The 55,711-nt window shown below is 70.3% G+C and carries 54 protein-coding genes (2 of these 54 cut by a window edge); 28 read left to right on the forward strand and 26 right to left on the reverse strand.

Annotation, left to right across the window (positions count from 1 at the left end; translation table 11 throughout):
- A protein-coding gene (gene rplA, locus ACFCVM_RS16865; protein ID WP_375837833.1) for a 50S ribosomal protein L1 crosses the window boundary here: on the forward strand, positions 1-311 show its 3' end. It extends 379 nt beyond the left edge of the window; 311 of the gene's 690 nt are visible here — the last part of the coding sequence; its start codon lies off the left edge, out of view; the stop codon is at positions 309-311.
- Between the two features lie 92 nt (positions 312-403).
- Complete coding sequence (locus ACFCVM_RS16870; protein ID WP_375837835.1) at positions 404-628, forward strand: hypothetical protein; 225 nt, start codon at positions 404-406, stop codon at positions 626-628.
- 36 nt (positions 629-664) lie between these two features.
- Here the strand turns inward: ACFCVM_RS16870 and ACFCVM_RS16875 are convergent, their stop codons facing one another.
- From ACFCVM_RS16875 to ACFCVM_RS16890, 4 genes are all read right to left on the reverse strand, one after another.
- Positions 665-1,024 carry an SPW repeat protein gene (locus ACFCVM_RS16875; protein WP_375837836.1) on the reverse strand — a complete coding sequence of 120 codons (360 nt, stop codon included), beginning with the start codon at positions 1,022-1,024 and terminating at the stop codon, positions 665-667.
- Between the two features lie 124 nt (positions 1,025-1,148).
- Complete coding sequence (locus ACFCVM_RS16880; RefSeq protein WP_375837838.1) at positions 1,149-1,418, reverse strand: acylphosphatase; 270 nt, start codon at positions 1,416-1,418, stop codon at positions 1,149-1,151.
- A 36-nt stretch (positions 1,419-1,454) separates the two neighbouring features.
- Positions 1,455-2,981, reverse strand: coding sequence for an APC family permease (locus ACFCVM_RS16885; RefSeq protein ID WP_375837840.1), 1,527 nt, complete (start codon positions 2,979-2,981; stop codon positions 1,455-1,457).
- Between the two features lie 123 nt (positions 2,982-3,104).
- Positions 3,105-4,028 (reverse strand): LysR family transcriptional regulator, encoded by a 924-nt coding sequence (locus ACFCVM_RS16890; RefSeq protein WP_375837842.1) that lies wholly within the window; start codon positions 4,026-4,028, stop codon positions 3,105-3,107.
- Between the two features lie 119 nt (positions 4,029-4,147).
- On the opposite strand from ACFCVM_RS16890, the gene ACFCVM_RS16895 reads away from it, so the two are divergent.
- From ACFCVM_RS16895 to ACFCVM_RS16920, 6 genes are all read left to right on the forward strand, one after another.
- Positions 4,148-5,731, forward strand: a complete 1,584-nt coding sequence (locus tag ACFCVM_RS16895; protein WP_375837844.1) for an amidohydrolase — start codon at positions 4,148-4,150, stop codon at positions 5,729-5,731.
- A gap of 107 nt (positions 5,732-5,838) precedes the next feature.
- A complete protein-coding gene (locus ACFCVM_RS16900; RefSeq protein WP_375837846.1) occupies positions 5,839-6,807 on the forward strand; it encodes an ABC transporter substrate-binding protein in 969 nt (322 codons plus the stop codon).
- 9 nt (positions 6,808-6,816) lie between these two features.
- Complete coding sequence (locus tag ACFCVM_RS16905) at positions 6,817-7,809, forward strand: amino acid ABC transporter permease (RefSeq protein WP_375837848.1); 993 nt, start codon at positions 6,817-6,819, stop codon at positions 7,807-7,809.
- The gene (locus tag ACFCVM_RS16910; protein WP_375837850.1) at positions 7,806-8,570 is read left to right on the forward strand and encodes an amino acid ABC transporter ATP-binding protein; all 765 of its coding nucleotides are present in this window, start codon (positions 7,806-7,808) and stop codon (positions 8,568-8,570) included. Before ACFCVM_RS16905 ends, ACFCVM_RS16910 begins: the two co-directional genes overlap by 4 nt.
- Before the next feature lie 116 nt (positions 8,571-8,686).
- Positions 8,687-9,043, forward strand: coding sequence for an iron chaperone (locus ACFCVM_RS16915; protein ID WP_375837852.1), 357 nt, complete (start codon positions 8,687-8,689; stop codon positions 9,041-9,043).
- A 55-nt stretch (positions 9,044-9,098) separates the two neighbouring features.
- Entirely contained in the window at positions 9,099-10,688 is a 1,590-nt protein-coding gene (locus ACFCVM_RS16920; protein ID WP_375837853.1) for an amidohydrolase, read from the forward strand.
- Here the strand turns inward: ACFCVM_RS16920 and ACFCVM_RS16925 are convergent.
- The gene (locus ACFCVM_RS16925) at positions 10,672-11,889 is read right to left on the reverse strand and encodes a lipopolysaccharide biosynthesis protein (protein ID WP_375837855.1); all 1,218 of its coding nucleotides are present in this window, start codon (positions 11,887-11,889) and stop codon (positions 10,672-10,674) included. The genes ACFCVM_RS16920 and ACFCVM_RS16925 overlap by 17 nt on opposite strands.
- 121 nt (positions 11,890-12,010) lie before the next feature.
- Here ACFCVM_RS16925 and ACFCVM_RS16930 point away from each other — a divergent pair, with 121 nt between their 5' ends.
- The gene (locus tag ACFCVM_RS16930) at positions 12,011-13,024 is read left to right on the forward strand and encodes a glycosyltransferase (RefSeq protein ID WP_375837857.1); all 1,014 of its coding nucleotides are present in this window, start codon (positions 12,011-12,013) and stop codon (positions 13,022-13,024) included.
- A gap of 85 nt (positions 13,025-13,109) precedes the next feature.
- On the opposite strand, the gene ACFCVM_RS16935 is transcribed toward ACFCVM_RS16930, so the two are convergent.
- From ACFCVM_RS16935 to ACFCVM_RS16945, 3 genes are all read right to left on the reverse strand, one after another.
- Entirely contained in the window at positions 13,110-14,474 is a 1,365-nt protein-coding gene (locus ACFCVM_RS16935) for an NAD-dependent succinate-semialdehyde dehydrogenase (protein ID WP_375837859.1), read from the reverse strand.
- Between the two features lie 95 nt (positions 14,475-14,569).
- Positions 14,570-15,325 carry a hypothetical protein gene (locus tag ACFCVM_RS16940; protein WP_375837861.1) on the reverse strand — a complete coding sequence of 252 codons (756 nt, stop codon included), beginning with the start codon at positions 15,323-15,325 and terminating at the stop codon, positions 14,570-14,572.
- Positions 15,306-16,076 (reverse strand): FadR/GntR family transcriptional regulator, encoded by a 771-nt coding sequence (locus tag ACFCVM_RS16945; RefSeq protein ID WP_375837863.1) that lies wholly within the window; start codon positions 16,074-16,076, stop codon positions 15,306-15,308. The genes ACFCVM_RS16940 and ACFCVM_RS16945 overlap by 20 nt, the downstream gene beginning before the upstream one ends.
- Positions 16,077-16,262: 186 nt before the next feature.
- On the opposite strand from ACFCVM_RS16945, the gene ACFCVM_RS16950 reads away from it, so the two are divergent.
- Genes ACFCVM_RS16950 through ACFCVM_RS16960 form a run of 3 tightly spaced genes read left to right on the forward strand, consistent with a single transcriptional unit; the run spans position 16,263 to position 20,242 of the window.
- Positions 16,263-17,459 (forward strand): CaiB/BaiF CoA transferase family protein, encoded by a 1,197-nt coding sequence (locus ACFCVM_RS16950; RefSeq protein WP_375837865.1) that lies wholly within the window; start codon positions 16,263-16,265, stop codon positions 17,457-17,459.
- A complete protein-coding gene (locus ACFCVM_RS16955; protein ID WP_375837867.1) occupies positions 17,456-18,652 on the forward strand; it encodes an acyl-CoA dehydrogenase family protein in 1,197 nt (398 codons plus the stop codon). The genes ACFCVM_RS16950 and ACFCVM_RS16955 overlap by 4 nt, the downstream gene beginning before the upstream one ends.
- Before the next feature lie 57 nt (positions 18,653-18,709).
- Complete coding sequence (locus tag ACFCVM_RS16960) at positions 18,710-20,242, forward strand: aldehyde dehydrogenase family protein (RefSeq protein WP_375837869.1); 1,533 nt, start codon at positions 18,710-18,712, stop codon at positions 20,240-20,242.
- 56 nt (positions 20,243-20,298) lie between these two features.
- Here the strand turns inward: ACFCVM_RS16960 and ACFCVM_RS16965 are convergent, their stop codons facing one another.
- The gene (locus tag ACFCVM_RS16965; RefSeq protein WP_375837871.1) at positions 20,299-20,625 is read right to left on the reverse strand and encodes a hypothetical protein; all 327 of its coding nucleotides are present in this window, start codon (positions 20,623-20,625) and stop codon (positions 20,299-20,301) included.
- A gap of 286 nt (positions 20,626-20,911) precedes the next feature.
- Between ACFCVM_RS16965 and ACFCVM_RS16970 the strand changes: the two genes are divergently transcribed.
- The 4 genes from ACFCVM_RS16970 to ACFCVM_RS16985 are packed head-to-tail and all read left to right on the forward strand — an operon-like array spanning position 20,912 to position 24,030.
- Positions 20,912-21,730 (forward strand): amino acid ABC transporter substrate-binding protein, encoded by an 819-nt coding sequence (locus ACFCVM_RS16970; RefSeq protein ID WP_375837873.1) that lies wholly within the window; start codon positions 20,912-20,914, stop codon positions 21,728-21,730.
- 33 nt (positions 21,731-21,763) lie between these two features.
- A complete protein-coding gene (locus ACFCVM_RS16975) occupies positions 21,764-22,426 on the forward strand; it encodes an amino acid ABC transporter permease (protein WP_375837875.1) in 663 nt (220 codons plus the stop codon).
- On the forward strand, positions 22,413-23,213 hold the full coding sequence (locus tag ACFCVM_RS16980) for an amino acid ABC transporter ATP-binding protein (protein ID WP_375837877.1): 801 nt from the start codon (positions 22,413-22,415) through the stop codon (positions 23,211-23,213). The genes ACFCVM_RS16975 and ACFCVM_RS16980 overlap by 14 nt, the downstream gene beginning before the upstream one ends.
- Positions 23,214-23,271: 58 nt before the next feature.
- Positions 23,272-24,030 (forward strand): Pr6Pr family membrane protein, encoded by a 759-nt coding sequence (locus tag ACFCVM_RS16985; protein WP_375837879.1) that lies wholly within the window; start codon positions 23,272-23,274, stop codon positions 24,028-24,030.
- Here the strand turns inward: ACFCVM_RS16985 and ACFCVM_RS16990 are convergent.
- The 3 genes from ACFCVM_RS16990 to ACFCVM_RS17000 all read right to left on the reverse strand — a co-directional run bounded on the left by ACFCVM_RS16990 (position 23,927) and on the right by ACFCVM_RS17000 (position 28,579).
- Positions 23,927-25,432, reverse strand: coding sequence for an FAD-dependent oxidoreductase (locus tag ACFCVM_RS16990; protein ID WP_375837881.1), 1,506 nt, complete (start codon positions 25,430-25,432; stop codon positions 23,927-23,929). The two genes, ACFCVM_RS16985 and ACFCVM_RS16990, sit on opposite strands and share 104 nt — an antisense overlap.
- A 138-nt stretch (positions 25,433-25,570) precedes the next feature.
- Positions 25,571-26,983, reverse strand: coding sequence for an aspartate aminotransferase family protein (locus ACFCVM_RS16995; protein WP_375837882.1), 1,413 nt, complete (start codon positions 26,981-26,983; stop codon positions 25,571-25,573).
- 30 nt (positions 26,984-27,013) lie between these two features.
- A complete protein-coding gene (locus ACFCVM_RS17000) occupies positions 27,014-28,579 on the reverse strand; it encodes a CoA-acylating methylmalonate-semialdehyde dehydrogenase (protein WP_375837884.1) in 1,566 nt (521 codons plus the stop codon).
- A 113-nt stretch (positions 28,580-28,692) separates the two neighbouring features.
- Between ACFCVM_RS17000 and ACFCVM_RS17005 the strand changes: the two genes are divergently transcribed.
- From ACFCVM_RS17005 to ACFCVM_RS17015, 3 genes are all read left to right on the forward strand, one after another.
- On the forward strand, positions 28,693-30,360 hold the full coding sequence (locus ACFCVM_RS17005) for a PucR family transcriptional regulator (protein ID WP_375837886.1): 1,668 nt from the start codon (positions 28,693-28,695) through the stop codon (positions 30,358-30,360).
- Between the two features lie 120 nt (positions 30,361-30,480).
- Positions 30,481-30,942 carry a VOC family protein gene (locus ACFCVM_RS17010; RefSeq protein ID WP_375837887.1) on the forward strand — a complete coding sequence of 154 codons (462 nt, stop codon included), beginning with the start codon at positions 30,481-30,483 and terminating at the stop codon, positions 30,940-30,942.
- An 11-nt stretch (positions 30,943-30,953) separates the two neighbouring features.
- Positions 30,954-31,664 carry a winged helix-turn-helix transcriptional regulator gene (locus ACFCVM_RS17015; RefSeq protein WP_375837888.1) on the forward strand — a complete coding sequence of 237 codons (711 nt, stop codon included), beginning with the start codon at positions 30,954-30,956 and terminating at the stop codon, positions 31,662-31,664.
- Between the two features lie 89 nt (positions 31,665-31,753).
- Here ACFCVM_RS17015 and ACFCVM_RS17020 read toward each other — a convergent pair whose 3' ends face one another.
- The 5 genes from ACFCVM_RS17020 to ACFCVM_RS17040 form a co-directional block, all read right to left on the reverse strand.
- Positions 31,754-33,130, reverse strand: coding sequence for an NAD-dependent succinate-semialdehyde dehydrogenase (locus ACFCVM_RS17020; protein WP_375837889.1), 1,377 nt, complete (start codon positions 33,128-33,130; stop codon positions 31,754-31,756).
- Positions 33,131-33,154: 24 nt separating this feature from the next.
- Positions 33,155-33,529, reverse strand: coding sequence for a cupin domain-containing protein (locus ACFCVM_RS17025; RefSeq protein ID WP_375837891.1), 375 nt, complete (start codon positions 33,527-33,529; stop codon positions 33,155-33,157).
- Entirely contained in the window at positions 33,526-34,974 is a 1,449-nt protein-coding gene (locus ACFCVM_RS17030; protein ID WP_375837892.1) for an NAD(P)/FAD-dependent oxidoreductase, read from the reverse strand. Before ACFCVM_RS17030 ends, ACFCVM_RS17025 begins: the two co-directional genes overlap by 4 nt.
- Before the next feature lie 154 nt (positions 34,975-35,128).
- Positions 35,129-36,613 carry a helix-turn-helix domain-containing protein gene (locus ACFCVM_RS17035; protein WP_375837894.1) on the reverse strand — a complete coding sequence of 495 codons (1,485 nt, stop codon included), beginning with the start codon at positions 36,611-36,613 and terminating at the stop codon, positions 35,129-35,131.
- Between the two features lie 160 nt (positions 36,614-36,773).
- Positions 36,774-37,328 (reverse strand): cysteine hydrolase family protein, encoded by a 555-nt coding sequence (locus ACFCVM_RS17040; RefSeq protein WP_375837895.1) that lies wholly within the window; start codon positions 37,326-37,328, stop codon positions 36,774-36,776.
- Between the two features lie 102 nt (positions 37,329-37,430).
- On the opposite strand from ACFCVM_RS17040, the gene ACFCVM_RS17045 reads away from it, so the two are divergent.
- Positions 37,431-38,267 carry a dienelactone hydrolase family protein gene (locus tag ACFCVM_RS17045; RefSeq protein WP_375837897.1) on the forward strand — a complete coding sequence of 279 codons (837 nt, stop codon included), beginning with the start codon at positions 37,431-37,433 and terminating at the stop codon, positions 38,265-38,267.
- A gap of 108 nt (positions 38,268-38,375) precedes the next feature.
- Positions 38,376-38,858: a hypothetical protein gene (locus tag ACFCVM_RS17050; protein ID WP_375837898.1), complete on the forward strand. Its 483-nt coding sequence runs from the start codon at positions 38,376-38,378 to the stop codon at positions 38,856-38,858.
- 68 nt (positions 38,859-38,926) lie between these two features.
- Here ACFCVM_RS17050 and ACFCVM_RS17055 read toward each other — a convergent pair whose 3' ends face one another.
- From ACFCVM_RS17055 to ACFCVM_RS17070, 4 genes are read right to left on the reverse strand one after another with little or no spacing between them, the layout of a single operon-like run.
- Positions 38,927-39,802, reverse strand: a complete 876-nt coding sequence (locus ACFCVM_RS17055; protein WP_375837900.1) for an ABC transporter permease — start codon at positions 39,800-39,802, stop codon at positions 38,927-38,929.
- Positions 39,799-40,731, reverse strand: a complete 933-nt coding sequence (locus ACFCVM_RS17060; RefSeq protein ID WP_375837901.1) for an ABC transporter permease — start codon at positions 40,729-40,731, stop codon at positions 39,799-39,801. The genes ACFCVM_RS17055 and ACFCVM_RS17060 overlap by 4 nt, the downstream gene beginning before the upstream one ends.
- A complete protein-coding gene (locus ACFCVM_RS17065; RefSeq protein WP_375837902.1) occupies positions 40,724-41,899 on the reverse strand; it encodes a spermidine/putrescine ABC transporter substrate-binding protein in 1,176 nt (391 codons plus the stop codon). The genes ACFCVM_RS17060 and ACFCVM_RS17065 overlap by 8 nt, the downstream gene beginning before the upstream one ends.
- A 15-nt stretch (positions 41,900-41,914) precedes the next feature.
- Entirely contained in the window at positions 41,915-43,090 is a 1,176-nt protein-coding gene (locus ACFCVM_RS17070; protein WP_375837904.1) for an ABC transporter ATP-binding protein, read from the reverse strand.
- A 421-nt stretch (positions 43,091-43,511) separates the two neighbouring features.
- On the opposite strand from ACFCVM_RS17070, the gene aceA reads away from it, so the two are divergent.
- The 3 genes from aceA (at position 43,512) to ACFCVM_RS17085 (ending at position 47,332) form a co-directional block, all read left to right on the forward strand.
- Positions 43,512-44,834, forward strand: coding sequence for an isocitrate lyase (aceA, locus tag ACFCVM_RS17075; protein ID WP_375837905.1), 1,323 nt, complete (start codon positions 43,512-43,514; stop codon positions 44,832-44,834).
- A gap of 37 nt (positions 44,835-44,871) precedes the next feature.
- On the forward strand, positions 44,872-46,566 hold the full coding sequence (aceB, locus tag ACFCVM_RS17080; RefSeq protein ID WP_375837906.1) for a malate synthase A: 1,695 nt from the start codon (positions 44,872-44,874) through the stop codon (positions 46,564-46,566).
- Positions 46,567-46,729: 163 nt separating this feature from the next.
- Positions 46,730-47,332, forward strand: a complete 603-nt coding sequence (locus ACFCVM_RS17085; protein ID WP_375837907.1) for a GNAT family N-acetyltransferase — start codon at positions 46,730-46,732, stop codon at positions 47,330-47,332.
- 41 nt (positions 47,333-47,373) lie between these two features.
- Here the strand turns inward: ACFCVM_RS17085 and ACFCVM_RS17090 are convergent, their stop codons facing one another.
- On the reverse strand, positions 47,374-48,765 hold the full coding sequence (locus ACFCVM_RS17090) for an MFS transporter (protein ID WP_375837909.1): 1,392 nt from the start codon (positions 48,763-48,765) through the stop codon (positions 47,374-47,376).
- A gap of 68 nt (positions 48,766-48,833) precedes the next feature.
- On the opposite strand from ACFCVM_RS17090, the gene ACFCVM_RS17095 reads away from it, so the two are divergent.
- Positions 48,834-49,781, forward strand: a complete 948-nt coding sequence (locus ACFCVM_RS17095; RefSeq protein WP_375837911.1) for a DUF5937 family protein — start codon at positions 48,834-48,836, stop codon at positions 49,779-49,781.
- A 4-nt stretch (positions 49,782-49,785) separates the two neighbouring features.
- Here ACFCVM_RS17095 and ACFCVM_RS17100 read toward each other — a convergent pair whose 3' ends face one another.
- Positions 49,786-50,748, reverse strand: coding sequence for an NADP-dependent oxidoreductase (locus ACFCVM_RS17100; RefSeq protein WP_375837913.1), 963 nt, complete (start codon positions 50,746-50,748; stop codon positions 49,786-49,788).
- 101 nt (positions 50,749-50,849) lie between these two features.
- Here ACFCVM_RS17100 and ACFCVM_RS17105 point away from each other — a divergent pair, with 101 nt between their 5' ends.
- Both ACFCVM_RS17105 and ACFCVM_RS17110 read left to right on the forward strand, forming a co-directional pair.
- On the forward strand, positions 50,850-51,512 hold the full coding sequence (locus ACFCVM_RS17105) for a Pr6Pr family membrane protein (protein ID WP_375837914.1): 663 nt from the start codon (positions 50,850-50,852) through the stop codon (positions 51,510-51,512).
- 13 nt (positions 51,513-51,525) lie between these two features.
- Positions 51,526-52,437 carry a capsular polysaccharide synthesis protein gene (locus ACFCVM_RS17110; protein WP_375837916.1) on the forward strand — a complete coding sequence of 304 codons (912 nt, stop codon included), beginning with the start codon at positions 51,526-51,528 and terminating at the stop codon, positions 52,435-52,437.
- Positions 52,438-52,452: 15 nt separating this feature from the next.
- Here the strand turns inward: ACFCVM_RS17110 and ACFCVM_RS17115 are convergent, their stop codons facing one another.
- The 3 genes from ACFCVM_RS17115 to ACFCVM_RS17125 all read right to left on the reverse strand — a co-directional run bounded on the left by ACFCVM_RS17115 (position 52,453) and on the right by ACFCVM_RS17125 (position 55,305).
- Positions 52,453-53,253 (reverse strand): alpha/beta fold hydrolase, encoded by an 801-nt coding sequence (locus ACFCVM_RS17115; protein ID WP_375837917.1) that lies wholly within the window; start codon positions 53,251-53,253, stop codon positions 52,453-52,455.
- Positions 53,254-53,335: 82 nt separating this feature from the next.
- A complete protein-coding gene (locus ACFCVM_RS17120; RefSeq protein ID WP_375837919.1) occupies positions 53,336-54,055 on the reverse strand; it encodes a YqaJ viral recombinase family protein in 720 nt (239 codons plus the stop codon).
- A gap of 62 nt (positions 54,056-54,117) precedes the next feature.
- Complete coding sequence (locus tag ACFCVM_RS17125) at positions 54,118-55,305, reverse strand: ROK family protein (RefSeq protein ID WP_375837921.1); 1,188 nt, start codon at positions 55,303-55,305, stop codon at positions 54,118-54,120.
- A 116-nt stretch (positions 55,306-55,421) separates the two neighbouring features.
- On the opposite strand from ACFCVM_RS17125, the gene ACFCVM_RS17130 reads away from it, so the two are divergent.
- Positions 55,422-55,711, forward strand: the 5' end (the start) of a protein-coding gene (locus ACFCVM_RS17130) for a Gfo/Idh/MocA family protein (RefSeq protein WP_375837923.1). 817 nt of this gene lie beyond the right edge of the window; the window shows 290 of its 1,107 coding nt (coding positions 1-290); the start codon lies at positions 55,422-55,424; its stop codon lies off the right edge, out of view.

Here is a 55,711-nt window from a genome sequence, read left to right on the forward strand (position 1 = left end):
TCGGCAAGGTGCTCGGCCCGCGCGGCCTCATGCCGAACCCGAAGACCGGCACCGTGACCCCGAACGTCGGCCAGGCCGTCTCCGACATCAAGGGCGGCAAGATCGAGTTCCGCGTCGACAAGCACGCCAACGTGCACTTCGTCGTCGGCAAGGCCTCGTTCACGCAGGAGCAGCTCGAAGAGAACGCCAAGGCGGCTCTCGAAGAGGTCCTGCGTCTGAAGCCGTCGAGCTCGAAGGGCCGCTACATCCAGAAGGGCGCCGTGTCGACCACGTTCGGCCCCGGCATCCCGCTGGACGTCAACGCCATCTAGTCTCACCGCAGACTCCCCGAAGGGCCCGCCGATGTTCGGCGGGTCCTTCGTCGTTCGCTTGCATTGTCGGCGGAGCGGCGTAGCTTGACGGTATGAGCGAACGAACCACCACGGTCCTCGCGTCGGTCGCCACGATCGTCGTGGCCGCGGCCGCCGCGTATTGGATGACCCTCATCGGCGCCTTCGGGCCGGCCGTCTATACCGTCGTGCTCGCACTCGTGGTCGTCTGGCTGCTCATCTCGGCCGAGCGGCATCGAGGGCTCGACCCGGTCGACGACGAGTCGTTCCGCCGGCGCGGCTCGGCGTACTGGCTCTGAGCCGGTACGCCGGCCCCGCCTCATCGTCGATGGGTTTCAGTGGGGGATCGCGCCCTGGTGGGCCTGCATGGCCGGTCGGATGGCGAGCGCCGCGACGATCACCGTGACCGCACCGCAGATCCACGACATCCACGCGGCCCCGAAGGTCATCGCGTCCGCGTAGCCGCCGACCCATGGCGAGATGATCAGCAGCACGCCGAGTGCCGCCTGCACGTACTCCATCGAGACCATGCCCGGTCGGGCCAGGTTCACGATTCCCGAGAGGATCAGCAGGGTGCCGAGCGTGACCATGATCGCGACCGAGGCGCCCATCGGAGCCACGAACATCGTCGACAGCACCACCGCCAGACCTGCGGCGATGGCCACCCAGTCCTCCCATCGCGTCCACTTCTTCATAGAAACCAGCCTCCTCGTGTCGGTGGCTCCCATTCGGGGGTCGATTCAACGGTAGATCCGTTCGAACACCCGGTCAATCGGGGTATTGACGTCTGGCGCAGCGGTCGGATCGAGTGTTCCGGCGTCACCCGGTGATGCGGAACCCGGTGTCGCCCGCTGGCTCTCGCGGCGTGACATCCGTGCCTTCGACGACGGAGCCGGGCGGGCCGTTCGCGAGCCACTCGAGCATCGCGACGACGGATGCCTCGTCGCCCTCGATCTCGGCCTCGACCGTGCCGTCGGCGCGATTGCGCGCCCATCCGACGACACCCAGTCGCTCCGCCTCGCGGCGCGCGGCGAAGCGGAAGCCCACGCCCTGCACGATCCCGTGCACGAGCACGTGTCTGCGGATCATGCGTCCAGCGTAGGCCTCCGCTTCGAGGTCGTTCGGCTACTGCTGCGCCTGCTCGACCACGCGGGTCGCGCCCGTGCGCAGCCGGATCTCGTCGGCGACCGCGATCGCGTCACCGGTGGGGGCATCGGACTTGCGATCGGGGCGGGCGAGGAAGAGGTAGAGCAGTCCGGTGACGAGGACGACACCGAGTCCGATCAGCACGACGTAGTCGGTGAAGAAGTCGCCCGTCGAACCCGGCAGCGAGAGCAGCACGATCGCGAAGATGCCGTAGGCCAGCGCGAGGATGTTGACGAGCAGGCCCCAGGAGCCGAGCGAGAACGGGCCGGCGGGGCGCCAGCCCTTGAACCGCTGGCGCAGCGAGGCGAGCACGACCATCTGGAACGCGACGTAGATGCCGAGCACCGCGAACGCCGTGATCGGGACCAGCAGGTCGTTGTTGGCCCAGATGAGCACCGCGATGAGGGCGGGAACCGTGCACGCCACGATGAGCGCGTTCGTCGGCACCTTGCTCTTGGGGGAGACGCGCGCGAGCCAGCGGTGGCCGGGGACCATGCCGTCGCGGGCGAACGAGAAAAGCAGACGGCTCGCCGCGGCCTGCAGGCTCAGCACGCACGAGAGGAACGCTGTGATCGCGATCACGAGGAAGATCTTCGCGCCCGCTGCGCCGAGTGTCGCCTCGAGGATCCCGGGGATGGGGTCGGCGTCCTCTCCGTTGACGATCGACGCGAGGTCGGGCGCTGCGAGAACGTAGCCGCCGAATGAGAACAGCGCCGAGACGCCGCCGACGAGGATCGTCAGCATCATGGCCTTGGGGATGCGGCGCGCCGGGTTCTCGACCTCCTCGGCGACGTCGCCGCACGCCTCGAAGCCGTAGAACAGGAAGAGGCCGGCGAGGGCGGCGCCCATGAAGGCCGCTGCGTAGCTGCCGTCGCCCTCGACGCCCATGGTGTCGAAGAAGACGCTGAACTCCTGCTTGCGCTGGAAGATCAGCAGGTAGAGGCCGAGGCCGATGACGCCGATGAGCTCGGCGGCGAGGCCGATGCGCGCGACGCGGGCCAGCCACTTCGTTCCGGTGAAGTTGATGGCGAGGGCGATGACGAGGAAGCCCAGGGTCAGCCAGAGGGTGGAGTCATTGGTGTGCTCGATGCCGAACAGGCTCGCCGCGAACCCCGAGCCGAACTCGGCGACCGAGGTGATGGTCACGATCATCGCCCAGATGTAGACCCAGGCCGCCATCCAGGCGTAGCGCCGACCCCAGAGGCGGCGGGCCCACGGGTAGATGCCGCCGTGGATCGGGTACTGCGAGACGACCTCGCCGAACACGAACGAGACGAGCAGCTGGCCGGCGCCGACGATCACGATCCACCAGATCGAGGGCGGTCCGCCGATCGAGAGGGCGACCGCGAAGAGCGAGTAGACGCCGACGAGGGGCGAGAGGTAGGTGAAGCCGAGGGCGAAGTTCGCCCACAGGCTCATCGATCGATTGAACGTGTCGTCGTAGCCGAGCACGCTGAGGTGTTCGCCGTCGGAGAGGCCCGCTGCGGACCCGCGATCTTCAGACATCACTGCCTTCCACTGTCTTCGCTGCGCCGATCACCCCCTACCGGCGACACCACATCGTCGTGGTGTCGCGCCAGCATAACCAGACATCCGGTCGTAAAGCTATAGTTCCGGATGATTCATTCGTCAGTGCGTTCGGGTGCTGACGCCGAGCCCGTGCAGGATCGTCGTCACGGCGCTCATGAAGACCTCGAGCTGCGTCCCGTCGGACTCGCGCGGGACGAGGGCGAAGATCTTCCGCTCGAGCCGGAAGTCGGGAACGTCGAGCACGGTCACTCCCGGGGGAAGGCGGTGCAGGGCGATGTCGGGAACGATCGAGGCGGCGAATCCGCCGGCGATGAGACCGAGCGTGACGGCGAAGTCGTCGGAGCGTGCGACGACGCGTGCCCGGAGGTCGAGTCCGCGGAACAGGCGGTCGATGACCGCGGCGTCGCTGGTTCCGGGGTGGTGGAAGATCCACGGCCGGTTCTCGAGCCGGTGCAGGGGCGTGGGTTCGTTCGGGGCGAGTCCCCATGCGGTCGGCACGACGACACGGAACTTGTCGTCGCCGAGCCATTCGGGCGTCACCGACTGCGGCCACGACAGCCCGCTGTCGCCGACCTGGTAGACGAGGGAGACGTCGAACTCCCGCCCGGAGCGGAGCTGCTGGATCGTCGGGGACGGGTCGGCCACCCAGAGCTGGAGGTCGATGTCGGAACTGCGCCATTCGGGCAGCTCGAAGAGCCGTTCGAGGAGCGGGGTCGCGAGGCTCGGGAAGACGGCGAGCCGCAACTCCTGGGTGATCGACGAGTGCGCGCTCGACGTCGCGGCGAGCAGCGCGTCGATGTCCGCGAGCACTCGCACCGCGTGGCGCGCCATGGCGTTCGCGGCATCGGTCGGATGCGCGCTTCGCGCCGCACGTTCGAAGAGCGGCACTCCGACCTCGCGCTCGAGCGCCGCCATCTGCTGCGACACCGCCGATGGCGTATAGCCGAGTCGATTCGCGGCCGCGGCGAACGAGCCGAGGCGAACGGTCTCGAGGAGTGTGCGGAGGTGGACCGGATTCAGCAACAGGTTTCCTAATGCTCAGCGACGAAAGGTCTCGATCACAGCCTATGGGCAAGGGGCTACAGCTCGCCTAATCTTGCAGAAACCTCGTCCCACTTCAGACATCAACGCAAGGAACACTGTTGGTTTCGACGCTCTTTCGCCATGCCCGCTTCCACACCTTCACCGGCTCCGAGACGCCGGTCGAAGCGGTGCTGTCCGTCGACGGCGTCATCGTCGCGTCGGGCGGCGATGTCGACGTGCGCGCCTTGGCACGCGCAGGCACGACGGAGGTCGATCTCGAGGGGCGCGCCGTCGTACCGGGCTTCGTCGACGCCCACATCCACTCCGCCTCCTACGCGCGGGAGCGTCACGCCCTCGACCTGCGTGGCGCGAGGAGCCTCGAGGAGGCGCTCGAGGGCATCCGGGCGCACGCGCAACGACTGCCGAAGGGGCAGTGGATCTTCGCCGGTCGGTGGGACTCCAACACGTGGGACGTACCGGTGCAGCCGGATCGGCATTCGCTCGACCGGGTCTGCCCCGATCGCCCGGTCGCGCTGCCGAGCGTCGACGGACACACGATCTGGGCGAACAGCGCGGCGCTCGCGGTGATCGGGTACGACGCGTCGACCCCCGACCCGATTGGTGGCGAGATCGTCCGCGACGACCGTGGCGAACCGACCGGCATCCTGCGGGAGTCCGCCCGCTACCCACTGCGCGAGCTCATGGGCTCGCCGCTCGCCGGCGAGCTCATCGACCAGCTCCGCTCCAGCCAGGAGCACCTGCTCTCGCTCGGGCTCACCGGCCTGCACGACATCGACGGCGAGGATGCGCGCTCGGCGTACCTCGAGCTCGCAGCCCGGGGCGAGCTGAAGCTCCGGATCCACAAGGCGATCACCGCCGACCATCTCGATGCCGCGATCGAAGAGGGACGGTTCACGGGCGATGGCGACGACTGGTTCCAGACCGGCCCGGTGAAGTTCTTCTCCGACGGCGCGCTCGGATCCCACACTTCGCACATGGGCGAGGACTTCGCCGGCCAGTCCGGCAACCACGGCATCGAGGTGATCCCGTATCCGGAGCTCCGCGAACTCGTGCGTCGCGCCACGGCGGCCCGCATCGCCGTGGCCACCCACGCCATCGGGGATCAGGCCAACCACCTGGTGCTGAACGCCTACGAGGAGGTCGCAGCGCTCAGCCGCGCAGCCGGGCTCCGCCATCGCATCGAGCACGCGCAGCACATCCGCTGGGACGACGTGCCCCGATTCGCCGCGCTCGAGGTCATCCCGTCGCTGCAGCCGACGCACTGCACCTCCGACATCCCGCTGTCGGAATCGCTGCTCGCCGGCCGGAGCCTCGCCAACTACGCCTGGCGATCGCTCGCCGATGCCGGCGCACATCTCGCGTACGGATCGGATGCGCCGATCGAGGACCCGAACCCCCTGCACGGGATCCACGCCGCCGTCACGCGGCAGAACGCCGTCGGATCGCCGGCGGGCGGCTGGGAGCCCGAACAGCGGATCTCGGTCCGCGAGGCGCTCGCAGCGCACTCGGCCGGCGGCGCCTACGCCGCGAACCGCGAGCACCGGCAGGGGCGACTCGCGCCGGGGCAGCTCGCCGACTTCGTCGCCCTCGAACGGGATCCGTTCGACATCGAACCCGAGTCGCTCCGCGACCTCCGAGTCATGACCACGGTCGTCGGGGGCGACGTGCGCTTCCAGCGATGAGCGACGAGCCATGAGCGACAAGCGATGAGCGACGAGTGATGAAGCCAGTCAGCACCACCACCACAGCCCGGTCGAATCCGGAACCACCTCAGGAATGGAGCACCACCATGTCTGCACCCACCTCATTCGGTCGGGCTCGAACGGCCGGCCTCGCGCTCGTGCTCGGTGCCGTACTGCTCGGCACCTCGGCCTGCGGCGCCCAGAGCATCGCCGACGACGGAACGCCCGACGGGCCAGCGGCCGAGCTCACCGAGACTCCTTCCGAAGACCTCGCGAAATCGGTGATCGACGGGATCGAGGCATCCGCCGACCTCGCCGAGCTCGTGCCCGCGAGCATCTCGTCCGAGGGGCTCAAGATCACGACCTCGGTCGGGTACCCGCCCATGGAGATGTTCGGTACCGACGGCACCACGATCGTGGGCGTCGACGCCTCACTCGCCCGGGCGCTCGCCCGCGTGCTCGGGGTCGGCGTCACGCTCACGGACCAGGAGTTCAACGCCCAGATCCCCGGCGTGCTCACCGGCCGCTTCGACGCCGTGATGTCGTCGATGACCGACAACGAGGAGCGTCGCGAGACGGTCTCCTTCGTCGACTACGTGAGCGCCGGCAACGGATTCCTCGTGCAGACCGGCAACCCCGGCGGCGTCGAGGTGCCCGAGGACCTGTGCGGTGAGATCGTGTCCGTCGTCGACAACGGCTCGTCGATGTTCCTCGCCGACGAGATCAACGCGAGCTGCGCGAGCGACGGCGCCGCGGCGGTCGAGATCCTGAAGTTCGAGGGCGACAGCGAGGCGATCCTCGCGGTCAAGAGCGGCCGAGCAGCAGCGACGATCACCGACTACCCGGTCGCGGTGCACCGCGCCGACGAGGCCGAATCGGGGCTCGAGGCGATCGCGATCGACGGCGGCGAGAGCCCGTGGGGGATCGCGATCGACAAGGAGAACACGGAGCTCGTCGAGCTCATCCGGGCCGCGCTGCAGGAGCTCATCGACTCCGGTGCCTACGCCGACATCCTCGACGCCTGGGGCGTCGGTCAGATGGCCGTCGACTCGGCCGTCGTCAACGGCGGACAGTAGGAGCAGCGCATGCCGCACACGACCCAGCGCGTCGCGCCGTTCACCGGCGAAGACGGAGCACCGATCCCGATCGCGCCGCGTCGCCATGTCGGCCGCTGGGTGGTCGGAGGTCTCGCACTGCTGTTCTTCGCCTGGCTCGTCTCGGCGGTCGTCTTCAACGAGAACATCCGCTGGAATCGCGTCGCCGAGTACCTGTTCGCGCCGAAGATCCTGAGCGGCGTCGTCGTCACGATCGGCATCAGCGTGCTCGCGACCGTGATCGGCCTCGTGCTGGGTGTCGTGCTCGCGGTCATGCGCCTCTCGACGAACCCGGTGCTCGGCTGGCTCGCCACGCTCTACATCTGGTTCTTCCGGGGCACGCCCGTGCTCGTGCAGCTCATCTTCTGGTACAACCTCGCCTTCCTGTTCCCGTACCTCACGCTGCAGGTGCCGTTCACCGAGATCGGCGTGCGGTGGGACACGAACCAGGTGATGACGGGCTTCACCGCCGCGATGCTGGGCCTCGGACTGAACCTCGCCGCCTATTTCGCCGAGACGGTGCGGGCGGGCATCCAGGCCGTCGATCGCGGGCAGAGCGAGGCGGCGCTCGCTGGAGGCATGACATCGATGCAGAACATGCGCATCATCGTGCTCCCGCAGGCGCTGCGCATCATCATCCCGCCGACGGGCAACGAGTTCATCTCGATGCTGAAGACCACGTCGCTCATCGTGGTCGTCGCCGGCAACGACCTCATGACGAACGCGAGCCAGATCTACAAGCAGAACAACCTCATCATCGAGCTGCTGATCGTCGCGAGCCTCTGGTACATGCTGCTCACTGCGATCGCGACCTACCTGCAGTCGAGGTTGGAACGACGGTTCGGCGTCGACGCCGTCCGCCTCGTGCGCGGTCCGACGTGGACGCAGTCCATGCTCCGGCGTGTCTCGGGCAACCGGGACGTCACGACGGCGACCCGCGCGATGGCCGAGGTCCGCGAGAACACGAAGGAGGAGGTGCGATGACCGAGGCACTCGTTCAGGCATCCGGTGTCACCAAGGCGTTCGGCGAGCACCTCGTGCTCCGCGGCGTCGACTTCTCGGTGCGGGCGGGCGAGGTGAGCTGCATCATCGGTCCGTCGGGCTCCGGCAAGTCGACCTTCCTGCGATGCATCAACGCGCTCGAGACGGTCGACGACGGAGACCTCACCGTCGGCGGCGAACAGGTCGGATACACGCTGCGCGCCGGGAGCTACCACCCGTGGGGCGACCGCGAGTTCGCGCGGTTCCGTGCCGGCATCGGAATGGTCTTCCAGCGGTTCAACCTCTACTCGCACCTCGACGCCGCCGAGAACGTCGCGGCGAGCCTCGTGCACGTGAAGAAGATGAAGAAGGATGCCGCGCGCCTGCGTGCGCTCGACGAGCTCGATCGCGTGGGTCTCGCCGACCATGCGTCGAAGCGCCCGCACCAGCTCTCGGGCGGACAGCAGCAGCGCGTGGCGATCGCTCGCGCGCTCGCGATGGATCCGGCCCTCATGCTCTTCGACGAGCCGACCTCGGCGCTCGATCCCGAACTCGTCGACGAGGTGCTCGAATCGATGAAGGCGCTCGCCGAGGGCGGGATGACGATGGTCGTCGTGACCCACGAGATCGGGTTCGCGCGCGAGGTCGGCGACACGCTCAGCTTCTTCGACGAGGGAGTCATCGTGGAGAGCGACACTCCGGAACAGGTCGTGCGGGCGGCGTCGTCGCCGCGCACCCGCGCGTTCCTCGACAAGGTGCTCTGAGCCGCGGATGTCCCGTTCCACCGGTCGCTCGGCGCGGTCGTCGATGCGCCCGACGGAACGGGGCAGGCCGCGAGCGAGCGGATCCCGCGGCATCCGCTCGGCGTACCATGGCCGCCATGGGGGAAGTGAGCGACTACATCGCCGGTCTCGACGCGCCCGAGCGCGACGTCATGGAACGCATCAGGGCCCGGGCGGTCTCGCTCGTGCCAGATGCGGTCGAGGGGGTGAGCTACGGCATGCCCGCCCTGCGGTATCGGGATTCGCCGCTGCTCAGCATCATGAAGGCGAAAGCCCACATCGGCCTCTATCCGTACAGCCCGCCGGTGATCGAGGCCGTGTCGTCGGAGCTCGAGGGGTACTCGTGGGCGAAGGGCACGATCCGGTTCACCCCGGAGCACCCGCTGCCCGACTCGCTCGTCGATCGCATCATCCTGCTGCGCCGCGACGAGATCGACGAGAAGAAGAAGCGCTAGCCGCGCCGTACGCCGCGCACCGCGCGCGATCCACCCCCTGAACCAAGGACCGACGTTGCCCTCGAAGCTGTTCCGCAATGCCCGCATCCACACGCTGACCGGCGAGGCGAAGCCCGCAGAGGCGCTGCTCGCCGTCGATGGCGAGATCGTCGCGATCGGCGATGACGCCGAGCTTCGCGCCCGTGCCGCTCCAGGCACGATCGAGGTCGACCTCGGCGGTCTCGCGGTCGTGCCGGGGTTCGTCGACGCCCACATCCACACCGCGCTGCTCGCGGGTGAGCGCGGGCAACTCGACCTGCGAGGAGCCGGGAACCTCGACGAGGCGCTGGCCGCGATCCGGTCGCACGCGGCGGGACTGCCGCCGGGTCGCGGCATCTTCTGGGGCAGCTGGGACTCGAACACCTGGGCCGAGCCCGTGCAACCCGATCGCCACAGCCTCGACCGGGTCTGCCCCGATCGACCGGTCGTGCTCCCGAGCGTCGACGGGCACACCGTCTGGGCCAACAGCTTCGCCCTCGCCGCGGCCGGCATCACGGCGGCGACGCCCGACCCGATCGGGGGCGAGATCGTGCGCGATGCGCGGGGTGAGCCCACCGGCATCCTCCGGGAGGAGGCGCAGCGCCCGTTCGACGCCATCGTCGGCGGGCCGTCGGTCGCCGACCTCGTCGAACAGCTCGCAGTCGAGCAGGAGCACCTGCTCGCGGTCGGACTCACGGGCGTGCACGACATCGACGGCGAGGACGCCCGCGCGGCCTATCTCGAGCTGCATCGCAGCGGGCGACTGAAGCTCCGCGTCCACAAGGCGATCCCCGCCGTCCACCTCGACGCGGCGATCGCCGAGGGCCGGTACACGGGCCAGGGCGACGACTGGTTCCAGACCGGCCCGGTCAAGCTCTTCTCCGACGGCGCGCTCGGCTCGCACACCTCGCACATGGGCGAGGCGTTCGTCGGCGAGGCCGGCAATCGCGGCATCGAGGTGATCCCGTACCCGCAGCTGCGCGAGCTCGTGCGGAAGGCCGCGGTCGCGGGCATCGCCGTCGCGACGCACGCGATCGGCGACGAGGCGAACCACCTCGTGCTGAACGCGTACGCCGAGATCGCCGAGCTCAGTCGCGCCGCGGGCCTCCGGCATCGCATCGAGCACGCCCAGCACATCCGCTGGGACGACGTTCCGCGATTCGCGGAGCTCGGCGTGATCCCGTCGCTGCAGCCGACGCACTGCACCTCTGACATCGCGCTCGCGTCGACCCTGCTCGCCGGGCGCGACCTCGCGAACTACGCGTGGCGCTCGCTCGCCGACTCGGGTGCGCATGTGGCCTTCGGGTCGGACGCCCCGGTCGAGAGCCCGAACCCCATGCATGCGGTGCACGCCGCCGTCACGCGGGAGAACGCCGCAGGGGAGCCGGCCGGGGGCTGGGAGCCCGAGCAGCGGGTGAGCGTCGCTCAGGCACTCGCCGCCCATTCGGCGGGCAGCGCCTACGCGGCGCGCCGCGACGATCGGCAGGGAACGCTCGCAGCCGGGATGCTCGCCGACTTCGTCGCGCTCGAGCGGGATCCGTTCGACGTGGAGCCCGCCGAGCTGCGCGATCTGCGGGTCGTCACGACGGTGGTCGGCGGCGAGGTGCGCTTCACGAGCGCTCCTTGAGCGCGCGCAGCAGCGCCGTTACCTGGTAGCCGGCCACGCACAACTCCGAGACGGCCACGGCCCATGCCACGAGTGGCACTGAACCAGCCGCGGCGAAGACCAGGATCAGTGGAGCGCCGACCAGGGCGCCGACGAGCGTGGAGACGGCGAGTGCGCGCACCTTGCCGATCGCGACGAGGCAGGCGTACCCGACGACTGCCGAGGTGCCGATGCCGATGAAGGCGACGCCGAGCGGGATGGAGAGCTCCAGCGGCACCTGCAGGTTGCCGGACGTGAGCCAGAGCGAGGCCCACGGGGAGAGGAACGCGATCGCCGCACCGGCGAAGACGCCGATGATCGCGCCCGCGAGCGTCGCCAGGCGCGCCCTGCGGGGGAGGTCGGCCGCGGACGCGGGCACCCAGCTCTGGAAGTACTGCTGAATCGGCAGGAACGCGATCGACGCGTACCGGAACAGACGATCGGCGATCGCGTACAGCGGTTGCAGGTGAGGAATGAAGATCTGCACGGCGATCATCGGCAACGACACGTACAGCCCGCTGGTGGCTGTCGCCGTCACCGCATGCCGCTGCTCCTGCAGTGCGATCAGGAACCGCGCCGGCGGCGTCTCCCGCTGCGGGGCTCCGCGCAGGATGACGACGGCATCGATGATCACGGCGACGAGGAATCCGAGCCCCTGACCAGCGAGGAAGAACCACACCTCGCCGCCGAGGTAGGCCAGGGCGACACCGAGGATCGTGCCGCACATGGTGGGCAACGTGTCGCAGAGGAAGAGCCGCAGCGGTCGCGACTCGCCGGTGAAGTACCAGGTGCCGCCGAGGTACGGCAGCAGGTACACGACTGCGCCGAGCACCGCGGTGAGCGGATCGCCGCGGAACAGCAGGAAGAGCAGGAGCGCGGCGAGGGGGACCGTGACCAGGTAGAGCACTGCTCGGATCCGCAGGGAGTCGCTGAACAGTGCGTGCCGACGCTCCGGCGCAGTGCCGGCGACCATCGCGGCCCCGGTCGCGCCCCACCCGTAGGCGACGAGGATCCCCGCCATCTGCCCGACGGTCTGCACGAGCACGAGCCGCCCCCACGCCTCGCTGCCGAGGGCGTCGTTCAGCAACGGCAGGGAGAGAACGCCCAGGATGGTCGCTGCGCCAACGGAGATCGAGAAGCCGCCGATGCGTCCGAGCGCGGTGGTGACACCCTGCCGGCTCATGGTCGTCTCCGCGTCCCGGACGTGTGCTTGCTGGAGGGACCTGACGCCCGGAGATTCGGTTTCATCGCGCACCTAGACTAGCCTCAATCGCTGACGCGGATCTCGGACAGGAAGGCGCTCGATGACCTCCGAACGCCCCTACGGCACGATCGTGCTGGCCGCATATTCCCCTGATCCCGAGCTGTTCCGGGTGCAACTGCTCTCGTTGCAGCAGCAGAGTGTGCGGGATTGGGAATGCATCGTCTCCGTCGACGGCGAGCGGGCACCCGTGGCGACCCTGGTCAGCGACATCGTCGGCGACGACGACCGGTTCCGCGTGATCGGCGACGACTCCCGACGCGGCTTCTACCTCAACTTCGAACATGGTCTCGCCGCAGTCGCCGAGGATTCCGCGTGGATCGCACTCGCCGACCAGGACGATCGATGGGACGCCGACAAGCTGGAGAAGCTGCTTCCGCACCTCGCCGACGTCTCCCTCGTCTCCGGCCAGGCGCGGCTCGTGCAGCATCCGTCCGGTGAGATCACCGGCGTAACCGATCGCAGGGACCGGGGGCCGGTGTTCACGCTGCTGTCGAATCAGTTCACCGGATCGCTGTGCGTGTTCGATCGGGAGATCCTCCAGGCGGCTCTCCCGTTTCCCCGCGTGTCCACGCGTATCGCGACTCACGATCACTGGCTCGCGGTCGTCGCGGGCGCGTACCGCGGCACGCGGATCCTCGACGACGTCGTCCAGGACTACGTGCAGCACGCCGCCAATGTGTTCGGAGACCCGAGCGGGCAGGAAGCGGGCGGCCTCGCCGCCTCCGTCAGGAACGTCCTGCAGCTCGCAGACCGCTACGAGGGCTCGCGTTCGCCGCGTGCGCTGGCACGGATGACGTTCTGGACATACGTCGGGTGGCGTCAGGTGATGACCGACACGCTCCATGTTCGGCTCGGCATGCGCGATCCGCAGCTCGACGCGCTCTTCGGCGAAGGTCGCCGATGGGCGAAGCTGAACGCCCTGCTGCGAGCGACTGAGCACGACGGCGACGTGCCGCGACGATTCGCTACGGAATACCGCGCGAGCTGGCTCGCCGGTGCCCTCAGCGGCGGAAGACGGGCCGCCGAACAAGCGGCCGCCGAGCCCTCCCGCTGAGCGCGCGCTCGGGGCCGTTGAGACGACGGATGCCCCGAGGCGAGGCCCCGGGGCATCCGATCGCGAGTTCTCGCGCTCGTGTCGATCAGCCGATGCGGATCATCTTCTTGTTGACGAACTCGTCGGCGCCGAAGCGGCCGAGCTCGCGGCCGGAGCCGGAGCGCTTGACGCCGCCGAAGGGCAGCTCGGCGCCGTCGGCGCCGACGACGTTCACGAAGACCATGCCGGCCTCGATCTTGTCGGCGACGCGGAGCGCCTGCTCGGAGTCGGTCGTGAAGACGTACGAGCCGAGGCCGAACGGGGTGTTGTTCGCGAGGTCGACCGCGGCGTCTTCGTCGGCGACCTTGAAGACCTGCGCGACCGGGCCGAAGAACTCCTCGTGGAAGGCGTCGGAGCCGGGCTGCACGTCGGTGAGGATCGTCGCCGAGTAGTAGTTGCCGTCGCGCTTGCCGCCGTGGTGGAGCGTGGCGCCCTGTGCGACGGCGCGCTCGACCTGCTCGGCGAGGCCGTCGGCGGCCTTGGCCGACGAGAGCGGGCCGAGTGCGGTGCCGGTCTGGGCCGGGTCGCCCTCGACGACCTCGCTCATCGCGGCGGTGAACTTCTCGAGGAAGGGCTCGTAGAGGTCCTCGACGACGATGAAGCGCTTGGCCGCGTTGCAGGCCTGGCCGTTGTTGTCGACGCGGGCGAAGACGGCGGCGCCGACCGCGGCGTCGAGGTCGTCGGTCGAGAGCAGGATGAACGGGTCGGAGCCGCCGAGCTCGAGCACGACCTTCTTCAGGTGGCGGCCGGCGATCTCGGCGATGGCGGCGCCGGCACGCTCGGAGCCCGTGAGCGAGACGCCCTGCACACGCGGGTCGGCGATGACGGTCTCGATCTGGGCGTGCGAGGCGTAGATGTTGACGTAGGCGCCCTCGGGGAATCCGGCGTCGAGGAAGATCCGCTCCATCGCGGCGGCGGACTCGGGGCACTGCTCGGCGTGCTTGAGCAGGATCGTGTTGCCGATGATGAGGTTCGGGCCGGCGAAGCGCGCGACCTGGTAGTACGGGAAGTTCCACGGCATGATGCCGAGCAGCGGACCGAGCGACGAGCGGCGGATGAGCGCCGACCCCTCACCCGCGAGCAGGTCGATCTGCTCGTCGGCGAGCAGCGATTCGGCGTTGTCGGCGTAGTACTCGTAGATCGCGGCGGCGAACTCGGCCTCGCCGACGGCCTGCTCGATGGGCTTGCCCATCTCGCGGACGATGATCTCGCCGAGCTCCTGTGCGCGCTCGGCGTGCAGCTCGCCCACGCGGCGGATGAGGGCGGCGCGCTCGGCGACCGTGGTGTTCCTCGACCAGTTGCGGTGCGTCTCGCTCGCCTTGGCGATGGCCGCCTGCAGCGCCTCGTCGGTGATCGTCTCGTAGGACTCGACCGTCTCGCCGGTGGCGGGATTGATCACGGCATAGCTCATGGGGTTCTCCTTCTCGGGTGCAGACACTGCACACGCGCCAGAGTTCGTCTGCCGCCGTGCATACGCTCGACTTCAAAGATATATCAGCGGATGATTCAGTTCGACCCGGATGACGCCGGCGCGACGAGCACCCTGAGCGGCGTGCCCGGACACGGCTCGCCGGGACCGCCGGGGTCGGTGAGCTGGCCGACCTGCAGCATCGGCTCGGTGGAGAGCACGACGCGGCCCTCGTCGTTCACGAGCGCGAGCGGTGTCGGCACCTCGAGGAAGGCGGCGAGCAGCTCGTGCTCCAGCCGGCGCACCGAGACGTCGGCGCCGATGACGCCGACCATGCGCGTGCCGCTCGATTCGGCGCCGCCGGCGGGGCCGGCCGCCGCGTGCACGGGCATCGTCATCGTCAGGATGTAGTCGCACGTGCAGAGGTGGTCGACGTAGGGGCCGGTGACATGCGCGTGCCGGGTCGTGGCCGGGATGCGGTACCACTCGAGTGCGCGGAAGTCGCGGAGGTACTCGGTGTACCCGCGGGTCGTCAGGTCGAGCCGGGTCGGCTCGGTCGTCGAGCCGAGCACGGGGTTCGCATCGAGCGGCCCGAGCCACCACGCGAAGTGCACGTCGCGCCCGCGCACGATCTCGCCGTCGGCGATGAACCCGGCGCCGACGAGCAGCGGGTCGGACTCGGTGAGTCGGGGGAGCACGAGTTCGGCGACGACCGAGTCGAGCGCCGCGGGGCGCACCTCGGGCGCACCGTCGATGAGCTGCTCGACCGGGGCGCGCCAGGCGGCGAGCTGATCGAAGACGCTCGCGAACACCGTGCCGACCGAGGCGGCGACGTCATGCGCTGACCGGCTCATCGAGCGCACCTCCCCGCTCGATCCTGGCCTTGGCTGCGAGGAGCGGCACCGAGAGGCCGCGCACGAGGTCGCCTGCGGACGCGCGGGCCTCCGCCGGGCGGTGGGCTGCGACGGCGCCGACGATGCGGCGGTCGAGCGCCGCGGCATCCGCTCGCTGCGCTTCGTCGTCGAGGCCGAGCAGCAGGAGCGGGCCGAACTCGGCCTGCAGCCGGATCTGCTCGCGCACGAGGCGCGCCGACTGACTGAGCACGGCGACCTCGAGGAAGAAGCCGCCCTGATTCGTGCGAGCGGATGCCGCGGTGCCGAAGTCGGCGGCGGTGAGCCACGCCGCGAGTCGCGCGGCGTCGCCGGCGGACGCCCGCTCGGCTGCGCGTTCGGCGACCCCGGCGAGGATCGCGCCGAAGTAGACCGCCATGTCGCTGAGCTCGACCTGGGCGAGTCCGCGCAGGCGCGCCGTGATGAGCGAACGGTGGTCGGCGTCGTCGGCGACGACGAAGCTGCCGCCCTCGCGGCCGCGTCGGGTCTCGACGAGCCCGGCCTCGCGGAGGATGCCGAGGCCCTCGCGCACGGTGATGAGTGCGACGCCGAAGCGGCGGGCGAGTTCGGGCTCGCTCGGCAGGCGCTCGCCGGCGCCGAGCACTCCGAGCACGATGCCGTCGGTGAGGCGCTGGGCGACCTGCTCGGCACGGCCCGTGTCGGCGAGCTGGGCGAACACGGCTTCGCGCGCGCCCGGTCCCACCCTCGACTCCATGCGTTCAGGCTAGTCGAGCGACTCGCCCGGAATCTCACCACCACTTGTCAGGAGGAGCTGGGACGATCCTCGAACGGGCGCCGAGGCCCGCGGTGACGGAGCGCAGGCGCGGCGAATCGTCCAGAAAAGAAGCGATATAGGATGATTGGGCGACCGCGGGGTCGCCGACATGCGAAGGCGGATGGGATGCACGAGCGACGGGCCGATGACGAGCCGATCGACGGAGCGTTCCCCATGGTGCTCGCGGGCGTGCGCGTCGCCGACTTCTCGCGAGTGCTCGCCGGCCCCTACGCCACGATGATGCTCGCCGACTTCGGCGCCGACGTCGTGAAGATCGAGTCCCCGGCCGGCGACGACACCCGGCACTGGCGCCCGCCCGTCGATGCGAGCGGGCAGGCGAGCTACTTCGGAAGCGTCAATCGCAACAAGCGCTCGATCGCCCTCGACCTGACCGACCCCGCGGGGCTCGCCGAGGCGCGCCGGCTCGCGGCCTCGGCCGATGTCGTCATCGAGAACTTCCGTCCGGGCGTCATGGACCGCTTCGGGCTCTCCTACGACGAGGTGCGGGCGGCGAATCCCGGCGTCGTCTACTGCTCGATCACGGGGTTCGGCGCCGGGGATGGTGCGGCGCTCGCCGGGTACGACCTGCTCGTGCAGGCGGTCGGCGGGCTCATGTCGATCACGGGCGCCGCCGACGGCGAGCCCGCGAAGGCCGGCGTCGCGCTCGTCGACGTGCTCACCGGGCAGAACGCCGTCGCCGGGATCCTGCTCGCGCTCCGCGAGCGTGACCGCACGGGCCTCGGCCAGCGCGTCGAGGTGAACCTCCTGCAGGGGTTGCTCTCGGCGCTCACGAACCAGGCCGCGTCGACGCTCGCCACCGGCACCCCGCCGCGGCGCCTCGGCAACGCGCACCCGAGCATCGCGCCCTACGCCGTGTTCCACGCGGCCGACCGCGAGCTCGTGATCGCCGTCGGCAACGACAAGCAGTTCCGGGCGCTCGTCGCGGTGCTCGGGGTTCCGGCGCTCGCCGATGATAGGCGGTTCGCGAGCAACGTCGATCGCGTCGCGCACCGCAGCGAGCTCACGGCGGCGATCGAGGAGCGGCTCGCCGCGGCATCCGCCGCGCACTGGGTCGAGGCGCTCAGCTCGGCCGGCGTGCCGGCCGGCCTCGTGAACGACGTCGCCGAGGCGATCGCGTTCGGCGAGGCGCTCGGCCTCGAACCCGTCGCCGAGATCGACGCCGGCGCATTCACGAGCCGCACGGTCGCGAACCCGATCGGCCTCTCGGCGAGCCCGGCCGTGTACCGCACTCCGCCGCCGACGCTCGGCGAGCACGCCGGCGCCGACTGGCACCAGACCCCCGCGAAAGGACCGCACCGATGACCACCGCCCCCACGATCGACGCCGTGTTCGACCTCGACGCCCTGCTCAGCCCCGAGGAGCGCGAGTGGCAGCTGAAGGCCCGCGCCTTCGCGCAGGACCGGCTGCTGCCGGTCATCGAGGAGGACTTCGAGGCCAAGCACTTCCGCCGCGAGTTCGTGAAGGAGCTCGGCGACCTGGGCTTCCTCGGCATGCACCTGCAGGGCTACGGATGCGCCGGCGCCGGCGCCGTCTCGTACGGCCTCGTGTGCCTCGAGCTCGAGGCCGCCGACAGCGGCTGGCGCACCTTCGTCTCGGTGCAGGGCTCGCTCGCCATGAGCGCGATCCACAAGTACGGATCCGAGGAGCAGAAGCAGCAGTGGCTGCCGGGCATGGCTGCCGGTGACCTCATCGGATGCTTCGCCCTCACCGAGCCGCAGGGCGGCTCCGACCCCGCGGGCATGATGACGACCGCACGCCGCGACGGCGACGGCTGGGTCCTCGACGGCGCGAAGCGCTGGATCGGCCTCGCCTCGCTCGCGGACGTCGCCGTCGTCTGGGCGAAGGTCGACGACCCGTCGTTCGCGGGCGGCGAGGGCGGCCGTGCGGTGCGCGGATTCCTCGTGCCGACGTCGACGCCGGGCTTCACGGCGACGCCGATCGACGGCAAGCTCTCGATGCGCGCGTCGGTGCAGTGCGACATCGAACTCGACGGCGTGCGGGTCGGCGCCGACGCGATCCTGCCCGGCGCGAAGGGCCTCTCCGGCCCGTTCGGGTGCCTGAACGAGGCGCGCTACGGCATCGTGTGGGGCGCGATGGGCGCTGCCCGCTCGTGCCTCGAGGCAGCCATCGAGCGCTCGACCTCGCGCGAGGTCTTCGGCAAGCCGATCGGCGCGAACCAGCTCATCCAGGCGAAGCTCGCCGACATGTTCCTCGAGGTCGAGAAGGGTATCCTCCTCGCCCTGCACCTCGGGCGGCTGAAGGAGCGCGGCGCACTCACGCCCGCGCAGATCTCGGTCGGCAAGCTCAACAGCGTGCGCGAGGCGCTCGCGATCGCGCACGAGGCACGGGCGATCCTCGCCGGCGACGGCATCACGAACGCGTGGCCGGTCATGCGGCACGCCGCGAACCTCGAGTCGGTGCGCACCTACGAGGGCACCGACGAGATCCACCAACTGATCCTGGGGCGCGAGCTCACGGGGCTGAACGCGTTCTGAGCCCGGCTCTCGAAAGCGAGGGCAGCTCTGCTGAAGACACACGATCTGGAGGACGACATGGGTCAGACGAACCGCATCGCGGATGCCGCGGGCATCGCGCCGCGCGACGAGCAGCGTCGCGATGACGACGACGCGATCGTCACGGACCCCGGGGCGGAGGTCGACGTCGCGGTGCGGCTCGCCGCGGCATCCGGCTTCGAGCGTTCGTCGCGCGCCGACCGGGCCCGGTGGCTCGTCGCGCTCGCCGAGGCGCTCGAAGCGCACCGCGACGAACTCGTCGCCCTCGCCGCCGACGAGACGCACCTGACCCCGGCGCGCCTCACCGGCGAGGTCACGCGCACCGCGACGCAGCTGCGCTTCTTCGCCGGAGTCGCCCTCGAGGGGTCGTACGTCGAGGCGACGCTCGACTCGCCCGACGGGGCACTCACGCCGCCGCGGCCCGACCTGCGGCGCATGCTGCGCCCGATCGGGGTCGTCGCGGTCTTCGCCGCCTCGAACTTCCCGTTCGCGTTCTCGGTGCTCGGCAACGACACGGCGTCGGCGCTCGCCGCAGGCTGCCCGGTCGTCGTGAAGGCGCATCCGGGGCACCCGCGGCTGTCGCGTCGGGTAGTCGAGCTCGGTCGGGAGGCGCTCGTCGGCGCCGGAGCCCCGCCGGCGGCGCTCGCCCTCGTCGACGGCTTCGAGGCGGGCACCGCACTCGTGCGGCATCTGCTGGCCTCCGCCGTGGGGTTCACCGGCTCGACCCGGGGCGGCCGCGCGCTCTTCGACCTCGCCTCGGCGCGGCCCGCGCCGATCCCGTTCTACGGCGAGCTCGGCTCGATCAACCCGGTCGTCGTGACGCGTGCGGCGGCCGCAGCGGAGATCGCGGTCATCGCCGCCGGGCTCGCGGGCTCCTTCACGCGCGATGGCGGCCAGTACTGCACGAAGCCCGGCCTCGTCTTCGTGCCCGAGGGATCGGGCTTCGAGGCAGCGCTCGTCGCCGCGCTCGCGGATGCGCCCTCGCAGGCGCTGCTCACCGGCGGCATCGCGAGCGCGTTCGACTCGGGTTCGGCGGCGCTCGCCGCGCGCGACGATGTCGAGCTCGTCTTCGCCGCGGACCGGGCGACGACGGACGTCTCTGCGCCCGTCGTCGTCGCAACATCGATCGATGCGTTCGCCGCAGCCCACGAGGTGTTCCTCGAGGAGTGCTTCGGGCCGCTCACGGTGCTCGTGCGGTACGCCGACGACGACGCGCTCGCGGCTGCGCTCTCAGTGCTCGAAGGTTCGCTCACCGGCACGATCCACCATGCGCCCGGCGAAGACGTGGTCGCGCTCACTGCCGCGCTCGGCCGGGTCGCCGGCCGTATCGTCTACAACGGCTGGCCGACGGGCGTCGCGATCGCGTGGGCGCAGCACCACGGCGGGGGGTGGCCCGCGACGACCGCGTCGGTGCACACCTCGGTCGGGGCCACCGCGATCCGCCGCTGGCTGACGCCCATCGCCTATCAGGATGCCCCGGCCGCAGTGCTGCCGCCCGAGCTCGCCGACGGCAACCCGCTCGGCGTACCGCGCCGCGAAGACGGCGTGCTCGTGGCGGGCACGACCGGGTAGCACCGAAGGGACGACGGAGGGGACGGCCGGGATCGGCCGCCCCTCCGTCGTTGGACTCAGTTGATGCCGGGAATGACGAGCCAGCGGTTCACGAGCACCAGCCAGAGCGCGACGAACACGATCGCGGCGATCGTGACCCCGAGGCCGGTGCGACCTCGGACGATGAGCGCGACGACGAGCACCACGAGTGTCGCGATGCCGAGCACGAGCGATCCGAACGGGATTCCGGGCAGGAAGAGCGAGAGCACGAACAGCGCGGCGACGACGATCTCGATGATGCCGACGACGGAGCTGCCGCGCCCGCGGAGGCGTCGGATCCCGTCCACGAGGGCGAGCGCGCCGCCGACGAGGGCGATGATGAGGAGCCATGACAGTGTGATCACGGGTGAAGGTTCCTTCCGGTTGGTGTGGGGGGCACCGCGGCGACGAAGGGGACTCCATCGCCGCGGCCAGCGTAGCCACCCGCGATCCCGCGGCGGAAGGGCTTGCACGAGAGGTCCCCGACGCGGTATGCCCCGAGCGGAATGTGATCGGATGCTGCGAATCGAGCGGTTTCGGAAATGAAACGCGGGGTAACGCCGTTTTCCTCACGGGCGAGGCCGTGATGGACTCGACCACGCGGCACGGCACCACGTCGCCGCTCAGCACTCCCCACGAACGGAGCTCCACATGTCTCGCGCACCCCGCGTCCGCACCCTGCTCGGCCTGGCCGCCGCATCCGTCGCCGTCGTCGCCCTCGCCGCCTGCTCGAGCGGGGCGCCTGCGTCGAGCGATGCAGCAGCCGACAACGAGTTCGGCCTCGTGAAGGCAGGAACGCTCACCGTCGCGACCGAGGGCACGTACCGTCCGTTCAGCTTCCACGAAGACGGCTCCGGCGACCTCACGGGATACGACGTCGAGGTGGCCGAGGCGGTCGCCGACAAGCTCGGCCTCGAGATCGAGTTCCAGGAGACCCAGTGGGACGCGATCTTCGCCGGGCTCGATGCGGGGCGCTTCGACGTCATCGCGAACCAGGTCTCGATCAACCCCGAGCGCGAGGAGCAGTACCTCTTCAGCGAGCCGTACACCGTCTCGCCGGGCGTCATCGTCGTGAAGGAGGGCGACACCTCCATCTCGAGCTTCGACGACCTCGCTGGCAAGACGACCGCGCAGTCGCTCACGAGCAACTGGTACACGCTCGCGCAGGAGTCGGGTGCGAACGTCGAGGCCGTCGAGGGCTGGGCGCAGGCCGTCGCGCTGCTCGAGCAGGGCCGGGTCGATGCCACCATCAACGACAAGCTCACCTACCTCGACTACGTGAACACGAACGGCCAGTCGGGCCTCGAGGTCGCAGCCGAGACCGACGACCCCTCGCTCAGTGCGCTGACCTTCACGAAGGACAAGAAGGACCTCGTCGCCGCGATCGACGAGGCCCTCGCCGAGCTCCGTGCCGAGGGCGTCCTCGCCGAACTCGGCGAGAAGTACTTCGGCGCCGACGTCTCCGAGTAGCCTCGTCCTGCAACAGACGAAGGCGGTGAGGCGATGAGCGGCTGGCAGCTGTTCCTCGATTCCTTCTGGCCGATCGTGTGGGGCGGGGTGAGCGGCACCATTCCGCTCGCCCTCGCCTCATTCGTGATCGGCCTCGTGCTCGCCCTCGGCACCGCGCTCATGCGGTTGTCGGCGAACCGGGTGGTCTCGGGAATCGCGAGGTTCTACATCTCGGTGATCCGGGGCACGCCCCTCCTCGTGCAGCTCTTCGTGATCTTCTACGGACTGCCGTCGATCGGGCTCGTCATCGACCCGTGGCCGAGCGCGATCATCGCGTTCTCGCTCAACGTCGGCGGATACGGCGCCGAGGTGATCCGCGCGGCGATCCTCTCCGTGCCGAAGGGCCAGTGGGAGGCCGGATACACGATCGGCATGTCGCACGCCACGACGCTGCGCCGGGTCATCCTGCCGCAGGCCGCTCGCGTCTCGGTGCCGCCGCTGTCGAACACCTTCATCTCCCTCGTGAAGGACACCTCGCTCGCCTCGCTCATCCTCGTGACCGAGCTGTTCCGCGTGTCGCAGGAGATCGCCGCCTTCAGCCAGGAGTTCATGCTGCTGTACCTCGAAGCTGCGCTCATCTACTGGATCTTCTGCCTCGTGCTCTCGAGCGGGCAGGGTGTTCTCGAGAAGAGGTTGGACCGCTATGTCGCCCACTGACCCGCTCGCCCCCGCGACGACGCCCGACGACTCCGTGCTGCTCGCGGCACGGGGCATCCGCAAGTCGTTCGGCGACAACGAGGTGCTGCGCTCGATCGACCTCGAAGTGCGGCGCGGCGAGGTCGTCGTGCTCATCGGCCCGAGCGGCTCGGGCAAGACGACCGTGCTGCGCTCGCTCAACGGGCTCGAGAAGCCCGACGGCGGCACGATCGACTTCGCCGGCGGGCCCGTCATCGACTTCGCGGCGCCCGTGTCGAAGGCCCAGCGCTTCGCGCTCCGCGACCGCTCGGCGATGGTCTTCCAGCAGCACAATCTCTTCCCGCACATGACGGTCATCGAGAACGTCATCGAGGGGCCGGTGCGCGTGCAGCGCGTGCCGAAGGCGCAGGCGGTCGCCGAGGCATCCGCCCTGCTCGACCGGGTGGGGCTCGCCGAGAAGCGCGACGCCTACCCGTTCGAGCTCTCGGGCGGGCAGCAGCAGCGCGTGGGCATCGTGCGCGCGCTCGCGCTGAAGCCGCAGCTGCTGCTCTTCGACGAACCGACGAGCGCGCTCGACCCCGAACTCGTCGGGGAGGTGCTGCAGGTCATCAAGGAGCTGGCCGACGAAGGATGGACCATGGTCGTCGTGACCCACGAACTGAGCTTCGCGCGCCAGGCGGCCGACGAGGTGCTCTTCATGGACGGCGGCGTCGTGGTCGAGCGCGGCGAGCCCGGCACGATCTTCACGAAGCCGTCGCACGAGCGCACCCGGCGGTTCCTCGATCGGATCCTCAGACCCCTCGACTGAACAGGGCCCGCTCTCCCGTTCACCCGTCTCGTCGAGACTGGGCGGCTAGCGTTGAAGCATGGCCCGCTCGCGACGCACCAGCGCTGACGAGGCGCAGCGGGTGCTGCGGGCTCGGCGCTGGCTCGGCGTGTTCCGTCTGCTGATCGCCGCGCTCGAGGTCGTCGCCCTCATCGGGAACTTCCAGTACGTGCTCGGCTTCCGGCTCTTCGCGACCGCGAACTTCTTCAGCTACTTCACCGTGCAATCGGCCTTCGCCGCGGTCGCGACCCTCGCGATCGCGGCGGCGTTCGCCCTGCTCACGCCGCGCGATCCCGAGTGGCTCGGCATCCTCCGCACGATGGTCACGGTCTACGTGCTCGTCTCGGGCATCGTCTTCGCCGTCATCGTCGCCCAGGCGTCGACCCGCGACTACCGCATGGACGTGCCGTGGTCGGACACGGTGCTGCACTTCATCGTGCCCGCGCTCGCCCTCATCGCGTGGACGACCGACGCGATCATGGCGGTGAACCCGCGCGTGCCGTGGTCGACCGTGGGCTGGGTGCTCGTCTTCCCCTCGATCTGGCTCGTCTACACGCTGTTCCGCGGTGCTGATGTCGGGTGGTACCCGTACTTCTTCCTCGACGAGGCGCAGGTCGGCGGACCCGTCGGCGTCGCCCTCTACTGCCTGCTCGTGCTCGTGATCTTCGTCTCGCTGACGGCGGGGCTCGTCGCGATCAATCGGATGCTGTGGCGAAGGGCGCGAGCGCCTCGAGGACCTCGGCCTGGAACGACGGATCGTCGAGCGCCTCGAGCCGAGTCGCCTGCACTGCAGCGATGAGACCGAGGAGGATCGGCTGGCCGCTCGCGAGTCCGACGTCGATCCACGTGGCGACGGGGGAGAGATCGCCGACGACGGTGAGCACGTTCGGGGTGGCGAGCTCGGGTTCGTCGCCGCCCTGGGCCTCGGCCTCGGTCGGGCCCGCGACATCCGCTCGCCAGAACGCCTCCTCGAAGCGCAGCCACACCGTGTCGACCACTCCCATGCCGAGCAGCGAGATCGCCCGCTGGTGCATGAGCGGCAGCGCCGGGCTGAACCGCACGGTGTCGGTCTTCAGCACCCCGAGCGGAATGGTGACGACGGCACGATCGGCGGTGAGCGATTCACCGGAGTCGAGTCGGAGGCTGACCCGGCGTTCGTTGTAGGCGATGCTCGTGACCACGCTCGAGACCGCGATCTCGAGCGGCTCGGCGAGGGAGTCGACGAGGTCGGAGAGCCGCCCGGTCACGAGGTCGCCGAGCTGTTCGAGGCGGTTCGCGTCGTACTGCGCCGCGGAGATCGCCGAGGTGACGGCGCCCGTCGACGGCGCGACCCCGCTGTTGATCGTGTGCGCGAGCCAGTCGGCCGGGCTCACCCCCGTCTCGTCGGGCACCGCGGAGAGCGGCGTGGCGCCCGAGCCGGTCAACGCCGTCGCGAGCGACACGTCGTGGGGCTGGGTCGCCGCCCACTCCTGCGCCGTCGCGATGGCATCGGGTCCCGTCGACGGAATCGGCACGCGGAGCCCGGCCTCCGTCGTCGCCGAGACATCCGCCGTGAACGGCACGGTGTCGACGGATGCCTCGTGCAGCACGTCGATCAACGCGTCGTCATCGCCAGTGAACACGCCGCCGAGTTCGACGGGGGCGTCGAAGCCCGTGGCATCCGCGCTGTGGATGCGCCCGCCCAACCGGTTCCGCGCCTCGAGCACGACCACCTCGAAGCCCGCGTCGACGAGCTCGCGTGCCGCCGTCAACCCGGCGAGGCCCGCTCCGACGACGACCACGCGTTCGCCGGCCTCGCCGAGCCGGGCGATGTCCGCAGCTGCGCGAAGGCCGGAGGCGCGGGCGCCCTCGAGCGTGCCGGGTCGATCGGGGTCGGTCGCCTCGCCTGCGAAGACGAGGCGAGCCTCGACCGGATCGGCGAGAGCCCGGCGGAGCTGCGGGGTGCTGCCGACGGAGTCGAAGCTGAACGCACCGCGCGAGAACGGTTCGGCGCCCCAGCGCGAGCGGCGCATCGCCGTCGGCAGCGGCACTCCGTTCGTCGGCGTGGGCGGCACCGTGGTCGGGGGAGTCGTCGTGGGCGGCAGGCTCGGGCTCGGCTCCGGCCACGTGCAGCTCGCGAGCGCGAGGGTCGCGACGCCCGAGAGCGAGGCGGCGATGAAGGTTCGCCGACCGATGCCGCCGGGCGCCCCCCGTGAGTCCATGGGATCAGGCTAGCCGACGGCCCCGAGCCGCGGCCGTTCGCCCCGCAACGACGAGATGCAGGGGAATCCGGAACACGGGGCTCGAGCCCGGTGTCCGCGGAATCCCCTGCATCGGTCAGGGTGTTCAGCTCGGATGCGTCAGACGACGTGGCCGTCGGCGATCGTCAGCGCCTCGTCGATGATGTCGAGCCCGCGCACGAGCTCCTCTTCGGTGATGACGAGCGGCGGTGCGACGTGCATCCGGTTGAAGTGGATGAACGGCCAGAGGCCCGCCTGCTTGCAGGCGGCGGCGACGGCCGCCATCGGCGCGGCATCCGACCCGCCCGCATTGAATGGGACGAGGGGCTCGTGCGTCGCAGGGTCGCGCACGAGCTCGATCGCCCAGAACAATCCGGCACCGCGGATCTCGCCCACCGACGGGTGCTTCGCCGCGATCTCGCGGAGGCGCGGTTCGACCACGCGCGACCCGAGGTCGCGGACGCGCTCGAGGATGCCCTCGCGCTCGAACACCTCGAACGTCGCGACACCGGCGGCGCACGCGAGCGGGTGTCCCGAGTACGTCAGCCCGCCTGCGAAGGCGACGGTGTCGAAGTGCGAGGCGATCCGCTGCGAGATGACCACGCCGCCGAGCGGCACGTAGCCCGAGTTCACGCCCTTCGCGAAGGTGATGAGGTCGGGCACGACGTCGAACGCGTTCACCGCGAACCACTCGCCGATGCGGCCGAAGCCGACCATGACCTCGTCGGCGATGTAGACGATGCCGTACTTGTCGCACAGGGCGCGAACGCCCTGCAGGTAGCCGGGCGGCGGCACGAGCACGCCGTTGGTGCCGACGATCGTCTCGATGATGATCGCCGCGACGGTCGTGGCGCCCTCGAGCACGATGATCTGCTCGAGGTGGGCGAGCGCGCGCTCGGCCTCCTGCTCGGGAGTCTCGGAGTGGAACGACGAACGGTACGCGTACGGGCCCATGAAGTGCGCGACGCTGCCGTCGCTCGGCTCGTTCGCCCAGCGGCGCGGGTCGCCCGTGAGCGAGATCGCGGTCGCGGTGCCGCCGTGGTAGCTGCGGTACATCGAAAGCACCTTGCGACGACCGGTGACGGCTCGCGCCATGCGCACGGCGTACTCGTTGGCGTCGGCGCCGCCGTTGGTGAAGAACACCTTGTCGAGGTCGCCCGGTGCGACCTCGGCGATGCGACGGGCGAGTTCGCCGCGGACATCGGAGGCCATCGACGGCTGGATGGTCGCGAGGCGACCCGCCTGCTGCTGGATCGCGGCGACGAGGTCGGGGTGCTGGTGGCCGAGGTTCAGGTTCACGAGCTGCGACGAGAAGTCGAGGTACGCGTTGCCCTGGTAATCCCAGAACGTCGAGCCCTCGCCCGCGGCGATCGGCAGCGGGTCGATGAGCGCCTGCGCGCTCCACGAGTGGAACACGTGCGCGCGGTCGTCGGCGCGCACCTGCGCCTCGGCTGCGGCGTCGGGCAAGGGATGCACCGTGCCGAACCGGTCGGTGTGCACGGCTTCGGTCTCGGCGGTGATGGTGTCGGTCATGTCGGATGCCTCTTCAGTGATTGCCGGGACTCAGTGGTTCTGCGGGAAGCCGAGGTTGATGCCGCCGTGCGCGGAGTCGTTCCGCGTGGCAGGGTCGATCCAGCGCGCGGTCACGGCCTTCTCACGCGTGAAGAAGTCGAAGCCGTGGGCGCCGTAGGCCTTCGCATCGCCGAACAGCGACTGCTTCCATCCGCCGAACGAGTGGTAGGCGACCGGCACGGGGATCGGCACGTTGATGCCGATCATGCCGACCTGCACCTCGTTCTGGAAGCGGCGTGCTGCGCCGCCGTCGTTGGTGAAGATCGCGGTGCCGTTGCCGAACTGGCCCGAGTTGATCAGGTCGAGGCCCTCGTCGTAGCTCGCCACGCGAACGATCGAGAGCACCGGGCCGAAGATCTCCTCGGTGTAGGCGCGGGAGGTCGTGGGCACGTTGTCGATCAGGGTCGGACCGAAGAAGAAGCCGTCTTCGTGGCCGTCGACGGTGAACCCGCGACCGTCGACCACGATCGTCGCCCCGTCGTTCTCGGCGATGTCGACGTACGAGGCCACCTTGTCGCGGTGCACGTCGGTGATGAGCGGACCCATGTCGGGCTCGACGCCGTCGATGCCCGCGCCGTTGCCGATCTTCAGCCTCGCGATGCGCTCGGTGATCTTCGTGATGAGGTCGTCGGCGACCGGCTCGACGGCCAGCACGACCGAGATCGCCATGCAGCGCTCGCCCGCGGCGCCGTAGCCGGCGTTCACGGCCTGGTCGGCCACGAGGTCGAGGTCGGCGTCGGGAAGCACGAGCATGTGGTTCTTCGCGCCGCCGAGCGCCTGCACGCGCTTGCCGTGCTTCGACGCGGTCTCGTAGATGTACTGGGCGATCGGGGTCGAACCGACGAACGAGATCGACTGCACGACCGGCGAGGTGAGGAGACCGTCGACGGCGAGCTTGTCGCCCTGCAGCACGGTGAACACGCCGTCGGGCAGGCCTGCCTCCTTCCAGAGCTCGGCGAGCCAGATCGCGGCCGACGGGTCCTTCTCGCTCGGCTTCAGGACGACGGCGTTGCCGGCGGCGATCGCGATGGGGAAGAACCACATCGGAACCATGGCCGGGAAGTTGAACGGGCTGATGATGCCGACCACGCCGAGCGGCTGCTTCAGCGAGTAGACGTCGATGCCGGTCGAGACGTTCTCGGAGTAGGCGCCCTTGATCAGGTTCGGGAACCCGGTGGCGAGTTCGACGACCTCCTGGCCGCGCAGGATCTCGCCCATCGCGTCGGAGACGACCTTGCCGTGCTCGGCGGTGATGATGGCCGCGAGCTCGCCCTTGCGGGAGTTCAGCAGCTCGCGGAACGCGAAGAGCACGCCCTGCCGCTTCGCGATCGAGTAGCCGCTCCACACCTCGAACCCGGCCTGCGCCGAGGCGATCGCCGCGTCGATCTCGGCCTGGTCGGCCAGCGCCACGTGGGCCTGCACGACGCCCGTGGCCGGGTTGTAGACCGGGGCCGTGCGGCCCGAGGTCGACGAGCGCAGGGCGCCGTCGACCCAGTGCCCGATCAACGGCACCTCGGGGGTCGATGCGGGCGAGGAAGCGGTCTCGGTGATGCTCATGGGCAGTTCCTTCACGTAGTGCGGCGGTGGAGTCGGTGCCGATCTCGGACAGAATGGCCGACGTCGACTAGGCTTCGTATCCCCAGTGTGTCAGAGGAAGAAAGGCGAATCCGGTGGCAGATCGTCGCGAAGATGAGGCGATTCAGACGAACCGTCCGGTGCTCGAGCCGGCCGACGACGGGCTCCCGACCGTGCGCGAGATCCTCACGATCCCCGCGGTTGCGCAGGGAATCCCCGAGGTGCTCTCGGGCGGCGATGCGCTCGACGCGCACGTGCGCTGGGCGCACGTCTCCGACAGCGCGGGCGTGGCCCGGCTCCTGAACGGCGGCGAGCTGCTGCTCTCGACCGGATCGGGCTGGCCGACCGACCCCGGCGAGCTCGCCGGATTCATCGCCGGCCTCGTCGACGTGGGGGTCGCGGGCCTCGTGCTCGAGCTCGGCGTGCACTACCGATACGTGCCGGCCGTGGTCGAGTCGGCGGCGCGCGAGCGCGGGCTCGCCCTCGTCGCCCTGCACCGCGAGGTGAAGTTCGTCACGTTGACCGAGGCGGTGCACAGCCGCATCATCTCGGTGCAGACGGCGGCCCTTCGGGCCCGCGACGAGGTGCGCGAGCGCTTCACCGCGCTCGCGCTGCGCGGCTCGCCGCCCGACTTCATCGTGCAGCAGCTCGCCCAGACCCTCGGGGCTGCTGTCGTGCTCGAGAACCTCGCCCACGAGGTCGTCGCCGCCGAGGTGCCGCTCGCAGCCGAAGCGGAGCTCTTCACCCGGTGGGAGACCCGGTCGCGGGCGGCGCACCGCCGACACGACGAGCAGCGGCGCCTCGGCGGCGCCGGGGCCGACGAGTGGTTGATCGTGCCGGTCGAGGCGCGGGGCATCCGGTGGGGCCACCTCATCGCACTGCCGGGGCCGTCGCATCCGGCTGGCAGCACGAGCGTGCTCGAGCAGGGGGCGATCGCGCTCGCGCTCGGTCGCCTCGCCGACGGCGCAACCGACGAGTGGGTGCGCATCGGCCGACAGCGCCTCGTCGACGGCCTGCTCGACGGCCGATTCGCCGGCCTGCCCGCGGCTGCGGCGCGCGTCGAGGCCGCGGGCCTTCCGCTCGACGGCGCCCGGCTCTTCGGCGTCGTGGTGACGGGTGGTGCGGTCACGGCGCCGGCAGCGGATGCCGCGGCACGCGAGCTCGGCGGCCGAGCGCTCGCCGGAGCTGCTCCCGAGAGTGCCGCCTCGGCGACCGCGACGATCGTGCTGCTGTCGCTGCCGGCCTCCCGAGCGTTCGACGACGCCGCGGTGCGGGCCTTCGCCGTCGCACTCGCGGCGGGCGACCCGGTGCTGCTCGACCGGCTCGTGCTCGCGGTCGGCTCCGAGGCGAGCGGCCTCGATGCCCTGCTCGGCTCGGTGCAGGAGGCCGTCGACCTGGCTCGCAGCCCGTCATCCCGCTCCGCGCGCGGGCCGGTCGTACGGCGCTCGGACGATCGGCCGCTCATGCGGCTCGTCACCGCGCTCCGCGACGATCATCGCCTGCTCGAGCACGGCGAGCGCATGCTCGAACCGCTCATCGACTACGACCTCTCGCGCAAGGGCGACCTGCTCGACGTGCTCGGCGCGGTGCTCGCGCATCCGGGCAATCGCACGGCCGCGGCAACCGCCTCGCACCTGTCGCGTTCGGTGTTCTACCAGCGGCTCGCCCTCATCGGCGACCTGCTCGGAGTCGACCTCGACGACGGCGAGACCCTGACGGCGTTGCACCTCGCGCTGCTCGTGCGGCGCAGCGTCGTGCGCTGAGCGGCGCGGTCGTGATGCAGTCGTGAATCGTGCTCTACTTGCTATTGACAAGTGCACTTGCAAAGAGCAAGCTAGACGCGAATCATCCGGTACGTCACTGACGATCCCATGGAGGCGATCATGACCGCGACCAGCATTTTCGTGAACCTGCCCACGACCGACCTCGAACGCTCCAAGAGCTTCTACGAGGCGCTCGGGTTCCGCATCAACCCGCTCTTCACCGACGAGAACGCCGCGTGCGTCGTGCTCGACGAGAACATCTACTTCATGGTGCTCACCCGTGAGTACCTCGGCACCTTCACCGACAAGCAGATCATCGACCCGAAGACCCAGGCGCAGACGAGCATCGCGTTCACTCGCGACTCGCGCGACGAGGTCGACGCGGTGCTCGCCACCGGCCTCGCCGCCGGCGGCACCGAGCCGCGCGAAGCGCAGGACTACGGCTTCATGTACTCGCGCGACCTCGAAGACCCCGACGGCAACATCCTCGGGTTCCTCTACATGGACCCGTCGGCCGCCGAGCAGGGACCCGACGCGTACATGGCCGAGCAGGGCTCCGCCGCGCCCTCGGCGACGGCCTGACGCGCGACCGCATGGCGACACGCGGTGCGCGCGGCTTCGGCCAGTACGACGGGGTGGCACGTGCTCTCGAGCGGGTCGGGGACCGATGGGCGCTGCTCATCGTCCGCGACCTGCTCGTCGGTCCGCGTCGCTACGGGGACCTGAAGACGGGGCTGCCGCGCATCCCGACCAACATCCTGAGCGACCGGCTCAAGGAGCTGCAGGAGTCGGGCGTCGTCCGGCGCATCCCCACCGTGCGCGGCGGGTACGAGCTCACCGAACTCGGACGCGGGCTCGAGCCGGTCGTGATCGCACTCGCGCGTTGGGGGTGGTCGATGCTGGGCGAGCCCGCAGAAGGCGAGACCGTCACGCACGACGCGCTCGCCGTGGCCCTCCGCGCCGCATTCCGAGCGGATGCCGCGGCGTCGCTGCCGCCGTCCGAGTACGTGCTGCACGTGGGCGGGGTCTCGGTGTCGGCGATCGTCGTCGGCGGCACGCTCGACGTCGTGCCGGTCGGTCCCGGCGCGCTGCAGCAACCGCGCCGCTCGGTGTTCGAGCCGGTGCCGTCGGCGGTGCTCGAACTGCAGCTCGAACCGGTGGTGCTCCGCGAAGTGCTGGCCGGTGACTCGGAGCGCGCGGCGGTGCTCGCCGGTGACGACGAACTGCTCACGCGATTCGGGCTGACCTTCCGCATCGAGCCGGCAGGGCCGTCGACCGACGCGGCCGCCGCCGCCGCCGCGTAGCGTGCGCGGCCGCTGAACCGCGACCTCGGAGATCTGCGCAACTCCGGAGCAAGCGAGCGAAGGCGACCGAACCGGCGCAGATCCCCGAGCTACTTCGCGACGAAGGAGAGCCGCCGGTTGGCGAACTCGCCGATGCCGACCGGGCCCATCTCGCGCCCGAACCCCGAGCGCTTCACGCCGCCGAACGGCAGCTCGGCGGCCTCGGCCGCGATGGTGTTCACGTGCGTCATGCCGACCTCGAGTCGCGAGGCGACGCGCGCGGCGCGGGCCTCGTCGGTCGAGAACACGGACCCGCCGAGGCCGAGGTCGCAGTCGTTCGCGAGCTCGAGCGCCTCCTCGTCGCTGTGCACCCGGTACACCGTCGCCACCGGGCCGAAGATCTCTTCGCGGTACGACTCCGAGTCGCGGGGCACGCCCGTCAGCACGGCGGGGGAGTAGTACGCACCCGGGCCCTCTGACAGCACGCCGCCGGCCTCGAGCGTGGCGCCTGCGGCGACGGCCTTCTGCACCTGGGCGTTCACGGTCTCTGCGGCGGCGCGAGACGACATCGGCACGTACTGCCCATCGCCGAGGTTCAGCTGGTCACCCGGCTCGAGCCCTTCGGCGAGACGGCGGAGCTCGGCGACGAACTCGTCGTAGATGTCGTCCATCACGATCATCCGCTTGTTCGAGTTGCACACCTGGCCGGCGTTGTAGACGCGGAAGTCCCACGCCGCCTTCGCGACGCTCGCCACGTCGTCGGAGTCGAGCACGACCATCGGGTCGATGCCGCCGAGCTCGAGCACGCACTTCTTCAGGTGCTGTCCGGCCTGCGCGCCGATGATGGCGCCCGCCCGCTCGGAGCCCGTGAGCGAGACGCCCTGGACCCGGGGATCGGCGATCATCGTCGCGATCTGGTCGTGCGAGGCGAACACGTTCTGGTAGCCCCCGACCGGGATGCCGGCCTCCTCCATGATCGCCTGCACCGCCAGCGCGGAGCGCGCGCAGATGTCGGCGTGCTTCAGGATGATCGTGTTGCCGAGCACGAGGTTCGGCGCCGCGAAACGGGCCACCTGGTAGTACGGGAAGTTCCACGGCATGACGCCGAGCAGGGCCCCCACAGGCAGGTGCTCGATGATCGCCTTGCCGGGGATCGTGCTCGGGATCTCCTGGTCGGTGATCAGGCCCGGCCCGTAGACGGCGTAGTAGTCGATGATCGACGCGGCGAACTCGACCTCGTCGGCCGACTCGGCCAGCGACTTGCCCATCTCGAGCGCGATGAGGCCCGCGAGCTCGTCCTTGCGTTCGAGGAACAGCTCGGCCACTCGCTTGACCGCACCCGCACGCTCCTGAACGCTGCGGTCGCGCCAGTCGCGGTACGCGGCGTCGGCGGCCGCGAGGGTCTGCTCGATCTCGCCGTCGGTCGCCACGTCGAACGTCTCGACGATCTCGCCGGTCGCGGGATTCTGTACTCGGTACTTCGCCATTCTGTGATCCTCCTTCGTCGCGCCTCAGCGCGAGATGAATACCTTGCGGAGCGTCTCGCGCACCGTCCAGATCGTCTTCATGCCGGCCTCGAGGCGCACGACGGCACCCGGGGCGAGGATGATGGGGTCGAGGTGGGCGCGCCCGACGGGCGCCGTCTCGAACTCGACGGTCGCGGCACCCGAGAGCACGACGAAGACCTCGTCGACCTCGACGTCGCGCATCGCGCCGGGCGTCATCTCCCACACGCCGATCTCGCCGGCGTCCGATGAGTCGAGCGCGAGGTAGCCGGTGCTGGGCGCCCCGGCGACGACCTGGTCGGCGGGCACGGGTTCGTGCTCGAGCTCGAGTCCCGGGGCATCCGTCAGCGCACCGGCCAGCAGGCGGAGTTCGTCGCTCATGAGTCGAACCCCAGTCCGAGTGCGTCGAGGGTCTTCAGCAGCAGGTTGCGCTTGCCCAGGTTGTGGTCGGCGCGGTTCAGCGACCAGCGCGTCGCATTGATGCCCATCGAGGCGGCGGGCTCGGGAGGGAAGGGCAGAGGGCGCTTCCGCACCATCTCGAGCTGTGTGCGCTCGTTGTCGCGGCCCTCGAGCAGGTCGAGCATGACCTCGGCCGCGAAGCGGGTCGACCCGACGCCGAGACCGGTGAAGCCCGCGGCGTACGCGACGCGGTTGTCGCGAGCCGTGCCGAAGAATGCCGTGAACTGGGTGCTCGTGTCGATCGCGCCCGCCCACTGGTGGCTGAACTGCAGGCCCTCGAGCTGGGGGAAGGTCGTGAAGAAGTGGCTCGCGAGCTTCTGCCAGCTCTCGGGGCGGTTCTCGTACTCCGAGCGCACCTTGCGACCGTAGTTGTAGATCGCGTCGTACCCGCCGAACAGGATGCGGTTGTCCTTGGAGAGGCGGTAGTAGTGGAACTGGTTCGCCATGTCGCCGATGCCCTGGCGGTCCTTCCAGCCGATGTCGGCGAGCTGCTGCTGCGACAGCGGCTCGGTCATGAGCACGTAGTCGTAGACGGGCACCGTCATGAGGCGGTTGCGCTTCAGGAGCGACGGGAAGACGTTCGTCGCGAGCACCGCATGCGCGGCGTCGACGCGGCCGCCTTCGGTGATGACCGAGACGGCACCGGTCGAGCCGGGGGTGTCGATGCGCTTGACGGGGGAGTGCTCGAAGATCTCGACGCCGAGCTCTTCCGCGACGCGGGCGAGCTCGGACGCGAGTCGTGCGGGGTGCACCATCGCGTTCGTGCGCTGCTCCCAGATTGCGGCGAGGTAGGTCGGAGAGGCGACCGAGGCCCGTGCGGCTTCCTGATCGAGGAAGACGACGCCCTCTTCGCCGTGCTTCACGGACTCCGCGTGCCAGTCGCGGAGCCATTCGACCTGGTGCTCCTCGATCGCCGGCGCGAGCATGCCCGTGCGCTCGAAGTGGAAGTCCATGCCGTACTCGGCCTCGGCGGCCCCGATCGCGTCGAGGTTCTCCATGCCGAGGCGGTGCAGTGTCGGCATCTCCTTCGGCCAGCGGGCCTGACCGTTCTCGTCGCCGTGCGTGAGGCTCGCCTCGCAGAAGCCGCCATTGCGACCGGATGCCGCCCAGCCGATGCTCTTCGCCTCGACGAGCACGATGCGCGCGCCCGGGTTGCGACGCTTGGCGAGCACTGCCGACCAGAGGCCCGTGTACCCGCCGCCGACGATGACGAGGTCGGCGACGCGGTCGCCGGCGAGCTTCGGGCGACCGCCCACAGCCCCTTCAGGCAGGTCGTCGAGCCAGAACACCGACCGGGCGGTGTTCTCGAGCGAATGGGCGATGACGGATGCCGGCGGCTGGTGTCGTTCGAAGACGGTGGTGCCCACGGGTATCACTCCGATGCGGTTGTGGTGCATCCATCCTTCCGCGAGGCATGCACGTGCGCCAGTTCGTCGTGTCTCGACATGCGCCCGCGGCCGGACACGGTGGCCGGACTCCCGGCGGGGCGTCGGCACCGTGCGCGATGCCGAGGGCGATCGCTCAGCTCGGCGAGTGGGCCTCGAGGAACTGGTACACCTCGGTCTGGTCGACGCCGGGGAAGGTGCCGGTCGGCAGGGCGGCGAGCAACGACGTCGGGGTGCGGGCGGCGGGCCACGAGGCATCCGCCCACCGATCGGCGAGCCCGGTGGGTGCCTGGCAGCAGGCGGGGTCGGGGCATCGCGAAACCGCACGATGCGGTGTCTCGCGCCCGCGGAACCACTTCACGTGCTCGAAGGGCACGCCGACCGAGACCGAGTACTCGCCCTCCTTGGCCTTCTCGATGCGCGAAGTGCACCAGAAGGTGCCCGCCGGCGTGTCGGTGTACTGGTACCAGGGGCTGAAGCGGTCCTCGACGTCGAAGACCGTGCGTGCCGTCCAGTTCCGGCACATCGTCGTGCCCTCGATCGCGCCGAGCGCGTCGGACGGGAAGCGCACGCGGTCGTTCTCGTAGGCCTTGATGATCGTGCCCGACTCGTGCACCTTCGTGAAGTGCACCGGGATGCCGAGCCGCGCCGTCGCGAGGTTCGTGAACCGGTGCGCGGCCGTCTCGTACGAGACGGCGAACGCGTCGCGCAGCTCCTCCATCGAGATGCGGCGCAGGTTCTTCGCCTCGGTGAGGAAGCGCACGGCGGCCTGCTCGGGCAGCAGGATCGCGGCCGTCAGGTAGTTCGTCTCGATGCGCTGGCGGAGGAAGTCGGCGTAGCCGGCCGGCTCCTCGTGGCCGAGCAGGTGGCTCGCGAGCGCCTGCAGGATCGGCGAGCGGGAGTCGCGCGACGGCGACTGCTGGGTCGGCAGGTAGATGCGGCCGTTGCGCTTGTCGGTCACCGAGCGGGTGGAGTGGGGCAGGTCGCCCACGTAGTGCAGGGAGTAGCCGAGGTGACTCGCCATGTCGGCCACGAGCTGGTGCGACACCGGTCCGCCGGTGTGGCCGACGGCTTCGAGCAGCTCGGCGGCCTTCGCCTCGAGCTCGGGGTAGAAGTTGTCGCGGGCGCGCATCTCGGCGCGCAGCTCGGCGTTGGCTCGACGCGCCTCCTCGGGCGTCGCGGCGCGTTCGCGGTGCAGGCGGTCGATCTCGTTGTGCAGGCTCAGGATCGTCTGCAGGGTCTGGTCGTTCATGCCCTTCGCGACGCGGAACGACGGCAGCCCGAGCGCCGCGAACACGGGCCCCCGCTGGGCGCGTTCGACGGCGATCTCGAGGGCGGCGCGCTCCGAAGGGGCATCCGCTCGCAGCAGTTCGTCGACGCTCGTGCCGAGTGCGAGGGCGATCGTGCGCAGCATCGAAAGCCGGGGTTCGCGCTTGCCGTTCTCGATCGCGGAGACCTGGCTCGGTGCCCGGTCGATCGCGGCGGCGAGCTCGCCGAGGGTCATCCCGCGGGCGGTGCGACGATCGCGGATGCGGCGACCGAGCGTGAGCGCGTCGACCTCGTCGGCGCTCGACTCTGCGAGGTCGGGGGAGGGGTTCGCGCTGCGATCCGCGGTGATCATGCCTTCGATGGTGACACGCGACAGCCGATGCCACAAACGGAAGAATTGCCAGAGTTCTGTACGCAGCTCGCGTACGGCGCCGAACAGGCGAGGTTCAGTGGGTGTCGCGTGGGAAATCCTGCCGTTCTGCGCGACGTCGCGGCATGGTCGTCGGGAGGGCTCAGCTGCCCGCGAGGAGTTCGTCGGTCGAGACGACCTCGGCGTAGCTGTCGCCGAGCGCCGCCATGAACGAGGCGTGCACCTGCGCGGCGGGCACCGCGGTGCCGCCGAAGCTCAGGTCGGGAGCTGCGCACGCATCGTGGGCGACCGTCACGGAGTACCCGGCATCCGCGGCGGCGCGCACGGTCGCGTCGACGCACATGCTCGACATCATGCCGACGATCACGACGCCGTCGACATCGGCCCCGGCCTCGCGGAGTCGTGCGTCGAGGTCGGTGCCGAGGAAGGCGTTCGGCTGCGCCTTGACCACGACGGGTTCGCCGCCGGCCGGGGCGACGAGCGGGTGGATCTCGACGCCGTGCGTGCCGGGTGCGAAGAACTCGGCATCGGGGGCATCCCAGACGTGCTGCACGTGCACGACGGGCTGGCCGTCCTCGCGATGCGAGGCGAGCAGGCGTGCGGCATTGGCAGCGGCCGCATCGGGGCCGACGAGCGGGTGCGCGCCGCCTGCGAAGTAGTCGTTCTGAATGTCGATGATGACGAGCGTCCGGGTCACGCGAGTCACGCTAGCCCATTCGCCGGTGGAGCGGGCGTTCCTCTGTCGCCGCACGCGGCTCCGGATCTATGCTGGCCGCATCCCGACCGAGCGGAGCAGCAGATGACCGACATCGACGCGGTGCCTGCACTCAGCCGATGGCGGCGGACGATGGTCTCGGACGGAACCCTCGCGGTCGAATGCCTCGAGCGCGGCGACGGTCCGGGCGTCATCCTGCTGCCCGAGATCCCCGGCATCATGCCCGGCACGATCGCGCTCGGCGACCTGCTCGTCGAGCACGGGTTCACCGTGGTCATGCCGTCGCTCTTCGGGACGCCGGGTCGCCGGCCGGGCACGCTCGGGCAGGCCGCGGCGGTCGCGAAGCTCTGCGTCATGGCGGAGTTCCGCGCGTTCTCGCTCGACCTCAGGGGGCAGGTCACCGACTTCCTCCGGCTCGTGGCGCGCGAGCTCGCCGCGCGAACGCCCGGGAGAGGGGTCGGCATCGTCGGCATGTGCTTCACCGGCGGGTTCGCGATCGCGACCGCGGTGACGACCGACGACATCCTGGCCACCGTGGTCAGCCAGCCCGCGGCCCCGTTCCCCGTGAGCCCCTCGAGGGCGCGCAGCATCGGCGTGCCGGGGAAGGTCCTCGACCGCTACGGATCCTCGCGCAGCGAATCGGCGCCGTGCGTGCTCGGGCTCCGCTTCACACGGGATCGCGCGTCGGGTGACGCGAGGCTCGCCACCCTCGAGCGCCACCTGGGTCGTGCTGCGAGGATCGTGCGCATCCCCTCGGGGTCCGACAGCCTCGACGGCACGCCGGCGGGGGCTCACTCGGTGCTCACCGGGGGTGTGCGCGAAGACCCGCCGAACCGCGCATTCGAGGAGCGCGAGCTGATGTTCGGGTTCCTCCGCGAGCGGCTCGCACCCGTCGAGGCATCCGACGACCGTCAGCGCTGACCTCTCCCGGACACCACGATGGGGAGCGCTCCCCATCGCGAGGGGTCGCGGTGACTGGTTTGATGTCCCGGGGTCGGATCGACCCGAATCCGAAGGGGAACCACACACATGACGTCAACACGCCTGATCGCCGCCGGCTCGCTCGCCGTGCTCGCCCTGCTCTTCACGGGCTGCGCAGCCACGGGCACCGCTGCCGACGAGAACACCAAGGGCGAAAGCTCGGCTGAGACCACGAAGCCCGAGCCCGAGGCCGAGGCGGGTCAGACGAAGGACGAGGCATGCGAGATCGTCAAGACCAGCATGGAGGAGCTCACTGGCCTGGCGACCGTCGACATGAGCGACGCCGCCTCAGCACTCGCCGCCTTCGAATCGGTCAAGACCTCGCTCACCGAGGCCTCGGGCCAGATCTCGAACGAAGAGGTCTCGCCGGTCGCTGTGGGCGCGGCCGACGCCGTGACCGCCTACTCCGAGCTCATCACCGCCATCACCACCGACCCGGCCAGCGTCGACATGACGAAGATCAGCGAGCAGGCCGCGGCGCTGCAGACGTCCATGACCGACCTGGTCGGCGTCTGCTCGACGATCGGCTAGTCGCGCACGAGCGTCACCGACACGACAGGGGCGGGAGCTGTGCTCCCGCCCCTGTTCCGTGTGCGACGCTAGTTGCCGGCCATGGTGCGGGCGATGTCGGCGGCGGAGTCGCCGGCGCGACGGAGCACGTACGCGACGAGGCCGAGCGCGATGAGCGTGAGCACCAGCATGATCGTCGAGACGGCCGCGATCTCGGGTCGGAGGCCGCTGCGGAGGGCGCTCAGGACGTACACCGGCCATGGCGTCGACCCCGAGACCGAGACGAACGCGGCGATGACCGTGTTGTCGAGGCTGAGCGTGAACGACAGCAGGAAGCCGGCGAGCACCGCGGGCATCGCGAGCGGCAGGGTGACCTTGCGGAATGTGCGGGTCGGTGTCGCGTAGAGGTCGGCCGACGCCTCTTCGAGCTGCGCCTCCTGGCCGACGAGTCGCGCTCGCACGAGATACGAGACGACCGTGATCGAGAACAGCGAGTGGCCGATCACGAGGCGCACGATGCCGTCGTTGAAGATCGCCATGCCGAGGTCCTGGCCGAGGAAGACCATCCACGGCAGCAGGGCGACGGCGTCGACGATCTCGGGCGTGACCGAGACGAGCAGCAGCAGTCCCATGAACCACCACACCCACTTGCCCGGATGCCGCGCCATCGCGATGCCCGCGAGCGTGCCGAGCACCGTCGCGGCAAGTGCCGCGATGAATCCCGTCTGCACCGAGATCCAGACCGCGTCCTGGATCGCGGGCTTCGCGAGCAGCGCGAGGAACGAATCGAACCCGAAGTGGTCCCACGAGACCAGCAGCCGCCCCACGTTGAACGAGGAGACGATGATGACCGCGATCGGGGCGAACAGGAAGACCAGCACCAGGACGCCCCACACGTTGAACGCGACATCCGACCATGCCGTGCGCGGCCGCCGAACCTGTCGCTGCGCCTCTCGAGCACTCATGCCGCGACCTCCTCGTGAATCGGAGCGGAAGCGGGCGCCGGCGCCGTCGCCGGTGCACCGATGACGAGCCGGTGGCTCGCCCTGATCGGCCAGGTGGCGAGCCACACGACGGCCGCGCCGATCGCGACCGTGAGCATGATCACGATGATCAGCACGACGGCCATCGCCGAGCCGAGCGCCCAGTTCTGCGCGGTCTGGAATTGGCTCGCGACGAGCTGGCCGACCATGTTCCCCTTCGCACCGCCGAGCACCGTCGCGGTGATGTAGTCGCCCATGAGCGGAATGTAGACGAGCAGTACGCCGGCGATGATGCCGGGCTGGGCGAGCGGCAGGGTGATGCGGAAGAAGGTCGTCCACTTGCCGGCGCCGAGGTCCTTCGACGCTTCGCGGAGCGGGCCGTTGACCCGATCGAATGCCACGAACAGCGGCAGGATCATGAGCGGCAGGTAGTTGTAGACGACGCCGAGGAGCACCGCGCCGCGGGTGTTGAGGATCGCGAGCGGCTCGAAGCCGATGCTCTGCAGCGCCGTCGAGATCCACCCCTCGGGCGAGAGGATGACCTGCCAGCCGATCGTGCGCACCAGGAAGTTCGTCCAGAACGGCACCATCACGAGGGCGACGAGGAGTCCGCGACGGGACGGCGGCGCCTTCACGGCCATCCAGTACGCGACCGGCAGCCCGATCAGGAAGCAGAGCAGCGTGCCGACGACGCCGACCCAGAGCGTGTTCTGGAACGTCGAGAAGAAGGTCGGGCTGAAGACCTCGGCGTAGCGGTCGAACGACAGCCGGTCGGTGGCCTGGGTGGCGAAGATGCTCGGCTTGTAGCCGAAGCTGAACCACACGACCATCGCGACGGGCGCGACGAAGAAGATCGCGAGCCACGCCCATGCGGGCGCGGCGAGGAGGAATCCGGGGAGTCGTCTACGCACCAGCCGCCGCCTTCGTCGTGTTCCAGATCTGCACGATGCGCTCCTGCGCCTCGGTCAGCTCGCCTTCGTGCATGGTCGCGAGCTGCTCGGGGGTGAAGAAGACGAGGTCGAGCATCGGCAGTCCGGCATCTGCCGCCACCTGTGCGATGTCCTTCGCGCCGGTGTCGTAGCCGATGTAGTCGAGCTCGGCGAGCGCGTTCTCGGGTGCGAGCACGTAGTCGATGAACGCGTGCGCGGCCTCGGGGTTCGGTGCACCCGCCGCGATCGCCCAGTTGTCCATCCACAGCTCGGTGGCCGGCGAACCGAGCACGAACTTCCAGCGCTCGGGGTCGGGGCTCTCGAGCATGCCGAGTCGGGCGTCGCCGTTGTACGACTGCATGAGCATCTGCGTCGCCTGGGGGATTGCGCTGCCGCCGGGGTACGAATCGAATGCCGAGATGTGCGGCGCGAGCTCGTCGACGAGGAACGCCTCGGCGGCGTCGAGGTCGGCCGCGTCGGTCGTGTTCCACGGGATGCCGTTCGCCCAGAAGTACAGCCCGGTGAGTTCTGCGGGGTCGTCGAGGAGGGAGGTCTTGCCGCTCGCCTCGTTCATCGCCGCGTCGATGAAGTCGTTCCAGTCCTTCAGCTCGCGGTCGAAGGCGGTGACGTCGTAGACGAAGCCGGTCGTGCCCCAGGCCTTGCAGATCGAGTACTCGTTGCGGGGATCCCAGGTGCGGCCGAGGAACGCCGGGTCGACGTGCTGCAGGTTCGGGATCAGGTCGTGGTCGAGCTTCGACAGCAGCCCGTGCTCGGCCATCTGCGCGACGAAGGTGCCGGTCGGCACGACGATGTCGTAGCCGCTCGTGCCGCGCGCACCGACGAGCTTGGCCACCATCTCCTCGTTGGAGTTGAAGGCGCTCAGCGAGATCTTCGGGCCGAGGTCGGCGGTGAAGGCGTCGAGCACGTCGGGGGCGTCGTAGTCGCCCCACGTGTAGATCGAGAGCTCGGCCTCGAGGGGGCCGCCCGAGGCCTGGGCGGAGGTGGGCGACCCGCCGGGGGCGCACGCCGAGAGCAGCCCGGCCGAGCTCGCCGCGGCGGCGAAGCTCAGGAAGCGGCGCCGCGAGAGCTCGCGGCGGATGGTCTTGGCCGCGCCGACGGGCGCGAGGATGCGGATCTCTTCGGAGGACATCGTGACTCCTCGGGCTCAGACGGTCGGCGGAGCGACGTAGCCGCTCGCGCTCGCCGCATCGTCGGCCGGGAAGAGGAGCACGCTCTCGGCGCGCCACGAGCAGACGACCGCGTCGCCGATGGCCAGCTGCGGCGCCTCGGGAGAGGGGCGGCGCGCGATGAGGCTCTGGTCGTCGCCGAGCTGCACGAGGTACTGCATCGTCTCGCCGAGGTGCGAGACGCCGATCAGGGTGCCGCGAGCGGTGTTCGCCGCCCCGGATGCATCGGCCGCGGCATCCGCTTCGATGCCCACGAACTCGGGACGCACCGCGGCGAGGCCGGCGGCGCCGTCGGGAAGTGCGGCGGCGGCGGCGCGCACGAGGGCGTGGGCCGAGTCGACGGCGGCGCCGCCCTCGACGACCGTGCCGCTGAAGAAGTTCTGCTGACCCACGAAGGCGGCGACGTAGGCCGAGGCGGGTCGGGCGTAGACCGTGTCGGCATCCGCGAGCTGCTCGATGCGGCCGCCGCGCATGATCGCGATGCGGTCGCTCATCGAGAGCGCCTCGCCCTGGTCGTGGGTGACGAAGACGAAGGTGATGCCGAGGCGCGACTGCAGGAGCTTCAGCTCGAGCTGCATCTCCTCTCGCAGCTGCCGGTCGAGCGCGCCGAGCGGCTCGTCGAGGAGCAGCACCGATGGGCGGTTGACGAGGGCGCGGGCGAGCGCCACGCGCTGCTGCTGGCCGCCGGAGAGCTGGGTCGGCTTGCGGTCGGCGAAGCCGCGCATCTGGGCGAGGTCGAGTGCGTCGACGACCCGCTCGCGGATCTCGGACTTCGGGGTGCGCTTCTGCTGCAGCCCGTAGGCCACGTTCTCGGCCACCGACATGTGCGGGAAGAGCGCGTACGCCTGGAACACGGTGTTGACGTCGCGGCGATACGGCGGCACGCCGAGCAGGGACCGGCCCGAGACGCGGATGTCGCCGGCATCGGGCTCCTCGAAGCCCGCGATCATGCGAAGGGTCGTGGTCTTGCCGCAGCCCGACGGGCCGAGCAGCGAGATGAACTCTCCGGCCTCGATCGTGAGCGAGAGCCGGTCGACCGCCGTCGAATCGCCGTAGCGCTTGGTGACGGCGTCGATGACGACCGTCCCGGGAGCCTCTGCATCGGGCGACGCGGTGGTGGTCGCCTCCGCCTCGGTGGTCGTTGCCGTCGTCACTGCTGGCACCTCTCTGTTCACCCGCGCGCCATCGCGCAGGAGGCCCATTCAATCCGTCCGAACAGGCGCGCGCAATGCGAGCGAGGGTGAACGGGACAAACCATCGGGCGGGCGACGACCGCCCGACAGTCCGTCTGGACTTTCCCCTCTGCTCCAGCTGCGCGTCGAGTCGAGGGAGTGGGAGGTTCGAGGGAGCAGGGGGCAGGGAGCAGGGAGTGCGAGTGGGGATCGAGGGGAGCGAGCACGTGAGCGCTCGAACTTTCTGAGGCGCAGAAGAACCTCGAAAGTTCACCCCCGGAATCGTCGAGCGGACCCCTCCGAGCGAGCGCAGAGTGGATGCACAGCCACCCCGACGGCGCCGAAGCAGACGCCGAACGGAGCACCACGAAGCATCCGCCCGCTGCACCGAAGGAGCAACACCATGAGCACCAACCGCCCCGGCGACCAGACCCAGACCGCAGCCGAGCTGCAGCTCGAGTGGGACGCGAACCCGCGGTGGGATGACATCAGCCGCGATTACACCGCCGAAGACGTCATCGCCCTCCGCGGCCCCGTCCGCGAGGAGCGCACGCTCGCCAAGCGCGGCGCCGAGAAGCTCTGGCAGGACATCCAGCAGAACACGGGAACGGCGTTCGCCCCGCAGGAGGACCCGCAGTGGTCGGCCGCGCTCGGGGCGCTCACCGGCAACCAGGCCGTGCAGCAGGTGCGCGCGGGTCTGAAGGCGATCTACCTGAGCGGCTGGCAGGTCGCGGCCGACGCGAACCTCAGCGGCCAGACGTACCCAGACCAGTCGCTCTACCCCGCGAACTCGGTGCCGGCCGTCGTGCGCCGCATCAACAACGCGCTGCTGCGAGCAGGCCAGATCGAACAGGGCACCGACGACCGCGACTGGATGGCCCCCATCGTCGCTGACGCCGAGGCCGGCTTCGGCGGCCCGCTGAACGCCTACGAGCTCATGCACCAGATGATCGAGGCCGGTGCGGCCGGCGTGCACTGGGAGGACCAGCTCGCGAGCGAGAAGAAGTGCGGCCACATGGGCGGCAAGGTGCTCGTGCCCACGTCGCAGCACATCCGCACGATCAACGCCGCACGCCTGGCAGCGGATGTCGCCGGCGTGCCGTCGATCATCATCGCTCGCACCGACGCCCTCGCGGCGACCCTGCTCACGAGCGACCACGACGACCGCGACAAGCAGTTCGTCACGGGCGAGCGCACCGCCGAGGGCTTCTACGAGGTGCAGAACGGCATCGAGCCGGTGATCGCGCGCGGCCTCGCCTACGCCGAGTACGCCGACCTGCTCTGGGTCGAGTCGGCCGAGCCCGACCTCGACCTGGCGCGCCGCTTCGCCGAGGCCGTGCACGCGAAGTTCCCGGGCAAGCGCCTCTCGTACAACTGCTCGCCGAGCTTCAACTGGAAGCGCCACCTCGACGACGACCAGATCGCGAAGTTCCAGCGCGAGCTCGCGTCGATGGGCTACGCGTTCCAGTTCATCACCCTTGCGGGCTTCCACTCCCTGAACCACGGCATGTTCACGCTCGCGAAGGACTACAGCGAGCGCCACATGTCGGCATACGTCGAGCTCCAGGAGGCGGAATTCGCCTCGGAGGCATCCGGCTACACCGCCACGCGCCACCAGCGCGAGGTGGGCACCGGCTACTTCGACCAGATCGCCACCGCGCTGAACCCCAACAGCGCAACCCTCGCCCTCGTCGGATCGACCGAGGAAGAACAGTTCAACCACTGACCCGTTCACGGGCTACGAACTCAGAGGAGCAACGACCATGAACACCACACCCAGCATGACGCTCGAACGAGGGCGAACGGATGCCGCATCCGCTCGCCGTCCCGCATCGAAGCCGGCCACCGGCAGCTTCCAGACCGTCGAACCGCGCATCGAGGTCACGGCGCCGCTCGGAGAGCGGTACGACGAGATCCTGACGCCCGACGCGCTCACCTTCCTCGCGGAGCTGCACGACCGTTTCGCCGGTACCCGGCACGAACTGCTCGCGGTGCGCCTGCAGACCCGGGTCGACGCGGCGAACGGCCGCGACCCGAAGTTCCTGCCCGAGACCGAGTCGATCAGGAACGACGCCGACTGGCGCGTCGCCGGGGCCGGCCCCGGCCTCGAGGACCGCCGCGTCGAGATCACCGGCCCGACCGACCGCAAGATGGCCATCAACGCGCTGAACTCGGGTGCGAAGGTGTGGCTCGCCGACCAGGAGGACGCCACGAGCCCCACCTGGGCGAATGTCATCGAGGGCCAGCTGAGCCTCTTCGACGCGCTGCGCGACCGCCTCGAGTACACCAGCCCCGAAGGCAAGCAGTACCGCGTCACGGCCGAGCAGACGCCGACGATCGTGATGCGTCCGCGCGGCTGGCACCTCGTCGAGAAGCACCTGAAGTTCCACGACCGCGCGGGGCGCGCGATGCACGCCTCGGGTTCGCTCGTCGACTTCGGGCTCTACTTCTTCCACAACGCGCAGGCGCTCATCGCAGCCGGCCGCGGGCCGTACTTCTACCTGCCGAAGCTCGAGTCGCACCGCGAGGCGAAGCTCTGGAACGACATCTTCGTCTTCGCGCAGAACCGGCTCGGCATCCCGCAGGGCACGGTGCGCGCGACGGTGCTCATCGAGACGATCCAGGCCGCGTTCCAGATGGACGAGATCCTCTACGAACTGCGCGACCACTGCGCCGGCCTGAACGCCGGACGGTGGGACTACATCTTCTCGATCGTGAAGACGTTCCGGTCGCGCGGTCGCCGCTGGGTCATGCCCGACCGCAAGGCGATCACGATGACGGTGCCGTTCATGCGGGCGTACACCGAACTCCTCGTCGCCACGTGCCACAAGCGCGGGGCGCACGCCATCGGAGGCATGAGCGCGTTCATCCCGAACCGTCGCGACCCCGAGGTGACCGAGCGCGCGCTCGCCGCGGTCACGGCCGACAAGCGCCGCGAGGCCGGCGACGGATTCGACGGCACGTGGGTGGCGCACCCCGATCTGATCCCCACCGCGCGAGCGGAGTTCGACGCCGTGCTCGGCGACCGGCCCAACCAGGTCGACCGTCTCCGGGATGACGTGCACGTGACGGCCGCCGAGCTGCTCGACATCCCGTCGATCTGCGGCGAGGTCACCGAGGACGGCGTGCGGGGCAACATCTCGATCGCGATCCGCTACATCGAGTCGTGGCTGCGCGGCACCGGCGCCGCCGCGATCGACAACCTCATGGAGGACGCGGCGACGGCCGAGATCTCGCGCTCGCAGATCTGGCAGTGGCTGAACGAGAACACGATCACGGCCGAGGGCACGCGCATCGACCAGACCTCGATCGTGCGGCTCATGGCGGAGGCCGTCGCCGCGTTGCCGCGCTTCGAGGGCGACCGCTTCGACGACGCCATCTCGGTGTTCCGCAGCGTCGCACTCGAGCCGGAGTTCCCGACCTTCCTCACCGTCGGCGCCTACGCGCGCTTCCTCTGAGGGGGAGTACGTCGTGCCGCCCCGACGGGCGACTGCGTCGTACTGAACTTCCTCTGAGACAGGGCCCGAAGGGGTCGCCACGACCGCATCCGGTGATCCCGGAGGTGCCTCGGTCGGGGCGGCCCCTTCGTCGCGCGCACGCCGTCTGCCAGAATCGGTGCTCGTGACCCAGTCGACGACCTCAACCGTTCGCATCCGACCGGCGACGATGACGGATGCCGCAGCGCTCTCGTCGCTCGCCGCCGCGACGTTCCCGCTCGCGTGCCCGCCGCACACGACGCCCGAGGCGATCGCCGACTTCATCGCGCGGAACTTCGGCGTCGATCATTTCGAGGGCTACCTCGCCGATCCCGAGCGGATCCTGCTCGTGGCGGAGCCGGCAGCCGTGGCGGCGGCCGGTGCCGTCGACGCGGACGACGAGCACCGCCTTCTCGGCTACACGATGCTCGTCGGCGGCGAACCGGCCGACGCCGACGCCGCGCGCGCGGTCGCGGCCCGACCGGCGATCGAGTTCAGCAAGGTCTACGTGCTCGCCGGCTCGCACGGAACGGGCACCGGCGCCGCCCTCATGCTGGCCTCGCTCGACGCGGCGCGCGCGGCCGGGGCGGCGACGGCGTGGCTCGGCGTCAACGAGGAGAACTCCCGGGCGATCGCGTTCTACGAGCGCCACGGGTTCGCGAAGGTCGGCGACAAGCACTTCGTGGTCGGCGGCCGGGTCGAGGACGACTGGGTCATGGAGCATCCGCTCGTCGTGCCGACCCCGTAGCCCGGCGGCGCTTCCCGCGGACGCGATCGGTCGATGCGGCGCTATGCCGCCGCGGTCGCTCCCGTTGCCGCGGTGGCCGCCGTGCGCGCCGCCCGGCGTGCGAGCCACCAGGTGCCGAGCCCTGAGGCGAGGAAGATCGCGGCGAGCACGACCCAGCCCGAGAAGCCGTGCGAGATCGCGGTCGCGTTGACGACGAGCGGGGCGGCGAGCGCGCCGACCGTGTAGCCCATGCCGAACACGCCCTGGTAGCTGCCGGCCTGCACGGGGTCGGCGAGCTCGAAGCTGAGGCCCCAGCCACCGGCCTGCGAGAGCACCTCGGCGAAGGCGTGCACGATCGCGGCGGCGACGAGCACGGTGATGGCGAAGCCGATCGGGAGCCCCGCCGCCGAGGCGTACACGAGGCACGCGGCAGCCATGAGCCAGGCCGCGATGCCCGACACCCGTGCCGCGACGCGAAGGTCGTGGGTGCCGCGCGAGAGCGGCACCTGGAAGATCACGACGATCACGGTGTTGAGGATGAGCAGTGCCGCGACGACCGCTTCGGGCGCCGTGGTCTCCCGGGCGATCCAGAGCGGCACGCCGAGCTCGGCGACGCCGAACTGCATGCCGAACACGGCGCTGAGCGCGGTGAGCACGAGGTAGCGGGGGTCGCGCCACGGCGAGTGCCGACGCCAGGCCCGCTTCTCGGCAGCTGCCGCCTCGGCGCTCGCCTCGGCGTCGACGGAGCCGGTCTCGGTCGTCACGGGAGCCGCACGCCTCCGCGCCGGAGCATCGACCGTCGACGGCAGCCGCACGAGCTGGATGAGGCCGAGCAGGTAGAGCACGCCGGCGCCCGCGATGAGCACGCGGTAGGCCTCGGCCGTGCCGATCGCGAGGGCGAGGGCGCCGAATCCCGAGCCGACGGCGATGGCGACGTTCGTGACGGCGCGGAGCACGGCGCGGGCGTGCACCCGGCTCTCGCCGGTGAAGGCCCGGGCGATGATCGCCGAGCGGGTCGAGTTGGCACCCTGCTCGAACAGGCCGCAGACGACGGCGATCACGAGCGCCGTGACGAAGTCGCCCGCGAAGACGTAGGCGATGAGGGCGACGCCCTCGATGGTCGTGAAGAGGATGATGAGGCGCTTGGAGCTGTACCGGTCGGCGAGCCAGCCGCCGCCGAGGGCTGCGATCACGCCCGCCGCGCTGGCAGCCGAGAGCACGATCGCGACCTCGTGCGGCGCGAGACCGACGATGAAGGTGAAGTAGAGCACCGTCACGGTGAGGAAGATGCCACGGCCGACGCGCGAGATCATGGTCGCGCCGACGAGGATGCGCAGCACGGGATCCGAGACGGATGCCGCGATGCGGGCGATGAGCGACGGCTTGCCCGGGTGCTCGGGGCCGATCGTCGGCACGGTTCCGGTGTCAGGTGTCGCGGGGGAGGTAGGGCTCACTCGTACAGTTCTCCCAGATCGATCTGGCGCGTGAAATTGATGTAGCGTTTCGCTACATGTTGCGATACGTGCTGAATGAAGGCGATGTCGCGGCCGTGCGGTTCGGCATCTCCCCGCTGTGCGAGCTCGGCCTGTCGCTGCGAGCGATCGACGACCCGGCGCGGTTTCCGCTGCAGTTGCCGTGGCTGCGTCGGACCGAGGCGGCTCGGGCCGACCTGGACGTCGAGGCGCTCGACGGTCTCATCGACGATCGGCTCTGGACCCCCGACTTCCTGAACCCCCGCCCCGAGTCGCCGCTCACTCGGCTCGACGACGAGTTCGAGCAACTGCTCGCGACCCCGGCCGAGACGTTCATCGGCGACCTCGTCGCGGTGCACGGTCACGTGCCCGCCGTGTTCGAAGGGTCGCCCCGGGTCGCCGTCCGTCGTATCGTGCGCGCGCTGCAGGAGCTCTGGGACGCCTCGTTCGCGCCGTACTGGCCGCGAATGCGCGCCGTGCTCGAGGCGGACGTCGTGCATCGCGGCCGCCAGATCGCGCAGAGCGGCCTCTCGACGATGTTGAACGGCATCTCGTCGACGGTCGACTACGAGGGCGGCATCGTCTCGGTGCGGCTGCGCGACCCGGCCGATCGGGTGCAGCCGATCGACGGACTCGGGCTCACCCTCGTGCCGACGATGTTCACGCGCCGCGGATCGGCGCCGGTCGGAGACGGGCCGCCGATGATCATGTACCCGGCGCGGGGTCAGGGCGCGCTCTGGGAGAACGAGCGCGTCGCGAACCCGGCCGCGGTCGCCGCGATCCTCGGCGAGACGCGGGCGAGCCTCCTCTCCGCGCTCGGCGACCCCGCCTCGTCGACCGAGCTGGGCGTGCGCTTCGGGGTCACGCCGTCAGCCGTCAACCAGCATCTGCGTGTGCTCCGTGATGCCGGGCTGCTCGTGTCGACGAGGTACGGCCACAGCGTGCTCTACCTCAGGAGCGAGCTCGGCAGCGCACTCCTCGACGCGCGTGCGGGCTGAGGGGTCACGCCGGGTCGGGGATGACCCGCAGCACGATCTTGCCGCGCACGTGCCCGGCCTCGAGCAGGCGGTGCGCCGCCGCGCCGTCCTCGAGCGGGAACTCGCGCTCCACGTGCACGCGTACGGCGCCGTCGTCGATCAGGCGCGTGATCACCGAGAGGGTCCGGGCGTCGGGTGCGACGGTGTAGCCGGTCGAGCGGATGCCCCGTGCCGCAGCCTCCTCGGCCATGGTCGGCCAGGCGCCCGTGGGCACGGTCACGATCAGCCCGCCCTGGCGGAGCGAATCGAGCGAGCGGGTGCCCGTGGCATCCGTCACGTTGCCGATCAGGTCGATGACGACGTCCTGGTCGGTCGCGACCTCCTCGAACCGCTCGGCCGTGTAGTCGATGACGCGCCTGGCGCCGAGGTCGCGCAGGAAGTCGGCGTTGCTCGCGGAGCACGTGGTCGTGACGACCGCGCCGAAATACGCGGCGAACTGCACCGCGAAATGGCCGACGCCGCCCGCTCCGGCATGGATCAGCACGCGCTGCCCGTCGTGGACCCGTGCCGTGTCGACGACCGCACCCCATGCGGTGAGGGCGGCGAGCGGCACCGCGGCCGCCTCGGCGAACGAGAGCGTCGCGGGCATGCGGGTGAGGCTCATCGAGCTCACCGAGATGAGTTCGGCGTAGCTGCCGCCGAGTCTCGGCACCCGCCCCATGCCGTAGACCCGGTCGCCGGGCTGGAGCGGATGCGCCGAGTAGGGCACCGACTCGACGACTCCGGCGAAGTCGCCACCGAGCACCGCGGGGTACGAGGGGATTGCTCGGGAGACTCCGCGCCCCGACCGGGTCTTCGCATCGATCGGGTTCACGCCGGCCGCGACGACCCGCACGACGACCTCGTCGCTGATGCGGATGGGGTCGGGCACTTCGGCGATGTGGAGCTCATCGGCTCCGCCCGTCTGATCGATCACCAATGCCCGCATCGACACACCCTCCCGAGATTGCACTTCGCACCGTACCCGTCCTCGCTATGATCGCACCGACCGCCGAGTCTCCGGTGGCGAGCACACCACGGGGAGAGCGCATGCGGACCGTCTGGGGCATCATCAGGATCGCGGCGGCCGCCGGCATCATCACCGCGATCGTCGCCCAGTTCGCGACGAGCCTGTCGATGCTGCCGAATCCGGGCCTGTTCGTCATCAACTTCCTGAGCTTCTTCACGATCCTCTCGAATGCGCTCTCGGCGATCGTGCTGCTGATCGGCGCCTGGTACGCCGTCCGCGGAGCGGACGATCCCGACTGGTACAACCTCACCCGGGCCTCGGTCGTGACCTACATGGCGACGACGTTCGTCGTCTACAACCTGCTGCTGCGCGACATCTCGCTCGACCAGGCGACGACCCTGCCGTGGTCGAACGAGATCCTCCACGTCTGGGCTCCGCTCTACGTCGTGCTCGATTGGGTGCTCGCACCCGGTCGCCGACCGATCGCGTGGAAGCGCATCTGGACCATCGCGATCGTGCCGATCGTCTGGGTGGTCTACACGATGATCCGCGGCGCGGTCATCGGCTGGTACCCGTACCCGTTCCTCGACCCCGCCATCGAGCCGGGCGTCGGCTACGACGGGGTCACGGTCTACGTGATCGCGATCGCCTCCTTCATCCTGCTCGTCGGCGCGGGCATCCTCGGCATCAGCCGAGCCGGCTGGCCGTACCGCGCCGTCTCCGAGGAGGCCGCGCCGGCGTGAGCCGGGGCGAGCGATGACGGGCGTCTCGAACGGCGACGCGACCGATCCGCTCGGTCGACTCCGCGTGCAGTTGCGCCGCGCGCAGGAGTACTTCGCCCCGACGATCGATCCGGCGGCATCCGCTCGCGCCGCGTTCGAGGCGCGCGCGTTCGTCGAGTCGCATCTCGCCGACCTCCAGGCGCAGGCTGACGCGGCACTCGACCGCACCGTGGTGCTCGATGGCGAACCGCTCCCGGTCTGGAGCTACTGGGACGGCCCCGAGGCGAGCGCGCCGGCGCTCGTGCGGGCCTGCCTCGCCCAGTTGCGGCGCGTGCACCCCGAGGCGCGCGTGCTCGACGCAGAGACCGTCTCCGAGTTCGTGCGGCTTCCCGCGGTCATCGAGGAGCGGCTGGCGCACCGACCGGCGCAGCGCTCCGACCTCATCCGCGTGTCGCTGCTCGAACGGCACGGCGGCATCTGGGTCGATGCGACGGCGTTCGTGCCCGAGCCGCTGACGCCGAAGGTCGAGCCGCTGCTCGATGCCGGTTCGTTCTACCTCCGCTGGGCGGCCAACGAGATCTCGAACTGGTTCATCGTCGCGCGGCCGGGCAACCGGCTCATCGCCCTGCAGCGCGCCGCACTCGAGGCCTGGTGGCGCGAGCGCGACGAACTGCCCGACTACTTCCTGTACCACCGGCTGTTCACGGCGATCGTCTCGCTCGACGCAGGAGCCCGGCGCATCGCTCGCGCGATGCCGAGGCGCAGCACCGTTCCGAGCCACCTGCTCCAGCTCGCGATGCTGCGACCGTACGACGCCGACGAGGTCGCCCTCATCCTGGGCGCGGCACTCGTGCAGAAGCTCAGCTACAAGTACGACCCCGACGCGGTGCCTGCCGGGTCCATCCTCGACCGGCTGCTCGCGGGCCAACTCCAGCCGCGGCGCTGAGCTCCGAGGGCCGGGTCAGGCGCGCGTGTGCTGGAGCCAGCGCGCGGTGCCCTCGCGCAGCAGCGCCGTCTGCACCGGCAGCCCGTCGTCACGCGCGGGCAGCTCGACGAGGGGCGCCTTGAGGCCGGCGGCCCACCGCTCGGCGAGGGCGTACGGATGCACGGGGTCGCGCGGCGCCCCGATGACGAGCGAGCGGATGCCGCGGGGCTCGAGCTCAGCGAGCTCGGCGTCGTCGCGGAACGCGCGGTTGCGCGGGATCTCGACGAGCCGCATCGCCCGGCGCGCGGCGTCGGGGGCCATGAACTGCGTCAGCAGGCCGCGGCCGGCAGCGGGCGACGCGGCCACGACGTGCTGGAAGATCGCCCGCTCGCGGAACTCGTCGGCGCCCGCAGGGCCGGCGTCGGCGAGGATCTGGCCGATGACCGGGAAGACGCGCAGGTTGTCGGGGAGCGACCGGTCGCTGAACGACGGCCGCACGAACACCGCGCGTTCGATGGGCAGGAGGTCGTCGAGCGCGATGCGGAGTGCGAGCGCGGCGCCGAGCGAGATGCCAACGATCGTGAGCGGAGCGGATGCCTCGGGCGACGGCCCGCCCGCATCGTCGATCGCCTCCCGCACCGCTGCGGCGACCTCCACCGCGAGCCGGTCGAAGCCGAAGTCGGCCGGGTCGCCGACGCTGAGGAACCCGCCGTGTGCGCGGATGTCGGGCGCGACGATGAGCTCGTCGATGCCGACCGCGGCGTGCACCGCGGGCGTGAACAGGTCGAGCGGCTGGCGTCGGTCGGCGCCGAGGCCGTGCAGGAGAACGGTCGTCATCTGGGGGAACCTCCCGGCAGTGGGGAACGCGGGGGCTGTGCGCGGTCGTGCTGATGGTGCATCGTGCGACGGGGCTCTGGCATCACGTGCGTCGTCCGCCGAGCTCGGCGATGAGCTCGTCGGCCAGCCTCACGAGGATCGCGATCTGGTCGTCGTCGCGATCGACCCAACGGTACTCGGGCTCGTCGCGAATGGGAACGAAATCGTCGTGCTGCTCCCACACCACGAGCGTGCGCTCGGCGCCGAGCACGTACTGCTGCCACCACACCTGGCGGAGGTAGCCGCGGGGGATGCCGCGCCAGGCGCGAGAGGTCGTCTTGATCTCGCAGAGTTCGAGCACGCCGGTGGACGTCACCCGCAGGCCGTCGGGCGTGGCGAGGTGGCGTCGCTCGTGCTCGGCGTGGAAGAGCAGGCTCGACGGCTCGATGTCGTGCGTGCGGCGCGCCCACTCGGCGATGACGGGCTCGCGCTCCTTGCCGTGATCGGTGTAGCGGCTGCCGCCGAACGAGCTGCCGTTGCGCTTCTCCCATGCCGCGGAGCGCACCGAGGCGAAGGAGGCGAGCTTCGCGGCATCCGTCGCGGTGATGCCGCGGGAGCGGGCCCTGAGCCAGGCGACCCGGTCGCTCGAATCGGCGACGACACGCGAATGGCACGGATGCCGCGGGCGCTCGTCGACCGCGACGGCCGTCGCCGCACCCTCGAGATCGAAGCGGGCGAACGACGGATGCCGCGGGCGCTCGTCGACCGCGACGGCCGTCGCCGCACCCTCGAGATCGAAGAGGGCGAAGGGGGTGTCGGGCACCCCTCGAGCGTACCCCTCCGGCCTGTCAGCGGGCCGAGGCGGGCGCGCGTGTGCGCGGTCGGTCAGCGCGCCGCGAGCGCGTCGATGCCCTCGGGCGAGAGCACGTGGTGGATCGCGAGCATGCTCGCTCCGAGCACCGCGGCGTTCTCGGCGGCGGCCGACTGCACGATCGCGAGGTGCTCGGTCGCGAGCGGCATCGAGCGGGTGTACACGACCTCGCGAACCCCGGCGATGAGGTGCTCACCGGCCCTCGCCATCGAGCCGCCGATCGCGACGACCGACGGGTTGACGAGGCTCACGCAGGCGGTCAGCACCTCGCCGATGTCGCGGCCGGCCTGTCGGACGGCCTGGATCGCATCGATGTCCCCGCGCTTGACGAGTTCGACGACATCGTTGCTCGTGTTCGCCTCGATGCCCTGCTCGCGCAGTGCACGGGCGATCGCCGGGCCCGAGGCGAGGGCCTCGAGGCATCCGCGGTTGCCGCAATGGCAGGGCACGTCGCTGCCGCGCGCGACCCGCACGTGGCCGATGTCGCCGGCGATGCCCTGGGCCCCGCGCTGCAGGAGCCCGCCGGAGATGATGCCCGAGCCGATGCCCGTCGCGACCTTCACGAACATGAGGTGCTCGACCTGCGGCCACGCGAGCGCGCGCTCGCCGAGCGCCATGATGTTGACGTCGTTGTCGACGAGCACGGGCACCTCGAGATGCTGCTGCACCCAGCCCGGCACGTCGAATCGGTCCCATCCGGGCATGATCGGCGGATTGACCGGGCGCCCCGAGGAGTGCTCGACCGGGCCGGGCACGCCGATGCCGATCGCCGCGAGGTCACGGCGATCTCGGCCGAGGCCGTCGATGAGGGCGAGGCCCATCTCGACCATGCGGCCGAGCACGGCCTCTGGGCCCTGCGCGATGTCGAGGTGCTCGCCCTGCTCGGCGAGCACGGTGCCGGTGAGGTCGGTGACGGCGACGGTCGCGTGCGAGGCGCCGAGGTCGGCGGCGAGCACGATCCTCGCGGCGGGGTTCAGTGCGAACTGCGACGGCGGCCTGCCGCCGGTCGAGGCGGCGTCGGCCACCGGGGAGACGAGGCCGAGCTCCATGAGCTCGTCGACGCGGGCGGCGATGGTCGAGCGCGCGAGTCCGGTGCTCGCGGCGAGCGAGGCGCGCGTGCGCGGAGCGCCGTCGCGGAGCAACTGGAAGAGTTCGCTCGCCCCCGAGGCGCCGAGTGCCGAGCCTCGGCTGATGTCGACCATGCACTGAGTAAAGCACACCACCTTCTCTTGTCGCTGAATCTCGAAGATGTAACGACTCCGGCAACTTTTGACGAAGGACTAGCAAAAGGTGCAGGGAGTGTGTCAGCATGGCGACCATGACAACGGACGTCATCGCCCCAGCCCGCACGATACGTGCCGGCTTCGTCGGCGGCGGATTCATGGCCACTGTGCATTCCCGGGCCGCTCGCGCGGCCAGGGCCGAGCTCATGGGCGGTGCTTCCTCCTCCGCCGTGCGAGCTCGTGACGCGGCGCAGCGCCTCGGCTTCGCCACGGCCTTCGATTCGCTCGACGAACTGCTCGCCGATCCCGACATCGACGTCGTGCACGTGTGCACGCCGAACACGACGCACGCGGCGATCGCGCACGCGGCGCTCGAGGCGGGCAA

This window comes from Agromyces sp. NPDC056389 (genome assembly GCF_042262385.1).
GTDB lineage: Bacteria > Actinomycetota > Actinomycetes > Actinomycetales > Microbacteriaceae > Agromyces.

What these genes read in the sequence shown, in the direction of transcription:
- ACFCVM_RS16870 (WP_375837835.1), top strand. Translation starts at nt 404, where the DNA reads ATGAGCGAACGAACCACCACGGTCCTCGCGTCGGTCGCCACGATCGTC.
- ACFCVM_RS16875 (WP_375837836.1), bottom strand. Translation starts at nt 1,024, where the DNA reads ATGAAGAAGTGGACGCGATGGGAGGACTGGGTGGCCATCGCCGCAGGT.
- ACFCVM_RS16880 (WP_375837838.1), bottom strand. Translation starts at nt 1,418, where the DNA reads ATGATCCGCAGACACGTGCTCGTGCACGGGATCGTGCAGGGCGTGGGC.
- ACFCVM_RS16885 (WP_375837840.1), bottom strand. Translation starts at nt 2,981, where the DNA reads ATGTCTGAAGATCGCGGGTCCGCAGCGGGCCTCTCCGACGGCGAACAC.
- ACFCVM_RS16900 (WP_375837846.1), top strand. Translation starts at nt 5,839, where the DNA reads ATGTCTGCACCCACCTCATTCGGTCGGGCTCGAACGGCCGGCCTCGCG.
- ACFCVM_RS16905 (WP_375837848.1), top strand. Translation starts at nt 6,817, where the DNA reads ATGCCGCACACGACCCAGCGCGTCGCGCCGTTCACCGGCGAAGACGGA.
- ACFCVM_RS16910 (WP_375837850.1), top strand. Translation starts at nt 7,806, where the DNA reads ATGACCGAGGCACTCGTTCAGGCATCCGGTGTCACCAAGGCGTTCGGC.
- ACFCVM_RS16915 (WP_375837852.1), top strand. Translation starts at nt 8,687, where the DNA reads ATGGGGGAAGTGAGCGACTACATCGCCGGTCTCGACGCGCCCGAGCGC.
- ACFCVM_RS16925 (WP_375837855.1), bottom strand. Translation starts at nt 11,889, where the DNA reads ATGAGCCGGCAGGGTGTCACCACCGCGCTCGGACGCATCGGCGGCTTC.
- ACFCVM_RS16930 (WP_375837857.1), top strand. Translation starts at nt 12,011, where the DNA reads ATGACCTCCGAACGCCCCTACGGCACGATCGTGCTGGCCGCATATTCC.
- ACFCVM_RS16935 (WP_375837859.1), bottom strand. Translation starts at nt 14,474, where the DNA reads ATGAGCTATGCCGTGATCAATCCCGCCACCGGCGAGACGGTCGAGTCC.
- ACFCVM_RS16940 (WP_375837861.1), bottom strand. Translation starts at nt 15,325, where the DNA reads ATGAGCCGGTCAGCGCATGACGTCGCCGCCTCGGTCGGCACGGTGTTC.
- ACFCVM_RS16945 (WP_375837863.1), bottom strand. Translation starts at nt 16,076, where the DNA reads ATGGAGTCGAGGGTGGGACCGGGCGCGCGCGAAGCCGTGTTCGCCCAG.
- ACFCVM_RS16950 (WP_375837865.1), top strand. Translation starts at nt 16,263, where the DNA reads ATGCACGAGCGACGGGCCGATGACGAGCCGATCGACGGAGCGTTCCCC.
- ACFCVM_RS16955 (WP_375837867.1), top strand. Translation starts at nt 17,456, where the DNA reads ATGACCACCGCCCCCACGATCGACGCCGTGTTCGACCTCGACGCCCTG.
- ACFCVM_RS16960 (WP_375837869.1), top strand. Translation starts at nt 18,710, where the DNA reads ATGGGTCAGACGAACCGCATCGCGGATGCCGCGGGCATCGCGCCGCGC.
- ACFCVM_RS16970 (WP_375837873.1), top strand. Translation starts at nt 20,912, where the DNA reads ATGTCTCGCGCACCCCGCGTCCGCACCCTGCTCGGCCTGGCCGCCGCA.
- ACFCVM_RS16975 (WP_375837875.1), top strand. Translation starts at nt 21,764, where the DNA reads ATGAGCGGCTGGCAGCTGTTCCTCGATTCCTTCTGGCCGATCGTGTGG.
- ACFCVM_RS16980 (WP_375837877.1), top strand. Translation starts at nt 22,413, where the DNA reads ATGTCGCCCACTGACCCGCTCGCCCCCGCGACGACGCCCGACGACTCC.
- ACFCVM_RS16985 (WP_375837879.1), top strand. Translation starts at nt 23,272, where the DNA reads ATGGCCCGCTCGCGACGCACCAGCGCTGACGAGGCGCAGCGGGTGCTG.
- ACFCVM_RS16990 (WP_375837881.1), bottom strand. Translation starts at nt 25,432, where the DNA reads ATGGACTCACGGGGGGCGCCCGGCGGCATCGGTCGGCGAACCTTCATC.
- ACFCVM_RS16995 (WP_375837882.1), bottom strand. Translation starts at nt 26,983, where the DNA reads ATGACCGACACCATCACCGCCGAGACCGAAGCCGTGCACACCGACCGG.
- ACFCVM_RS17000 (WP_375837884.1), bottom strand. Translation starts at nt 28,579, where the DNA reads ATGAGCATCACCGAGACCGCTTCCTCGCCCGCATCGACCCCCGAGGTG.
- ACFCVM_RS17010 (WP_375837887.1), top strand. Translation starts at nt 30,481, where the DNA reads ATGACCGCGACCAGCATTTTCGTGAACCTGCCCACGACCGACCTCGAA.
- ACFCVM_RS17015 (WP_375837888.1), top strand. Translation starts at nt 30,954, where the DNA reads ATGGCGACACGCGGTGCGCGCGGCTTCGGCCAGTACGACGGGGTGGCA.
- ACFCVM_RS17020 (WP_375837889.1), bottom strand. Translation starts at nt 33,130, where the DNA reads ATGGCGAAGTACCGAGTACAGAATCCCGCGACCGGCGAGATCGTCGAG.
- ACFCVM_RS17025 (WP_375837891.1), bottom strand. Translation starts at nt 33,529, where the DNA reads ATGAGCGACGAACTCCGCCTGCTGGCCGGTGCGCTGACGGATGCCCCG.
- ACFCVM_RS17035 (WP_375837894.1), bottom strand. Translation starts at nt 36,613, where the DNA reads ATGATCACCGCGGATCGCAGCGCGAACCCCTCCCCCGACCTCGCAGAG.
- ACFCVM_RS17045 (WP_375837897.1), top strand. Translation starts at nt 37,431, where the DNA reads ATGACCGACATCGACGCGGTGCCTGCACTCAGCCGATGGCGGCGGACG.
- ACFCVM_RS17050 (WP_375837898.1), top strand. Translation starts at nt 38,376, where the DNA reads ATGACGTCAACACGCCTGATCGCCGCCGGCTCGCTCGCCGTGCTCGCC.
- ACFCVM_RS17055 (WP_375837900.1), bottom strand. Translation starts at nt 39,802, where the DNA reads ATGAGTGCTCGAGAGGCGCAGCGACAGGTTCGGCGGCCGCGCACGGCA.
- ACFCVM_RS17065 (WP_375837902.1), bottom strand. Translation starts at nt 41,899, where the DNA reads ATGTCCTCCGAAGAGATCCGCATCCTCGCGCCCGTCGGCGCGGCCAAG.
- aceA (WP_375837905.1), top strand. Translation starts at nt 43,512, where the DNA reads ATGAGCACCAACCGCCCCGGCGACCAGACCCAGACCGCAGCCGAGCTG.
- aceB (WP_375837906.1), top strand. Translation starts at nt 44,872, where the DNA reads ATGAACACCACACCCAGCATGACGCTCGAACGAGGGCGAACGGATGCC.
- ACFCVM_RS17100 (WP_375837913.1), bottom strand. Translation starts at nt 50,748, where the DNA reads ATGCGGGCATTGGTGATCGATCAGACGGGCGGAGCCGATGAGCTCCAC.
- ACFCVM_RS17105 (WP_375837914.1), top strand. Translation starts at nt 50,850, where the DNA reads ATGCGGACCGTCTGGGGCATCATCAGGATCGCGGCGGCCGCCGGCATC.
- ACFCVM_RS17110 (WP_375837916.1), top strand. Translation starts at nt 51,526, where the DNA reads ATGACGGGCGTCTCGAACGGCGACGCGACCGATCCGCTCGGTCGACTC.
- ACFCVM_RS17115 (WP_375837917.1), bottom strand. Translation starts at nt 53,253, where the DNA reads ATGACGACCGTTCTCCTGCACGGCCTCGGCGCCGACCGACGCCAGCCG.
- ACFCVM_RS17125 (WP_375837921.1), bottom strand. Translation starts at nt 55,305, where the DNA reads ATGGTCGACATCAGCCGAGGCTCGGCACTCGGCGCCTCGGGGGCGAGC.